The sequence below is a fragment of the Stappia sp. G46H5W genome, assembly GCF_058448995.1.
Map to the genome: position 1 here is coordinate 779,847 of NZ_JBZFLL010000002.1, position 56,241 is coordinate 836,087.

At 64.2% G+C, this 56,241-nt stretch carries 52 protein-coding genes (2 of these 52 running past the window's edge); 22 read left to right on the plus strand and 30 right to left on the minus strand.

Going from position 1 to position 56,241, the window contains the following annotated elements:
* From ACVJ6E_RS09280 to ACVJ6E_RS09290, 3 genes are all read right to left on the minus strand, one after another.
* Positions 1–537: the 5' portion of a quinone oxidoreductase family protein gene (locus ACVJ6E_RS09280; RefSeq protein WP_120268000.1), read on the minus strand. The gene continues 441 nt to the left of window position 1, outside the view; the window shows 537 of its 978 coding nt (coding positions 1–537); it begins with the start codon at positions 535–537; its stop codon lies off the left edge, out of view.
* A 133-nt stretch (positions 538–670) separates the two neighbouring features.
* A complete protein-coding gene (locus tag ACVJ6E_RS09285) occupies positions 671–1,396 on the minus strand; it encodes a CDP-alcohol phosphatidyltransferase family protein (RefSeq protein WP_120268001.1) in 726 nt (241 codons plus the stop codon).
* A 158-nt stretch (positions 1,397–1,554) separates the two neighbouring features.
* Entirely contained in the window at positions 1,555–2,535 is a 981-nt protein-coding gene (locus ACVJ6E_RS09290) for a DUF2182 domain-containing protein (RefSeq protein ID WP_199681034.1), read from the minus strand.
* A gap of 182 nt (positions 2,536–2,717) precedes the next feature.
* Here ACVJ6E_RS09290 and ACVJ6E_RS09295 point away from each other — a divergent pair, with 182 nt between their 5' ends.
* Positions 2,718–3,953, plus strand: coding sequence for a UbiH/UbiF family hydroxylase (locus ACVJ6E_RS09295; RefSeq protein ID WP_491676430.1), 1,236 nt, complete (start codon positions 2,718–2,720; stop codon positions 3,951–3,953).
* Positions 3,954–3,971: 18 nt separating this feature from the next.
* Here the strand turns inward: ACVJ6E_RS09295 and ACVJ6E_RS09300 are convergent, their stop codons facing one another.
* Together ACVJ6E_RS09300 and ACVJ6E_RS09305 are read right to left on the minus strand one after the other, a co-directional pair.
* Entirely contained in the window at positions 3,972–5,054 is a 1,083-nt protein-coding gene (locus tag ACVJ6E_RS09300; protein ID WP_120268003.1) for a CaiB/BaiF CoA transferase family protein, read from the minus strand.
* Between the two features lie 69 nt (positions 5,055–5,123).
* Positions 5,124–6,077 carry an AEC family transporter gene (locus tag ACVJ6E_RS09305; RefSeq protein ID WP_120268004.1) on the minus strand — a complete coding sequence of 318 codons (954 nt, stop codon included), beginning with the start codon at positions 6,075–6,077 and terminating at the stop codon, positions 5,124–5,126.
* Positions 6,078–6,231: 154 nt separating this feature from the next.
* On the opposite strand from ACVJ6E_RS09305, the gene ACVJ6E_RS09310 reads away from it, so the two are divergent.
* The 3 genes from ACVJ6E_RS09310 (at position 6,232) to hspQ (ending at position 8,808) form a co-directional block, all read left to right on the plus strand.
* Positions 6,232–7,149 carry an LpxL/LpxP family acyltransferase gene (locus ACVJ6E_RS09310; RefSeq protein WP_120268005.1) on the plus strand — a complete coding sequence of 306 codons (918 nt, stop codon included), beginning with the start codon at positions 6,232–6,234 and terminating at the stop codon, positions 7,147–7,149.
* A gap of 147 nt (positions 7,150–7,296) precedes the next feature.
* Positions 7,297–8,340, plus strand: coding sequence for an HpcH/HpaI aldolase/citrate lyase family protein (locus ACVJ6E_RS09315; RefSeq protein WP_120268006.1), 1,044 nt, complete (start codon positions 7,297–7,299; stop codon positions 8,338–8,340).
* A 144-nt stretch (positions 8,341–8,484) separates the two neighbouring features.
* Positions 8,485–8,808, plus strand: a complete 324-nt coding sequence (gene hspQ, locus ACVJ6E_RS09320; protein WP_120268007.1) for a heat shock protein HspQ — start codon at positions 8,485–8,487, stop codon at positions 8,806–8,808.
* A 105-nt stretch (positions 8,809–8,913) separates the two neighbouring features.
* On the opposite strand, the gene ACVJ6E_RS09325 is transcribed toward hspQ, so the two are convergent.
* The gene (locus ACVJ6E_RS09325; RefSeq protein ID WP_120268008.1) at positions 8,914–9,552 is read right to left on the minus strand and encodes an invasion associated locus B family protein; all 639 of its coding nucleotides are present in this window, start codon (positions 9,550–9,552) and stop codon (positions 8,914–8,916) included.
* A 341-nt stretch (positions 9,553–9,893) separates the two neighbouring features.
* Between ACVJ6E_RS09325 and ACVJ6E_RS09330 the strand changes: the two genes are divergently transcribed.
* The 5 genes from ACVJ6E_RS09330 (at position 9,894) to ACVJ6E_RS09350 (ending at position 18,469) form a co-directional block, all read left to right on the plus strand.
* Entirely contained in the window at positions 9,894–11,756 is a 1,863-nt protein-coding gene (locus tag ACVJ6E_RS09330; protein ID WP_491676431.1) for an extracellular solute-binding protein, read from the plus strand.
* Positions 11,757–11,775: 19 nt separating this feature from the next.
* The gene (locus ACVJ6E_RS09335) at positions 11,776–13,398 is read left to right on the plus strand and encodes a class I adenylate-forming enzyme family protein (protein WP_120268009.1); all 1,623 of its coding nucleotides are present in this window, start codon (positions 11,776–11,778) and stop codon (positions 13,396–13,398) included.
* Positions 13,395–14,582 carry a hypothetical protein gene (locus tag ACVJ6E_RS09340; RefSeq protein ID WP_120268010.1) on the plus strand — a complete coding sequence of 396 codons (1,188 nt, stop codon included), beginning with the start codon at positions 13,395–13,397 and terminating at the stop codon, positions 14,580–14,582. The genes ACVJ6E_RS09335 and ACVJ6E_RS09340 overlap by 4 nt, the downstream gene beginning before the upstream one ends.
* Positions 14,583–14,629: 47 nt before the next feature.
* Positions 14,630–15,331 (plus strand): DsbA family oxidoreductase, encoded by a 702-nt coding sequence (locus ACVJ6E_RS09345; RefSeq protein WP_120268011.1) that lies wholly within the window; start codon positions 14,630–14,632, stop codon positions 15,329–15,331.
* 153 nt (positions 15,332–15,484) lie between these two features.
* Complete coding sequence (locus tag ACVJ6E_RS09350; protein WP_120268373.1) at positions 15,485–18,469, plus strand: NACHT domain-containing protein; 2,985 nt, start codon at positions 15,485–15,487, stop codon at positions 18,467–18,469.
* 109 nt (positions 18,470–18,578) lie between these two features.
* Here the strand turns inward: ACVJ6E_RS09350 and eno are convergent, their stop codons facing one another.
* Positions 18,579–19,853, minus strand: coding sequence for a phosphopyruvate hydratase (eno, locus tag ACVJ6E_RS09355; RefSeq protein WP_120268012.1), 1,275 nt, complete (start codon positions 19,851–19,853; stop codon positions 18,579–18,581).
* Between the two features lie 97 nt (positions 19,854–19,950).
* Positions 19,951–20,802 carry a 3-deoxy-8-phosphooctulonate synthase gene (gene kdsA, locus ACVJ6E_RS09360; RefSeq protein WP_120268013.1) on the minus strand — a complete coding sequence of 284 codons (852 nt, stop codon included), beginning with the start codon at positions 20,800–20,802 and terminating at the stop codon, positions 19,951–19,953.
* A 289-nt stretch (positions 20,803–21,091) separates the two neighbouring features.
* Here kdsA and galU point away from each other — a divergent pair, with 289 nt between their 5' ends.
* The 3 genes from galU to ACVJ6E_RS09375 are packed head-to-tail and all read left to right on the plus strand — an operon-like array spanning position 21,092 to position 23,619.
* On the plus strand, positions 21,092–21,973 hold the full coding sequence (gene galU / locus ACVJ6E_RS09365; RefSeq protein WP_120268014.1) for a UTP--glucose-1-phosphate uridylyltransferase GalU: 882 nt from the start codon (positions 21,092–21,094) through the stop codon (positions 21,971–21,973).
* Between the two features lie 12 nt (positions 21,974–21,985).
* Complete coding sequence (locus tag ACVJ6E_RS09370; RefSeq protein WP_120268015.1) at positions 21,986–22,996, plus strand: NAD-dependent epimerase; 1,011 nt, start codon at positions 21,986–21,988, stop codon at positions 22,994–22,996.
* 11 nt (positions 22,997–23,007) lie between these two features.
* Positions 23,008–23,619 carry a pyridoxamine 5'-phosphate oxidase family protein gene (locus ACVJ6E_RS09375; protein WP_067214909.1) on the plus strand — a complete coding sequence of 204 codons (612 nt, stop codon included), beginning with the start codon at positions 23,008–23,010 and terminating at the stop codon, positions 23,617–23,619.
* 6 nt (positions 23,620–23,625) lie between these two features.
* On the opposite strand, the gene ACVJ6E_RS09380 is transcribed toward ACVJ6E_RS09375, so the two are convergent.
* Entirely contained in the window at positions 23,626–24,087 is a 462-nt protein-coding gene (locus tag ACVJ6E_RS09380; protein ID WP_491676432.1) for a hypothetical protein, read from the minus strand.
* Here ACVJ6E_RS09380 and ACVJ6E_RS09385 point away from each other — a divergent pair.
* Positions 24,065–24,994: an AEC family transporter gene (locus ACVJ6E_RS09385; RefSeq protein WP_120268017.1), complete on the plus strand. Its 930-nt coding sequence runs from the start codon at positions 24,065–24,067 to the stop codon at positions 24,992–24,994. The two genes, ACVJ6E_RS09380 and ACVJ6E_RS09385, sit on opposite strands and share 23 nt — an antisense overlap.
* Positions 24,995–25,112: 118 nt before the next feature.
* Positions 25,113–27,170 carry a M3 family metallopeptidase gene (locus ACVJ6E_RS09390; RefSeq protein WP_120268018.1) on the plus strand — a complete coding sequence of 686 codons (2,058 nt, stop codon included), beginning with the start codon at positions 25,113–25,115 and terminating at the stop codon, positions 27,168–27,170.
* A 67-nt stretch (positions 27,171–27,237) separates the two neighbouring features.
* On the opposite strand, the gene ACVJ6E_RS09395 is transcribed toward ACVJ6E_RS09390, so the two are convergent.
* The 15 genes from ACVJ6E_RS09395 to ACVJ6E_RS09465 form a co-directional block, all read right to left on the minus strand.
* Complete coding sequence (locus tag ACVJ6E_RS09395; protein ID WP_120268019.1) at positions 27,238–27,963, minus strand: carbonic anhydrase; 726 nt, start codon at positions 27,961–27,963, stop codon at positions 27,238–27,240.
* A 367-nt stretch (positions 27,964–28,330) separates the two neighbouring features.
* Positions 28,331–30,145, minus strand: coding sequence for a DEAD/DEAH box helicase (locus ACVJ6E_RS09400; RefSeq protein ID WP_120268020.1), 1,815 nt, complete (start codon positions 30,143–30,145; stop codon positions 28,331–28,333).
* A gap of 376 nt (positions 30,146–30,521) precedes the next feature.
* Positions 30,522–31,097 carry a sarcosine oxidase subunit gamma family protein gene (locus tag ACVJ6E_RS09405; protein WP_120268021.1) on the minus strand — a complete coding sequence of 192 codons (576 nt, stop codon included), beginning with the start codon at positions 31,095–31,097 and terminating at the stop codon, positions 30,522–30,524.
* Positions 31,090–34,110 (minus strand): sarcosine oxidase subunit alpha, encoded by a 3,021-nt coding sequence (locus ACVJ6E_RS09410; RefSeq protein WP_120268022.1) that lies wholly within the window; start codon positions 34,108–34,110, stop codon positions 31,090–31,092. The genes ACVJ6E_RS09405 and ACVJ6E_RS09410 overlap by 8 nt, the downstream gene beginning before the upstream one ends.
* Positions 34,107–34,412 carry a sarcosine oxidase subunit delta gene (locus tag ACVJ6E_RS09415; RefSeq protein ID WP_120268023.1) on the minus strand — a complete coding sequence of 102 codons (306 nt, stop codon included), beginning with the start codon at positions 34,410–34,412 and terminating at the stop codon, positions 34,107–34,109. Before ACVJ6E_RS09415 ends, ACVJ6E_RS09410 begins: the two co-directional genes overlap by 4 nt.
* Before the next feature lie 10 nt (positions 34,413–34,422).
* Complete coding sequence (locus tag ACVJ6E_RS09420; protein ID WP_120268024.1) at positions 34,423–34,779, minus strand: cupin domain-containing protein; 357 nt, start codon at positions 34,777–34,779, stop codon at positions 34,423–34,425.
* Between the two features lie 8 nt (positions 34,780–34,787).
* Entirely contained in the window at positions 34,788–36,041 is a 1,254-nt protein-coding gene (locus ACVJ6E_RS09425; RefSeq protein WP_120268025.1) for a sarcosine oxidase subunit beta family protein, read from the minus strand.
* Between the two features lie 174 nt (positions 36,042–36,215).
* Entirely contained in the window at positions 36,216–36,620 is a 405-nt protein-coding gene (locus ACVJ6E_RS09430; RefSeq protein WP_120268026.1) for a DUF423 domain-containing protein, read from the minus strand.
* A gap of 4 nt (positions 36,621–36,624) precedes the next feature.
* A complete protein-coding gene (locus ACVJ6E_RS09435) occupies positions 36,625–37,536 on the minus strand; it encodes a nitrilase-related carbon-nitrogen hydrolase (protein ID WP_120268027.1) in 912 nt (303 codons plus the stop codon).
* A gap of 84 nt (positions 37,537–37,620) precedes the next feature.
* Complete coding sequence (locus ACVJ6E_RS09440) at positions 37,621–37,824, minus strand: hypothetical protein (protein WP_147421831.1); 204 nt, start codon at positions 37,822–37,824, stop codon at positions 37,621–37,623.
* Between the two features lie 113 nt (positions 37,825–37,937).
* Positions 37,938–39,767, minus strand: coding sequence for a single-stranded-DNA-specific exonuclease RecJ (gene recJ, locus ACVJ6E_RS09445; protein WP_120268028.1), 1,830 nt, complete (start codon positions 39,765–39,767; stop codon positions 37,938–37,940).
* A gap of 23 nt (positions 39,768–39,790) precedes the next feature.
* A complete protein-coding gene (glpX, locus tag ACVJ6E_RS09450) occupies positions 39,791–40,789 on the minus strand; it encodes a class II fructose-bisphosphatase (RefSeq protein WP_120268029.1) in 999 nt (332 codons plus the stop codon).
* A gap of 37 nt (positions 40,790–40,826) precedes the next feature.
* On the minus strand, positions 40,827–42,149 hold the full coding sequence (locus ACVJ6E_RS09455; protein WP_120268030.1) for a homoserine dehydrogenase: 1,323 nt from the start codon (positions 42,147–42,149) through the stop codon (positions 40,827–40,829).
* A 51-nt stretch (positions 42,150–42,200) separates the two neighbouring features.
* On the minus strand, positions 42,201–43,418 hold the full coding sequence (locus ACVJ6E_RS09460) for an LL-diaminopimelate aminotransferase (RefSeq protein WP_120268031.1): 1,218 nt from the start codon (positions 43,416–43,418) through the stop codon (positions 42,201–42,203).
* Positions 43,419–43,592: 174 nt separating this feature from the next.
* Entirely contained in the window at positions 43,593–44,126 is a 534-nt protein-coding gene (locus ACVJ6E_RS09465; protein WP_147421832.1) for a hypothetical protein, read from the minus strand.
* 161 nt (positions 44,127–44,287) lie between these two features.
* On the opposite strand from ACVJ6E_RS09465, the gene ACVJ6E_RS09470 reads away from it, so the two are divergent.
* Together ACVJ6E_RS09470 and ACVJ6E_RS09475 are read left to right on the plus strand one after the other, a co-directional pair.
* Entirely contained in the window at positions 44,288–46,093 is a 1,806-nt protein-coding gene (locus ACVJ6E_RS09470) for a PHA/PHB synthase family protein (protein WP_120268033.1), read from the plus strand.
* Between the two features lie 150 nt (positions 46,094–46,243).
* A complete protein-coding gene (locus tag ACVJ6E_RS09475; RefSeq protein ID WP_208996641.1) occupies positions 46,244–46,861 on the plus strand; it encodes a DUF6653 family protein in 618 nt (205 codons plus the stop codon).
* Here the strand turns inward: ACVJ6E_RS09475 and ACVJ6E_RS09480 are convergent.
* The 3 genes from ACVJ6E_RS09480 to rocF all read right to left on the minus strand — a co-directional run bounded on the left by ACVJ6E_RS09480 (position 46,858) and on the right by rocF (position 50,079).
* Positions 46,858–47,673, minus strand: a complete 816-nt coding sequence (locus ACVJ6E_RS09480; RefSeq protein WP_120268034.1) for a sterol desaturase family protein — start codon at positions 47,671–47,673, stop codon at positions 46,858–46,860. The two genes, ACVJ6E_RS09475 and ACVJ6E_RS09480, sit on opposite strands and share 4 nt — an antisense overlap.
* A 212-nt stretch (positions 47,674–47,885) precedes the next feature.
* Positions 47,886–49,097, minus strand: a complete 1,212-nt coding sequence (gene rocD / locus ACVJ6E_RS09485) for an ornithine--oxo-acid transaminase (RefSeq protein WP_491676433.1) — start codon at positions 49,095–49,097, stop codon at positions 47,886–47,888.
* 28 nt (positions 49,098–49,125) lie between these two features.
* Positions 49,126–50,079 carry an arginase gene (gene rocF / locus ACVJ6E_RS09490; RefSeq protein WP_120268035.1) on the minus strand — a complete coding sequence of 318 codons (954 nt, stop codon included), beginning with the start codon at positions 50,077–50,079 and terminating at the stop codon, positions 49,126–49,128.
* A gap of 188 nt (positions 50,080–50,267) precedes the next feature.
* Here rocF and ACVJ6E_RS09495 point away from each other — a divergent pair, with 188 nt between their 5' ends.
* The 3 genes from ACVJ6E_RS09495 (at position 50,268) to ACVJ6E_RS09505 (ending at position 51,855) form a co-directional block, all read left to right on the plus strand.
* Complete coding sequence (locus ACVJ6E_RS09495) at positions 50,268–50,690, plus strand: Lrp/AsnC family transcriptional regulator (RefSeq protein ID WP_120268036.1); 423 nt, start codon at positions 50,268–50,270, stop codon at positions 50,688–50,690.
* A 90-nt stretch (positions 50,691–50,780) separates the two neighbouring features.
* Positions 50,781–51,239, plus strand: a complete 459-nt coding sequence (locus ACVJ6E_RS09500; protein WP_147421833.1) for a hypothetical protein — start codon at positions 50,781–50,783, stop codon at positions 51,237–51,239.
* Between the two features lie 70 nt (positions 51,240–51,309).
* Complete coding sequence (locus ACVJ6E_RS09505) at positions 51,310–51,855, plus strand: hypothetical protein (RefSeq protein ID WP_120268037.1); 546 nt, start codon at positions 51,310–51,312, stop codon at positions 51,853–51,855.
* An 83-nt stretch (positions 51,856–51,938) separates the two neighbouring features.
* On the opposite strand, the gene rpsI is transcribed toward ACVJ6E_RS09505, so the two are convergent.
* The 3 genes from rpsI to ACVJ6E_RS09520 all read right to left on the minus strand — a co-directional run bounded on the left by rpsI (position 51,939) and on the right by ACVJ6E_RS09520 (position 53,527).
* Complete coding sequence (gene rpsI, locus ACVJ6E_RS09510) at positions 51,939–52,415, minus strand: 30S ribosomal protein S9 (protein ID WP_120268038.1); 477 nt, start codon at positions 52,413–52,415, stop codon at positions 51,939–51,941.
* Between the two features lie 3 nt (positions 52,416–52,418).
* A complete protein-coding gene (gene rplM / locus ACVJ6E_RS09515; protein ID WP_120268039.1) occupies positions 52,419–52,886 on the minus strand; it encodes a 50S ribosomal protein L13 in 468 nt (155 codons plus the stop codon).
* Between the two features lie 227 nt (positions 52,887–53,113).
* Positions 53,114–53,527, minus strand: coding sequence for a PaaI family thioesterase (locus tag ACVJ6E_RS09520; protein ID WP_120268376.1), 414 nt, complete (start codon positions 53,525–53,527; stop codon positions 53,114–53,116).
* Between the two features lie 159 nt (positions 53,528–53,686).
* Here ACVJ6E_RS09520 and ACVJ6E_RS09525 point away from each other — a divergent pair, with 159 nt between their 5' ends.
* From ACVJ6E_RS09525 to ACVJ6E_RS09535, 3 genes are all read left to right on the plus strand, one after another.
* Complete coding sequence (locus tag ACVJ6E_RS09525) at positions 53,687–54,517, plus strand: enoyl-CoA hydratase (protein WP_120268040.1); 831 nt, start codon at positions 53,687–53,689, stop codon at positions 54,515–54,517.
* Between the two features lie 16 nt (positions 54,518–54,533).
* Complete coding sequence (locus ACVJ6E_RS09530; RefSeq protein WP_120268377.1) at positions 54,534–55,055, plus strand: CoA-binding protein; 522 nt, start codon at positions 54,534–54,536, stop codon at positions 55,053–55,055.
* Between the two features lie 303 nt (positions 55,056–55,358).
* On the plus strand, positions 55,359–56,241 hold the 5' portion of the coding sequence (locus ACVJ6E_RS09535) for an O-acetylhomoserine aminocarboxypropyltransferase (protein ID WP_120268041.1). It continues 401 nt past the right edge of the window; 883 of the gene's 1,284 nt are visible here — the first part of the coding sequence; the start codon lies at positions 55,359–55,361; its stop codon lies beyond the right edge, outside the window.

A 56,241-nucleotide genomic window follows, 5' to 3' on the forward strand; every position in this document is an offset into this window, starting at 1 on the left:
CTCTGCCTTTTCCTCCGAACCGACCGTGCCGATCACCGTGGCGCCGAGCTTGGCTGCCCACTGGCCGGCAATGAGGCCAACGCCGCCCGCCGCCGCATGGAACAGCAGCGTCGTGTCGGAGGTCACCTTGTAGGTCTTGCGCAGCAGGTAGCGCGCCGTCATGCCCTTGAGCATCATGCCGGCAGCGGTCTTGTCGTCGACCCCGTCCGGGATCTTGACGAGACGGTCGGCCGGGAGCAGGCGCTCCTCGGCATAGGAGCCGAGCGGGCCGACATAGGCCACCCGGTCGCCCGGAGCGACGTGGGTCACGCCCTCGCCCACCGCAACGACGGTGCCCGCGCCCTCATTGCCCGGAGTGAAGGGCAGGCCGGCCGGCGCCGGATAGAGGCCGGAACGGAAATAGATGTCGATGAAGTTGAGGCCGACTGCGGTGTGGCGGATCCGTGCCTCGCCCTTGCCCGGATTGCCGAGCTCGACGTCTTCCCAGCGCATGACCTCCGGCCCGCCGGTCTCATGCACCCTGATTGCTTTCACCATGTTTCGCTCCCGTCGGGATTGGTTCTCGATCGTGAGCCGGATGATGGGGGCCGCGGCGAACGGCGGCAACCCCCTTTCGCACGTTGGGTGTTTTGCTTTTCGGGAGCTTTTGCGCGCTATGGGCGCAAGCGCGTCAGCGCAAACGCTCGAGCAACTGATGCAGGGCGGAGACGCCGAGCAGATAGATGCTGGTCGCGGCCAGCAGCCACTTCACCGGCCCTTCGGCCGACATGCCATCGGCAATGGCAAAGCCGGCGGCCACGAACCACAGAAGCGTCACGGCGAGCGTCAGCGGCCGCCAGCGCACCACGCGAACCGGATGGACGAAGCGGATCGGCGCAAAGGTCAGCGCGCACAGAGCCACCACGAAAATGACCGTGAAGACCTGCGAGGAGGACAGCACCATCAGCCCGAACACGACCATGTTCCAGCCCGCCGGGAAGCCCTTGAACGAGCCGTCCGGCTGCTTCATGCCGTTGTCGGCGAAATAGAGTGCGCCAGTGAACACCACCAGGCCGCCGCAGATCCAGTTCCACGGCGTCGACAGCATGTCGCTGGCCGCCAGCGCAAAGGCCGGCAGGAAGACATAGGTCGCGTAGTCGATGACGAAGTCGAGCGAGGCGCCGGACCATTGCGGCATGCGCCGGGCAATGTCGAAGTGCCGAGCGAGCGGCCCGTCGATCCCGTCGATCACAAGCGCGATCCCGAGCCAGACGAAAAGCATCGTCCAGTCGCCGCGCGAACCGGCGAGCAACGCCAGCAGCGCAATCGGCGCGCCGAGCGCAGTCAGGACATGGATCAGGAACAGCGGATGCGCGCTTTTCAGCCTGTCCGTAACGCCAGCGTCGAGATCCGCCATCTTTCCCTTTGCCACAGGCTCAGCCTCGCAACCTGGTCCCGTTCCCTTTCGGAAGGGACGAGAGAATGCTTCCCCCTGCCCTTCCTATGCCCGCAAGAGGGGCCGACTGCAACAAGACTGACATGGTTTTGTCGCAAAAAGCGAGGCCGGACGCCATGTCAGCCGGCAAGGGCGACACGGCCGAACGCGGCGAGCGAGAGCAGGAAGCCGCCCCACAGAAGCAGGAACACGCCGATCACCTGCGGCAAGCGCTCGGAGAGAAACGTCTTTTCCAGGCCCATCAGAAGGCCCAGAAGCGCGATCCAGAGCACGTTCATGATCCCGACGGCGAACATCACCGTCATCAAGGCCCAGCAACAGCCGAAGCAGAACAGCCCCTGCATGACGCCGAGCCGAAAGGTCTCGGACAGCGTCGAGGGATTGTGGCTGGCGAAGAACAGCCGGGGATTGCGGCAGCGCCACAGGCAGGCCGCCTTGGCCGGCGTGAACTGGTAGATGCCGGCGGCGACCAGCGTGGTGCCGGCCAGGACCGTCGTTACAGGCGCCATCATCGGCGTCAGGGCCCCGGCCATGGTCAGGGCGGCCTGCGCCAGGGTCGCGACGACCGCATAGGCCATCCAGACCGAAAGATAGCCGAGGGCCAGCACCAGCGTTGCCCGCCCCGGAGCTAGAGCGCGGTGCCCCTCGGGCGGGGCCTGTCGGACCTTTTCGGCGAAATGCGCGATCACGGGCGCTGCGGTCGGCAGCATCATCGCCAGCGCCATCGCCACCCACATGACCAGCACCAACAGCATGTCGTGCGCCGACCAGACCGCGGAGCCAGGCATCCCGAAGGTCGAGGCGCCTTCGGGCAGGCAGATCGCGGCAAGCAGCGCGCGCGCCTCCGCCGGCAGTCCGGCAAAGATGTTGAAGGCGTTGAAGAGCGCCATGCCGGGGCCGAGCTCGCCCATGTCCATGACCGGGAGCATGGCGGCCACCATCGCCGCCAGATAGGCCCAGCCGGCGAGCGAGACGACGCCGATGCAAGCAAAAACCACCGCGCGCGGGTGCCGGGCGGCAAGGTTCCACAGGCCGGGCGCGCGTTCCGGATCGGGACTGTCGCCGCTTCCTTTCGCCGATATCCCGACACCTGCCGCCACGCCATTGCTCCTTCGCGCCCGGCGATCCGCTCTCGGGCTTTGACCGACATGATAGGGCGTCCGCGCGCAAACAGCATCCGCGCGGTGCCGGATGCGACCAAATGCGCTGCGCACGGGCTTGCATTACGCCGCTGCCGCGTCATCTTTCCCGCAAAGGTTCCACGAAAGATCGGATGTCGGCAATGACACAGCGCAAAACCGCAGGCGAGACGGCGCGGCACGAGACCGAGGTCGCAGTGGTCGGTGCAGGTCCCTCGGGCATGGCCATGGCGCTGCTGCTCGCCGGCCACGGCTTCCGCACCGCCCTTGTCGCCCCTGCCCTGCCGGCGTCCGACGACCGCACGACCGCGCTGCTGGAATCGTCCGCCGAGATGCTGCGCTCGCTCAAGCTATGGGACCGCATCGCCCCCCATACGGCGCCGCTGGAGCACATGCGCATCATCGATGCGACGGGGCGCTTGATTCGGGCGCCGGAAGTCGTTTTCGACGCATCCGAGCTGAAACTGCCGGCCTTCGGCTACAATATCCGCAATGCAGAGCTCAACGCCGAACTGGCCGAGGCCTGCGGCGGCGAACCTCTGCTGGAGCGGATCGACGCCCGGGTCGATGGGCTCGAAATCGGCGAAGGTGGCGCGACGCTCGCCCTGTCGGACGGCAGCACGCTGTCCGCCCGGCTGGTCGTGGGTGCGGACGGTCGCCGCTCGGCCGTGCGCGAGGCGGCCGGCATCGAAGTGCGCGAGTGGCGCTATCCGCAATGTGCCCTGGTGCTCAATCTCGAGCACGACGTGCCGCATCACGACCATTCCAGCGAGTTTCACACCCCGACGGGACCTTTCACGCTGGTGCCGCTGAAGGGGCGCCGCTCGTCGCTGGTCTGGGTGCAGGAGCCGGGCGAGGCCGAGCGGTTGCATGCGCTCGACGACGAGACGCTGGCGCTGGAGATCGAGCGCCGCGCGTCCTCGATCCTCGGCCGCATGCGGATCGTGGGCACGCGCCAGCTCTATCCGCTGGGCGGCTTGAGCGCGAAGACCGTAGCCGCCAATCGCTGTGCGCTGATCGGCGAAGCGGCCCACGTTTTCCCGCCCATCGGCGCGCAGGGTCTAAATCTCGGGTTCCGGGACGTGGCAACGCTGGGCGAGGTGCTGGTGGCGGCCCGTCGGCGCGGCGAGGATATCGGCGCGCCATCGGTGCTGGCCGCCTATGAGCGAGCCCGCCGTCCGGACATCGCCTCGCGCACGACGGCCGTCGACCTGCTCAACCGCTCGCTGTTGAGCGATCTTCTCCCCGTCCAGCTGTTGCGCGGGCTGGGGCTCTATCTCGCTGGCCGGGTGCCGCCGCTGCGCCGGTTCCTGATGCGCGAAGGCATCGCCCCGGCAATGGCGCGCCCGCGCCTGATGCGCGGGCTGACGCTCGGTTGAGACGTCGGGCAAACGCCCCTAAACGGGCGCCTTGGCGCTGCGGCTGCCACGGAAGGCTGGCGCAATCGGCACGACGGTCGCCGGCAGGGTCACGTCGCCCGTCGTGACCTCGAAGTCGAACAGCCCGCGTTCGCGGAAATGCGGATCGAGGAAAGCATCCGCCAAACCGGCAAGCGGGGCCGCGCAGCAATCGGCGGTGGCAAGTCGCGGCGCCCAGTAGGCCGTGTCATGCGCGGCGAATGCTGCGGCCAGCGCCCGCCCCGCCCCTTCCGGATCGCGGCGGTCATCACGCGCCTCTTGCGACAGGCCGAGTGTATCGCAGAGCGCGGTCCAGAACTTCTCCTCCAGCGCACCAACGGCGATCAGGCCGCCATCGGCGGCGCGGTAGATGCGGTATCGGGGCGAGGCACCGGTCAGGAGATCGGCGCCGTTGTCCGGCGCCTTGCCGGTTGCGGTCAGCTTTGCCTGGGCGAACAGGGCGAGCGTGAACATTGCATCGCACATGGCGATGTCGAGAACAGTGCCGCGCCCGGTGCGCTCGCGCGCGAACAACGCGAGCAGGATGTTCATCACGGCCGGGAAGCTGCCGCCGCCGATATCGGCAATCTGTGCCGGCGGCAGGACCGGCGCCTCGGCCGTGCCGCAGGACAGTGCCAGCAGGCCGGTCAGTGCCATATAGGTGATGTCGTGCCCCGCCTCGAGCGCACGCGGGCCGGTCTGCCCGAAGCCGGTGATCGAGCAGTAGACGAGCCGGGGATTGCGTTTCGTGAGGTCCTGCGGACCAAGGCCGAGACGCTCCATCACGCCGGGGCGGAATTGCTCCAGAACCACGTCGGCCTTGTCGACCAGTTCCAGCACCCGCTCCCGCGCGGCAGCGTCCTTGAGATCGAGTTCGATACAGGTCTTGCCGCGGTTGAGCATGGCATAGAGCGCGCTCGCCGGCCCCGCCCTGGGCGGGAAGAAGCGCATGTCCTCGCCGCCCGGCCGCTCGATCTTGATCACCGTCGCTCCGGCCTCGGCCAGCATCAGGCTGGCAAGCGGTCCGGGCAGCAGCGTGCTGAAATCGAGCACGGTGATCCCGGCAAGCGGTTGTTGCGTCATGTCCCTGGTCTCCTCCCGGACGGCCACCCTCTTGTGTTCTTGTGCGGGCGGTACGTTTCGGCACGAACGTTACTGGAGCGGCAGCAGGCCTTCCGTGATCAGATAGATGAAGATCGACACGGTGACCGTCGAGGCGATGGTGCCGATGAGGATCGAGCTCGAGGCCCGCTGGATGTAGACATGGTACTGCTGGGCGATCACGAACACATTGGCCGCCGGCGGAAGGCAGGCCATCAGCACGGCGGTCGCCACCCATGCCGGCTCGACGCCGCCCATCCAGTTCAGCAGCATCAGCACGATCAGCGGATGGACGATCAGCTTGACTGCCAGGATCACCGGCAGCTCAAGCGGCACGCGGCCCATGGGCTGCTGCGCGACCGTGACGCCCATGGCGAAAAGCGCGCAAGGAGCGGCCGCGTTGCTGAGGAAGGTCAGCAGCGTATCGATGGCCTGCGGCGGTTGAAACTCGACCGCCGCCGCCAGAACGCCGGCGATGGTCGCCAGAATGAACGGATGGGTGAAGATGCGCTTCACCACCGTGATCATGGTCTTCAGCGGCGGCTCGTTGTCGGTGCCGCCGATGGCCATCATCAGCGGCGTCAGCGTGAACAGCAGGATGTTGTCGAAGCAGAAGACAAGCGCCGTCGGCACGGCGGCGGCCGGTCCAAGCACCGCGAGCGTCAGGCCCGGTCCCATGTAGCCGACATTCGAGTAGGAGCCGGCCAGCGCCTGGATCGTCGCCTCGGGAATGTTGCCGCGCGAAGCAAGGACGCCGACGCAAAAGGCAATGGCGAAGGCGGAATAGGTGGCGAAGGTCGTCGCCGCCACATAGCCGATATTGGTCAGCTCCTCGATCGGCGTCTTGGCCAGGAGGCGGAAAAAGAGCGCCGGCAGCGCTATGTAGATGATGAAGAACTGCATCCACGCCAGGCCGGATGCGGGAATGTCCTTCAGCTTTCCGGCGCCTACCCCGAGGAAGATCAGCCCGAAAAACGGAAGCGCCAGCGATATCACATTTTCCATCAGGGCCTCCGGCGGGCGGGAGGGGTGCCCGCCAAACAGGGAGCGTGTTGCCAAGCCTCGACTGCTTGGTTAATCACCGCAGGCCTAACGGGTTCGCACAGACCGGTCAACGGCAACGACCCTCCGCATAAGTGAGTAGAGACGGCAACAGGCGATGACGCAGACCGATTCCCCCGGCGAAACCGGCAAGCAGCCCGGCGAACGCCCCGGCGAGCACGGCGGATTGCGCTATCGGCTGGAATGGGGATTGCTGAGTTTCGCGCTCTGGCTGCTGCGCCTGATGCCGCCGGATACGGCCTCCTTCGTCATGGGAAAGGCCTGGCGGCTGTTTGCCCGCTTCAACAGACGGCACCGGCGCGCGCTCGCCAATATGGCAAAGGCGATGCCGGAACTGCCGCGCGAAGAGCATCGGCGCGTCTTACTGGGAATGTGGGAGAATCTCGGTCGGATCGCCGCCGAGACTCTGCAGCTGGACCGCTTGGTCGCCGATCCGGCCCGCTTCGAATATGATGTGGACGACGTGCGCGAAACGGTGGGCGAGAGCGGCGCCGTGGTGGTCTCCCTGCATGCGGGCAACTGGGAAGTCACTGCGATGGGCGGGCTCGCCGCAGGATGGCAGCCGGTCGGCGTCTACCAGACCATCAAGAATCCGCTTGTCGACAAGCTGGTCTACGACCTTCGCGCCCGCATCTATCCCGGCGGCTTGTATCCCAAGAGCCACGAGACCGCGCGGCGCCTGCTGACCATCGCCCGGTCGGGCGGACGCACGGCGATGCTGGCCGATCTCCAGGATAGGCGCGGCGTAGTGATTCCGTTCTTCGGCCGCGACGCCTGGGCCACGGTCTATCCCGCCACCATCGCGCGGGCCGCCGGCGTGCCGCTGGTCGCAAGCCGGGTGGTACGGCTGCCCGGCAACCGCTTCCGCATCGAGGCGCGCGTGGTCGAGATGCCGCGCACGGACGACCGAAAGGCCGATGCCGTTGCCGCGACGCAGCGCTATCACGCCCTGTTCGAACAGTGGATCCGCGAGAACCCGTCCCAGTGGATGTGGATCATGCGCAAGTGGCTCTAGCGCTTATAGCGACCGACGACACCTCCCCTCTCCGCTGCCTTTCGCCGAAGGTCCGGCTTGCGTGCCGCGCTGCGAAAGCCATTATATGCGATGCAGCATAACGGGTGAGGAACCGCATCGAAGCGGGCCAAATGGGAGGAGAACACCATGAAGACACCGCGCGCCTTCTACCAACCGCTTGCCATCGGCGCGCCAGCGCCGCTGCGCGAGCAGCCGGTGCGGCTGGAGCGGATGATCCATTTCGTGCCGCCGCATGTGGAGAAGATGCGCGCCAAGGTGCCGGACCTGATCCGCTCGGTCGACGTGGTGCTGGGCAATCTCGAGGACGCCATTCCCGCCGACGCCAAGACGGACGCGCGGCGCGGGTTCATCCGCATGGCGCAGGACAATGATTTCGGCACCACCGGCCTTTGGACCCGTATCAACTGCCTGAACAGCCCCTGGGTGCTGGACGATCTGATGGAGATCGTCACCGAGGTTGGCGACAAGCTGGACGTGGTGATGCTGCCTAAGGTCGAGGGACCATGGGACATCCATTATATCGACCAGCTGCTGGCGCAGCTGGAGGCAAGGGCCGGCGTTTCGAAGCCGATCCTCGTCCACGCGATCCTGGAGACCGCCGAGGGCGTCAAGAACGTCGAAGCGATCGCCACCGCCAGCCCGCGCATGCACGGGATGAGCCTGGGCCCCGCCGATCTTGCGGCCTCGCGCGGCATGAAGACGACCCGGGTCGGTGGTGGCCATCCGGACTACACGGTGCTCGCCGATGCCGGAGACGCCGGCACGGCGCGTCCGGCATTCCAGCAGGATCTGTGGCACTACACCGTCGCCAAGATGGTGGACGCGTGCATGTCCGCCGGGATCAAGGCCTTCTACGGGCCGTTCGGCGACTTCTCCGATCCCGCCGCCTGCGAGGCCCAGTTCCGCAACGCCTTCCTGATGGGCTGCGTCGGCGCCTGGTCGCTGCATCCCAGCCAGATCGACATCGCCAAACGGGTGTTCAGCCCGGAGCCGGGCGAAGTCGCCTTCGCCTTGCGTATTCTGGAAGCCATGCCAGACGGCACCGGTGCGGTGATGATCGACGGCAAGATGCAGGATGATGCCACCTGGAAACAGGCAAAGGTGATCGTCGATCTTGCCCGTATCGTTGCCGCAAAGGATCCGGACATGGCCGCTCTTTACGGACTTTGAGCGGCAAGCGGTGCGCATGAGGACGAAGAGTGCGCGCAGCCGACAGCTCGCGACTTGTAAACCGCCCGTTCAGAGCGTATGCGCTAGTGTTGAATAGAGGGAGAAACTCCCGACTTACGCTCAAACTGGCTGAAACCTGAACAGATGCGCACCGCGAAATTCATGATCGGTCAGGTCGTCAGGCACCGGGTGTACCCCTTCCGGGGGGTCATCTTCGACGTCGACCCGACATTTTCCAACACGGAAGAGTGGTGGGACGCGATCCCGGAAAACGTGCGCCCGGATCGCGACCAGCCGTTCTATCACCTGCTCGCCGAGAACGCGGAGACAGAATACGTCGCCTATGTCTCGGAGCAGAACCTGGTTCCGGACGATACGGGCGAACCCGTTCGCCATCCCCAGGTCGACGAGATCTTCGAACAGCAGGACGACGGCACCTATCGTCCGCGCGACGTGGACCTGCACTAGGGGCGACGAACCGCGTTCCCCCTTTCGGTCCCGACCGATGCCACAACGAAAAACGCCGCGGCCAAGGCCGCGGCGTTGTCGTATCAATGACCCGAAAGCTCCGGCTCAGTTCGCGCCCGAGCCGGTCACTTCCTTCTGCTTCTCGATCAGCCGCTGGCGAGCCTCTTCGGCGCGCTTCTGCAGCTCGGACTGCAGCTGCTGCTGCTTCTGCTGCAGTTCTTCCGGATTGATCGCCGGTCCGTCATAGACCTTGGTGAAGCCGGACAGCGTGAGCTGGAAGGGAACTTGCTTGGCCTGCTGGTTCAGCGTGGTCAGCACCAGGTTGCCGCCGGCCTTCATCGAGCTGATGAAAGCGTCGTCGATCACGAGCTCGGAATAGCAGGCGTTCGGGAAGCAGATGCCGTACTTGGCTTCGGTCTGCTTGCCGGTGTCGACCTGCACGCGCAGGCCCGGCTGGATCAGCATGCCGGGGGGCACCGCCATCAGCAGGGTCTTGCGGGCTTCGCCGCCAATCTCGCGCACGGCGACGGAGGCGAGGAACTGGCCGGTATCCGTACGCAGCTCCTGCGTCACGACGCAGATTTCCTTGTTGGACTGCGGGTCGGTATTGCAGATCTTCACCCAGGGCGTGTCCGCCGGCGGCTGAATCGTCTGGGTCTGCGCAGCGGCGCCGCCGGCAAAAGCCACAGTCGCCGCAGCGGCGATGGTCAGGCCAGCCAGGTGGTTCTTCAGTCTATCTGCCATGCAATGCGTCCCTAAAGTCCGTTGTTTCGTCACGGCGGACACCAAGCGCGTCGTCGCCGCGAACGGGAAAACTTTTGTCCCTCTCTCGCCAAACCTGTGCGCAATGAATGCGGCAAGACCTTGGCTCGTGCGATCACGGGCGCATCTTTACAGTCTGACGCGCCGAATATCCAGTTTGTCGGCGGCGCGGGCGCCCTCAAGCCGGCCTCATTCGTGCGGGATCGTCACGCTGTTGCGAGAATGCCGCAGTCTCTGCCGCCTCCCCGTCGTCCGCGACCAGGGAACTGTCGTTGAGACTGCGTTAACCATAACAAAGTGATTGGGCACTAGAATTCGACACCATGACCGAGATGCGACCCGTCCCGATTCTCCCTCTGGCGAAGCTTCCAGCGCTTTTCGCCGCGGCCGTGCTTGCCCTTGCCCCTGTTGGCGGGGCAGCGCAGGCCGCCGACGTGCCGTGGAGCCATGGCATCGCCATGCATGGCGAACCTGCCCTACCGGAGACTTTCGCCCACCTTCCCTATGCCGATCCCGATGCGCCGCAAGGCGGCACGGTCACCCACGGCGTCCAGGGCTCCTTCGACAGCCTGAACCAGTTCATCGTCCAGGGCGGCACCACGACGGCACGCGGCATCCGCGATACGGATTTCGGTGCGCTGGTGACCGAGAGCCTGCTGGAGCGCAATCTCGACGAGCCCTTCACGCTCTATGGTCTGCTGGCCGAATCGGTCCGGATGCCGGATGAGCGCGACTGGATCGAGTTCCGCCTCAACGAGAGGGCCCGCTTCTCCGACGGCACGCCGGTGACCGTGGGCGATGTGATCTTCTCCTTCGAGATTCTGCGCGACAAGGGGCGGCCGCATTTCCGCTCGCGCTACAGCCGCATCACCAGCATGGAGAAGACCGGCGAGCGCAGCGTGCGCTTCACCTTTGCCGACGGGAGCGACCGCGAATTGCCGTTGCTGGTCGGTATGTCGCCGATCTTCGCCAAGCACACGATCGACCCCCAGACCTTCGATCGCAGCACCCTGGTGCCGCCGGTCGGCTCCGGCCCCTATGTCATCGACAGTGTCGATCCGGGCAACAACATCGTCTATCGCCGCGATCCCGACTACTGGGCGAAGGATCTGCCGATCCGGCGCGGCCTCTACAATTTCGACGAGGTGCGGATCGAGTATTACCGCGACGAGAACACGCTGTTCGAGGCCTTCAAGAAGGGGCTCGTGCAGGTGCTGCCCGTCGCCGATCCGGCGCGGTGGACCACCTCGCTGGACTTTCCCGCGGTCGCGGAAGGCAAGGTCGTCAAGGAAGGCTTTCGCCTTGGCACGCCAGCCGGCATGCACGGTTTCGTCTTCAACACCCGCCGGCCGATCTTCGCCGACGTACGGGTGCGCCGGGCGCTGGCCATGCTGTTCGACTTCGAATGGGTCAACCGTACGCTTTATCACGGCCTTTATGCGCGCACGGGCGGCTATTTCGACAATTCCGTGCTCTCCTCCCTCGGTCGTCCGGCCAGCGAGGCCGAGCGTGCGCTGCTCGCCCCGTTCGCGCAGGAGATCGCCCCGGACGTGCTGGACGGCACCTGGCGGCCGACGCATGCCGACGGTTCGGGCCGCGACCGCAAGGTGCTGCGCGCGGCGGTGGAGCAGCTGGCCGAGGCCGGCTACCGGATCGAGGGCCGTACCTTGCGCGATCCCGGCGGCGTACCTCTCTCCTTCGAGATCATCGTCGCCTCACAGGATCAGGAGCGCCTGGCGCTGGCCTATCAGCGCGCACTCAAGCTGATCGGCGTCGAGGTCCGCATTCGCTCCGTCGACAGCGCCCAGTATCAGCGCCGCCGCCAGACCTTCGATTTCGACATGGTCATGAACACCTGGCTGGTCTCCCTCTCGCCCGGCAACGAGCAGCGCTACCGCTGGGGCAGCGATGCCGCAGGGCAGGACGGCTCGTTCAACTATGCCGGCGTGAAGAGCCCGGCAGTGGACGCGACCATCGACGCCATGCTGTCCGCGCGCGATGCGGAAGGCTTCACCGATGCGGTGCGCGCCTTCGACCGGGCGCTGATTTCGGGTGCCTATGTGGTGCCTCTTTTCCATCTTCCTGAAAAATGGGTGGCGCGCTGGACCGCGATCGGCCGCCCTGAGGTACAGTCCATTACCGGACCGCGCTTCGAGACATGGTGGTCCGCCGCAAAACGGCGCTGAGTGGCTTGGGAATGACGAGATGATCCTGACCCCGCTGAAGACAATCGACGCACACCGGCAGAGCGGCATCTGGGGCCGTGTGACGCTGGATGCGCTGTTCCGCAAGACGGCAGCCGCCCATCCCGAACGGCTCGCCCTGTGCGATCCGGACGAGGCCGTGGGCGGCTTCCGCGAGGCGCCCCGCCGCCTCACCTATGCGGAGGCCGATGCCGAGATCAGCCGGCTTGCCGCCTTCTTCGCGGCAGTCGGGCTGAAGCACGACAACGTCATCGGCCTGCAGAGCGCGGGCACGGTGGATGCTGTCATCGCCTTGCTGGCGGCCCTGCGGGCCGGGCTGGTGGTGGCGCCGTTGCCGCTGCACTGGCGCCAGAAGAACGTTCTGGAGGCCCTGACACGCGCGGGCGCCAAGGCGCTGGTCGCCGGCGAGAGCTTCGGTGGGCGCTCCATCGGGCTGGAGGCGCGCGACACCGCTGCGGACCTCTTCGCGCTGCGTTTCGTCTTCGGCCTGGGGCGCGACGTCGCCGACGGCCTGATGGAGGTGGAACAGATCCTCGGCGAACTGTCCGAGGATATCGAGCCTGCGCCCGTCCGCCGCGACCAGAACGCCGCCGACCATGTCGCGACGCTGACCTGGACCCGCTCCACCAGCGGCGAGCCGCTGCCCATCGCCCGCAGCCACAACCAGTGGGTCGCCTGCGGCCTGATGCCCTATCTCGAGCTCTCCCTGCCGCAGGCGCCGAACTTCCTGCTGCCCTACGCGCTGACCGGCATGGCCGGCATCGGTGCCGGCCTCGTGCCGTGGCTGCTGTCCGGCGGCACGCTGCACCTGCATCATCCCGGCACGTTGCGCCGGCTCGCCGCCCATGCGGATGCGGCCGAGGCCGATATCGTGCTGTGCCCGGGCGCGCTGGTGCCGGCGCTGGACCGGCGGATCGAGCGGCCCGAATGCCGCATCGTTCCGGTTTGGCAGGCCCACTCGCCCGCCCCTGCCCCGCATGCCAGCAACCGCGAGCTGGTCGACCTGCATGTCGCCGACGAGTTCGCCATGGTCGCCCGCACCCGCGAGGGCAGCGCCCTGCCCCGTCCGCTGCCGAGCGGACGCATGGGCTCGCCCTCTGCCGCCCCACAGGCCCCGGCGCTGCTGGAAATCGCCATCGATACGGAAGTCAGCCCGGCAACGCTGAAGGTGCGCGGCGCCATGGTGCCGGATTCGGCCTGGCCCGCCTGCAAGGTGCGCATGCCGACCGACAAGGCCGGCTTCGTCGACACGCTGTTGCCGCTGCGCCAAACCGAGAGCGGCATCACCGGCTTCGGCATTCCGGGACAGATGGCGCCGGGCATCGGCTCGCTGCCGACGCTGGACGCGCTCTACGCCGCCTTCCCGGGCATCACCGAGGCCGCTGCCTTCCTGGTCGACGATGGCATTCTCGGCGCCCGGCTCTATGCCGCGCTGGTACCGCAGAAGGGCCTGCTCTTCGATGTGGAGGGCTTCTACGCCTATCTGGAAGCCGAGCATGCCGGCCTTGCCGAGATGCCGCACCGGGTGCTGCCCGTCGCGGCCCTGCCGCGCAATGCCTCCGGCAAGGTCGACCGCGAGGCGCTGGCGATCCGCGCCGGCTTCGGCCACTCGCAGGTCGCATGAACCGGGAGGCCGCCCGCCGCCTGTCGGTGCTGCTGGACGGGCAAAAGGATCGCTCGGACAGCCCGCTCGCGCGCCTTGCCCTCGCCTGGGACGACCTTGCCGAGATCGCATGGGCCGACACCCAAACATCGCATCTGCCCGATGTGGTGATCGGCCTTGCAGACGCCCTTCCTCACCCTGAGGCTGCCCAACGGTTGGCGGGCGCGCGGGAAAAGGGCGTGCATGTGCCGCGCGTCGTGCTTTGCCCCGAGACGGCCGGCACCGCCGGCGGCCTTGAGATGCCCCCGCCGGATGCGTTCCTTTCCCCCGCCTGTCCGCCGGAACTGGCGCTGGAGCGGCTGGCCGAGACCGTGCGCCAGGCGCGGCGCATGGAGGAAGCACGGCTGCGCCGGTCCGCCTTCGGCCCGCTGGCCCTGGATGCCTCGCCGAGGCCGACCCGAACCCGCAACCTCTCCCGCGGCATTCCGCTGCTGGTTGCCGGCGACAGTGCACGCATCGGCGTGGCGCTCGGCGCCCACCTTGCGGCGCTCGACCTGCGCGGTTGCCTCACGGCGGATGCCGCGCTGGCTGCGCTGGAGGAGGCCCACGCCCGGCTGATGGTGATCGACCTGCCGGCATCCCGTGCGAGCGAGCTTCTAGGCCGTTTGCGCGCAGATCCGCGCCATATCGCGCTGCCGGTCCTGGTTCTGTGCGCGGACGAAGCGGAGGCTGCCGTGTTGCTGAAGAGTGGCGCCAGCGATTGCGTGCCCCGCGCGGCCGCGCCGCAGATCCTCGCCCGGCACCTCCTGTGCCTGCTGCGGGCCGGCGCCCGCCGGGCCCTTGCCGACCGGGTGCTGGCCGGCTATCGCCCGCGACGCGGTCTCCCCCTTCTGCCACGCGTGGCGTACGAGCGCTATCTGGCGGCCCTTGGCGAGGCGCTGGCCTTGCGCGGGCTGGAGCCGCTGACCCTGCAGCTGGCGCAGATCGCGCCGCCGCCGCTCGCCTCACGGGCCGCGAATGACGACCCCTTCGGGGTTCCCGCCGTCAACCCCGTCCTTTCGGCAACGCTTGCCGCATCGCGCGACGAGGATTTTGTTGCTACGGTCGAGGGGCTGGGCGATATCGCCGTGTTGCGGGACGCGGAGGCGCAGGAGCGCATCCGCCGGCGGATCGGCGCCATCGTCTCCAGCACAGCCTTCGCCTGACGCGCCATCTCTTCGCGCTTCTTGCGCAACCGACGAAAGGACTGCCCATGCCAGCCGAGACGGATACCGCAGCCGGGCAGCAGGCAGCCTCGCCCGACCAGGCCGCAATGCCCATCGACGTCATTTCCGACGTGGTCTGCCCCTGGTGCTATATCGGCAAGCGGCGGCTGGAAAAGGCGCTGGCGAGCCTGCCGGACATTCCCGTTGCCCTGCGCTGGCAGCCCTATCAGCTGGACGCGACCATCCCACCGCAGGGCAAGGACCGCCAGCAGTACCTGATGGATAAGTTCGGCAGCCAGGCGCGCATCGACGCGCTGCACGAGCAGATCGCCGCCGCCGGCCTGCAGGAAGGCATTCCCTTCGCCTTCGAGCGCATCCGCACCTCGCCCAACACGCTGGACTGCCACCGCCTGCTGCTGTGGTCGCGCGCCGACGGGCTGCAGAGCGAGATGGCTGAGCGCCTGTTCCGCCTCTACTTCCTGGAAGGCGCCGATCTCAGCGACCCGCAAACGCTGGTCTCGGCCGCCGCCGATGTCGGCATGATGTCGGATCTCGTCGCCGAGCTGCTGCCGACGGATTCCGACCGCAACAAGATCACCGCCGCCGTCGAACAGGCCCACCGCATCGGCGTCACCGGCGTCCCCGCCTTCATCATCGACGAGCGTTTCATCGTCATGGGCGCGGAAAAGCCGGAAACCCTCGCTGCCGCGATCAAGCACGCCTATGAGACGAAGACGGGGCGAGATTGAGAATATGTTTGGAGCAATCAGAAGTATCCTCCAACCCAAACGTCAGGAACCACAGTACACAAACATGTTGCCATGCAAAAAATATAGCGCTTCTCAAAATTCGATTCGTGGGATTAAATAACTCATATTTCATTTCAGATAGAGGTGTATGTTATGTTTGGCGTCGGGGAGATCGTTTATAGTTTAATTAGTTCCATTGTATACGATGGCATCAAACGCCCTTTTAAGGGGCTTTCCGACGCAGTCGCACGCAGAAAAAGCATAAACCGAGCACTCGGAGCGACTTCAGAAGAAAAGTCAAAAACTCCCCCAGAAATAAATGATATTATTAATATTATATCTCACGATCATGGCAAATATACTACAGCTGTATCTGAATTTCTTCATGAACTAAGAAAAAGTAGCATCCCAGACAGTCTTAAAAAGCTATCTATTTGTGGACGGGATATGGAATTAGCATTTCCAGCATTCAATTTACTATACAAATCACATGAACCTTTGCCCTTTTCGAGCAAATCGCTGTTCGACGCTCTTGTCGCAGCCATAAACTCACGATTACAGCAAGGTGTCGAGGAAGAGGTTATATATGACGCGATAAAGATTAATAGCGGCGAAATAATAAACAGAATTGAAGATCTAGCTCGGAGCCTGCAGAAAGCCAACTCACACACCCCTTTGAGTGCGAGCCAGTTTTCCGAAATACGCCTTAGAGTAGCCAAAGGTATTGAGGCGGCAAACCGTCAGGTTACGGTGGAGACAACACAGGGCGCAAAAAAAGTAGCGATCAAAAAGATCGTTATCTCTCCTCGGTTAAGCGTCATTTCTTCCAATGAAATGCTGATGGCTCACAGAGAGGCACATTCCAACAGGGAATATAGCGTAAATTATCTAGGTTTTCGCAGAACCTTCAATAAAGCGATTATACTTGGAGACCCTGGCGGAGGAAAATCCACCTTAACACAATCACTTTGCTATGATCTCGCACGCCAGATAAGTCTGGAATCGTCAACACCCAAGCATGATTCATTTGATTCTAGGGATTTAATATTGCCGCTGCGCGTTGTTTTACGTGCGTTAGAAAAAAATCAACAGCGACACCCCTCTTACTCGATATTCGATTATCTAGTTGATGAAGTAAAAATATATTGCGAAAATGATGACAATATTGCAAAGAAGTTCCTATTGCAATCTCTGTACTTAGGCGAGGTTGTAATTCTTTTTGACGGTCTGGATGAGATACTAGAAGTGGGCGCGCGGAGGGCAATGGCGGAGCTGATACAAAAATTTGTGCATAGCTATGCCACCTGCCCCGCATTGGTTACATCTCGCATAGTTGGATATAAAGACGCTCCTTTGAGCGATGAATTTGCGATGTATACGCTCGCGAAGTTGAATAAAGAAGAAGTTCGGAAATTTTCGGGGCTATTAATCCGCGCAATCTCTGGCTTGCGAAAGGCGGAGGCCGACGAAAAAGCAAACGATTTCATTTCTCAAACCGAATCTGCAGCCTCAGATCTCCGTGAGAATCCTCTTCTTTTAGGTCTAATGGTGTATGTATTTAACGCCAGAGGAGAAGTTCCAAATAATAGGCCTGAAATTTATAAAGAATGCTCAATGCTAATGTTTGAAAAGTGGGATCAGAGGCGAGATATCGTTTTCAGCTTCCCTCAAGATTTTAATCTTCTCGATTTGTTTGGGCACCTAGCACTGGAAATATTTGGAAATGCTGAAACGGAAGAAGGGGTAACTGAAGAATGGTTGACGGAAAAACTCAGGGAATTTTTCCTTATCTGGTACGACAACAATAAATCAAGATCTTATGAGGCGGCCAAAGTATTGGTAAACTTCATAACCGGACGAGCGTGGGTTATGTGTGATGTTGGGCCGCAGTTATTTAAATTTACGCATAGGACATTTTTGGAGTATTTCTTTGCACGCCGCTTGGAGGAGGAGGCGGGCGGAACTGTATCCTTACTGGAGAGACATCTAATCGGAAAAGCTCTGAATGCTGAATGGGATGTGGTTAGTCATCTGGCTTTACAGATTTCAACATTCCGCAGCGGGGTTCGGTCGACACAGGCTGTTGATGCGCTTGTCAAGTATGGCACTGAGACCAACCTCAGCCCCAAAGACGAGATGAATTTTTTATCATTTTTTGCCAGAGCCATCGACTACCTCATAGTTCCAGAAACAAAATTGCGAAAGGTTTCGACCTTCATATTTTCGAGATGCCTGCACATTGGCTCAAGATACAATAAGAATTCCGTCGAAATAATTCATGAACTTCTGGAATCAACAAAGAGTAAACAAAAATTCGTAGAAGACACACTGCGAAAATTAGTTGATCCGCGAGTTGATGCACCTAATTCTTCTGAGCGTTCATTTTTATTGTATTTAATCGGAGCGCGAGTCACAGGCTTTCGAGCAAGTTCTATTAGTGGACATTATTCGCCGTCGGATCGAGTGTGGCAGGCTTTTGCGGACACGAGGATCAGAATTCACGCAGATCAATACAAGCGTGCCTTGGTTGACGCCAATGAAGCGCGATCATATATATACATTTATCATGACAAAATTGTTGAGATGTATAGAAAATATCGTCGCGACATTTTCTTGCAGAGGGCTTCCCCACTTACGCCAACTGAAATATCGGCGCTACCGTTCTTTTTGTTTGTTTCGTCATTGCGCCCCAATTTGCTCAACAGAACCCATATTTACTCCCCATTGAAACTGGGGGACCAGCAGAGATTAGAGCTGCTAGACATGCTTTCCGAAGATTTCTTGTCCGCGTGGCGATCTGGCGATGCACTGGATATGCTATCTGAGACAAACTACTTTGCAGGCAGCCTATTGGAGGAACTTGTTTTTCGCGCAAGACACGGTTTCCAACGCCCCAGCCACTCCAGAAAGCACGGTTTCAGTTCGAAGGAGATCTTTATAATACTCCTATTTATTTGGGTTACGCGCAAGAATGCTCAAAATTCCGGAGACCCTGGCAGAATTCGACGTAGAAATCACCATGAGTCTGTTTCGAGTATTATTATGGATGACATGAAATTTTTCGATTCTGATGAATTTGGCAAAGCAATACTGGAGATAGCGCAGCAGCTTCGCAGTGATTTTCCCGCGCCCTCTTAGATCTCTGGCTCCACTTCCGTGCTTGGAATTGAGATTAGAGCATTCAGTTGCTGTCTATCGCGGTCGCGGCAATTATCGCGACCGCGATCAACATCTAACTGCCGGCTGATCAGCCCTTCAGGATGCTACGGCCGGCGTAGCGGGCCTGCTCGCCCAGCTCTTCCTCGATGCGGATGAGCTGGTTGTACTTGGCCAGCCGGTCGGAACGGGCCAGCGAGCCGGTCTTGATCTGCCCGCAATTGGTGGCGACGGCGAGGTCGGCGATGGTGCTGTCCTCGGTCTCGCCCGAGCGGTGCGACATGACGGCGGTGTAGGCCGCCTTGTGTGCGGTGTCGACCGCGTCCAGCGTCTCCGTCAGGGTGCCGATCTGGTTGACCTTGACCAGGATCGAGTTGGCGACGCCCTTCTTGATGCCCTCGCGCAGGCGCACCGAATTGGTGACGAAGAGATCGTCGCCGACGAGCTGGCACTTGGAGCCGACCAGCTCGGTCAGCGCCTTCCAGCCGGCCCAGTCGTCCTCGGCCATACCGTCCTCGATGGAGATGATCGGGTAGCGACCGACGAAATCGGCGAGATAGGCAGCCATTTCGTCCGGGCCGAGCACCTTGCCCTCGCCGTCGAGGTGATACTTGCCGTCCTTGAAGAACTCCGTGGAGGCGGCGTCGAGCGCGAGACAGATGTCCTCGCCCGGGCGGTAGCCGGCCTTCTCGATGGACTTCATGATGAAGCCGAGCGCGTCCTCGGTCGAGGCGAGGTTCGGGGCGAAGCCGCCCTCGTCGCCGACATTGGTGTTGTGGCCGGCGTCCTTCAGGCCCTTCTTCAGGGTGTGGAAGACTTCCGCGCCCATGCGCACGGCCTCAGTCAGCGTCTCGGCGCCGACCGGCATGATCATGAATTCCTGCACGTCGATCGGGTTGTCCGCATGGGCGCCGCCGTTGATGATGTTCATCATCGGCACGGGCAGCAGGCGCGCGCCGGCGCCGCCCACATAGCGGTAGAGCGGCAGGCCGGCCGACTGGGCCGCGGCGCGGGCGACGGCCAGCGACACGCCGAGGATGGCGTTGGCGCCGAGGCGCGCCTTGTTCGGCGTGCCGTCGAGGGCGATCATCGCCTCGTCGATTTTGATCTGGTCTTCCGCATCCAGGCCGCCGATGGCGTCGAAGATCTCGGTGTTGGCCGCGTCGACCGCCTTCTGCACGCCCTTGCCGAGGTAGCGGGCACCGCCATCGCGCAGCTCCACCGCCTCATGCGCGCCGGTCGAGGCGCCGGAGGGCACCGCGGCCCGCCCGAAGGCGCCGTCTTCCAGATGCACGTCGACCTCGACGGTCGGGTTGCCCCGGCTGTCGAGGATCTCGCGGGCGGTGATGTCGACAATTGCGGTCATTCTCGTCTCCCTGCGGGTGGGACTTTCCAAAAGGGTGGTCAGACTTGTCCCCGTCCGGCTGTTCCTAGCCGAGCCGGGCGACAAGGAAAAGGCCGTGTCAGATGCCGCGCGGGCGCGACTTGGCGATGCGGTCGAAGGCCATCAGGTCGGCGAGCAGGTCCTTCAGGTCCTTGAGCGCGATCATGTTCGGCCCGTCGGAGGAGATGGTGTTGTCCGGGTCCGGGTGGGTCTCGATGAAGACGCCGGCAACGCCGACGGCCACGGCCGCGCGCGCCAGCACCGCCACCATGGTGCGGTCGCCGCCCGAGGAGGTGCCCTGCCCGCCCGGTTGCTGCACCGAGTGGGTCGCGTCGAACACGACCGGCGCGCCGGTCTGCGCCATGATCGGCAGCGCGCGCATGTCGGATACCAGCGTGTTATAGCCGAAGGAGGCGCCGCGCTCGGTCAGGAGCACGTTGGGATTGCCGGTCTCGACGATCTTGGCGAGCACGTTCTTCATGTCCCAGGGGGCGAGGAACTGGCCCTTCTTGACGTTGACGACCGCGCCGGTCTTTGCGGCGGCGACCAGCAGGTCGGTCTGGCGGCAGAGGAACGCAGGGATCTGCAGCACGTCGACGACCTCGGCCACCGGGGCGCACTGGTCGGCGGAGTGGATGTCGGTCAGCACCGGCATGCCGTAGGTCTCGCGGATCTCGGCGAAGACCGGCAGCGCCTCGTTGAGGCCGACGCCGCGCGAGGCGGCGATGGAGGTGCGGTTGGCCTTGTCGAAGGAGGCCTTGAAGACGACGGAAATGCCGAGGCTGTCGGCGATTTCCTTCACCGCGGCGGCGCATTCCAGCACATGCGCCCGGCTTTCCATCTGGCAGGGGCCGGCGATCAGCGACAGCGGCGCGTCCTGCGAGAAAGCGACATTCCCGACCGTCACGGTTCCATTGCACGTCTGGTTCATGGCAGCTCGTATCTCCTGCTGGGCCTGGCCGATCTTCCGGCCCGCCCCGCCCGCTGGCGCGTTCCGCCCGTCAGTAGTCCGCATGGCGAGCCGGTGCAAGCATCTCGCGCGCCCTACATGCCATCGCGGCTGCCCGATCCTTGCCGCAATCCTCGTGTCATCGTTCGGCGGCTGCGGCGCGAAGCCGTTGTGCCGACATTCTTTTCGCCAACTTGGTTCCGTCATCCTTTCAGGTTACCTTGCGGCCCGTGCCGCCTCCCGATTCCACCAGACACGGAAAACGCGCTTCATGCAGAACAAGAAGATCCGCAAGGCAGTCCTTCCGGTGGCAGGCCTTGGCACCCGTTTCCTGCCCGCGACGAAGGCCCTCCCCAAGGAGATGCTGACCATCGTCGACCGGCCGATCATCCAGTATGTGGTCGACGAGGCGCGCAATGCCGGCATCGAGCACATCGTCTTCGTCACCGGGCGCAACAAGCACGTGATCGAGGATCACTTCGACATCGCCTACGAGCTGGAGGACACGCTGCGGTCTCGCTCCAAGGCATCGGCGCTGAAGCTGCTCGAGGCGATCCGTCCGATGCCCGGCACCACCAGCTTCACCCGCCAGCAGGAGCCGCTGGGCCTTGGCCATGCCATCTGGTGCGCTCGCGACATCATCGGCAACGAGCCCTTCGCGATCCTGCTTCCCGACATGCTGATGAAGTCCGAGCCGGGCTGCCTGTCGCAGATGGTCGAGGTCTACAACCAGAGCGGCGGCAACGTGATCTCGGTCGAGGCCGTGCCGGAGGACCAGACCCAGAACTACGGCATCGTCGAGGTCGACGGCGACCCGAGTGCGCGCACCTTCACGATCACCGGCATGGTGGAGAAGCCGGCGCCGGGCACCGCGCCGACCAACCTGTTCATCAACGGCCGCTACATCCTGCAGCCGGAGATCTTCCAGCTGCTTGGCAGCCAGGAGACGGGCGCCGGCGGCGAAATCCAGCTTACCGATGCGATGCTGTCGCTGATGGGCATGCAGCCCTTCACCGGCCTGCGCTTCGAGGGCGAGACCTACGATTGCGGCTCCAAGTCCGGCTTCCTTGCCGCCAACATCGCCTTCGCGCTGGAGGACGAGGAACTGGCCCGCGAACTGCGGCCATTGCTGCAGTCGCTGCTCGACGGCTGAGCGGGAAAACGCATGCGCAAGGTTCTCGTCACCGGGTCTGCGGGCTTCATCGGCTTTCATCTGGCGAGCCGCCTGCTCGCAGACGGATGGCAGGTGATAGGCCTCGATTGCGTCAGCCCCTATTACGATCCAGCGCTGAAGGAAGCGCGGGTCGAGATTCTGCGCCAGCATCCGAACTTCATCGAGGCAAGGATCTCGCTGGAGGACCGCGATGCGGTGATGGCGCTGATGGCCGAGCATGCGCCGCAGCGCATCGTCCATCTGGCGGCCCAGCCGGGTGTGCGCTACTCGCTGGAGGCGCCGCAGGCCTATGTGGATGCCAATGTCACCGGCTTCCTGACCGTGCTGGAGGCGGCCCGCGCCCACCCCGTCGACCATGTGGTCTTCGCCTCCACCTCCTCCATCTACGGCCTCGACGAGACGATGCCGCTGTCGCCCCATCGTGGCGGCAACCATCCGATCTCGCTCTATGCGGCGACAAAGAAGGCGAACGAGGCGATGGCGCACAGCTACGCCCACCTCTTCCGCATTCCGCTCACCGGCCTGCGCTTCTTTACCGTCTACGGCCCCTGGGCGCGGCCGGACATGGCGCTCTACAAGTTCACCCGCGCGATCCTTTCGGGCGAGCCGATCGACATCTACAACAATGGCGAGATGCTGCGCGACTTCACCTATGTCGACGACATCGTCGAGGGCATCGTGCGCATCGCCGAGCGCCCGCCGGCGGTGAACGAGGGGTGGGATGCGGCGGCCTCCGATCCGGCGACCAGCTCGGCCCCCTACCGGATCCACAATATCGGCAACTCCGAGCCGGTGAAGCTGCTGCGCTATGTCGACGCCATCGAGGCGGCGTGCGGGGTAAAGGCGATCCGCAACCTCATGCCGCTGCAGCCGGGCGATGTTCTGGCCACCTGGGCGGATGTCGACGACCTGACGCAGGCGACGGGCTTCCGTCCCCGCACGTCTGTGGAAGACGGCGTGCGTGCCTTCGTCGAGTGGTATCGCGACTTCTACAAGGTCTGAGGCTGGGCGAAATGACCGGCGAACCGCTTCCTGCCTTTCGCGACGATCTCAAGCTCACGTTGGCCGAATGCTGGCGGCTGCTGCAAGAGGGTGCCGCCTCGCGGCACTCGGCCTTTCATGTCCCCACCGTTGCCACGCTGGACGAGCAAGGCTTGCCCGAGTTGCGCACCATGGTGTTGCGCGCCGCCGAACCCGAGCGCCGGCTGCTGCGTTTTCATACAGATCGCCGCAGCGCCAAGATCGCACAAGTGGCACGCAGTCCCTCCGGCGCCATCCACATCTACGACAAGCCGTCCGGCATCCAGCTGCGCCTTGCCGCCAGCCTGTCGATAGAGATGGAAGGGGATGAGGTCAATGCGGCCTGGGCTGCGTCGCGCTCGTTCAGCCGGATCTGCTACCGGGTCACGGCAGCACCGGGAGCCGAGGTGGAGCATCCGGAGGACGTCGCGTTCGATCACGGCGCGGCCGACGAGGGACGCAGCCAGTTCTGCATCCTGCTCGCCCGCATCCACCGTATCGAATGGCTGCATCTGGCCCATGCCGGCCACCGGCGCGCGATCTTCGAGGTCGACGACAAGGATGCGGGAAAGCCTGAATGGAAAGGCCGCTGGCTCGTGCCTTGAGGCGGCTCAGCCGTCGGTACGCTCGGCCATCATGTCGAGATAGGCCTTCTGCATGTCGCTGATGCGGCCAGCGACTCGCGCATTTGCCTTGAAGGCGTTTTCCGCCTGCATCATGTCGACTATTGCCCCCGCCATGTCGGGCGAGAAGCCGATCCCGGGTGCTCCCATCGCCGGAGCGTCTCCCTGCCCGCCGGCCTGGCCTGCTCCGTTGCCGCTCGCTTCGACCAATGCGTTGCCCGCCTCGGCACCGGCCGCGACGATGCGGCGCGCGGAGGCTTCGAAGCGCTGGCCGGCGGCCTGAAGGCCTGAAAGGGAGATGGACAGGGCGGACATGATCTGCACAGTATCCGCGTCCCCTCTTAACGAATCCTGAGTCCAATCCCTCGCATTCAAGCCAAGGCGCGCCGGAGCCTCCACTGTCATTTCAACCAAGGATTGCAACGTCATGCTCCTGACGCTCTCGATCACGGGACCCTTTTTCGCCGTCATTGCCTTCGGTTTCTTTGCAGCAAAACGTGGCTGGATGCCGGACGGGGCGGTGCGCAGCCTGAACGTCTTCGTCTTCAATTTCGCGATGCCGGCGCTGGTGATCCGGGCACTCGCCGGACAGGACATCATCGCCGCCCTGACGGGGCCGATGGTGCCGGTATGGGTGCTGGCGGGCGGCGCCACCTTTGCCGTTGCCATGCTGGCGATGCGCCTCCTGTGTGGCGGCAGGCTGGCCGAAATGGCGGTCAGCGGCCAAGCCGCAACAATCGGCAATATCGGTTTTCTAGGCCTGCCGTTGATGCTGGCGGCGTTCGGCGAACGGGCAGCCGCGCCGATGGCGGTGGTGCTGGTTCTCGACTTGACGATCTTCATCCCGCTCTGCATCGGCCTGTTGGAATGGGCGTCGGGCAAGGGTGCGAGCTGGCGGTTGATCGCCACCGTGGCGAAGGGCGTCATCTTCAATCCCTTCGTGCTTGCGATCGTCGGCGGCACGCTCCTGTCGCTGGCCGGAGGCAAGCTCCCGCAAGCGGGCGACAACCTGCTGAATTTCCTCGGTGATGCGGCGGGCGCGACGGCGCTTTTCTCGCTCGGTGTGCAGCTTGCCTCCAGGCGGGTCGAAGGCGAGGCGCGCGTCATCTCGCTGATGATCGTGATGAAACTGCTTGTGCATCCGCTCGCCGTCCTCACCTCGGCGATGCTGTTCGGTCTCGGTGCAGCCGAAACCGCCATTCTGGTCGTGATCGCATCGCTCCCCATCGCCGGAAATGTCTTTGTCGTTGCAGAGCGATACGGCATCTTCCTCCAGCAACTCTCGGCAGCCATCCTGCTGTCGACCACCGCCGGCGTGATCACCGTCTCGCTGGCGCTCATGTGGGCGGGATTGTAGCTCCCGCACGCCAATGCAGGGGCTGACAGGCGATCCGGGCAATCCCATATTGCTGCGTGACGCTGCCGGCTCGCGCCGGCGTCTCCCCTTTTTGGGCCAAGTTTCAAGGATCCAGTTCATGACCGACGCATCCGTCGCCGACCGCAACCCATTGCTTGCCGAGTGGACCGCCCCGTTCGGGCTCCCGCCGTTCGGCGAGATCGAGCCGTGGCACTACGAAACGGCCTTCGAGGCGGCCCTGAAGCTGGCGCGGCAGGCCGTAAACCAGATTGCCGACAGCCCGGAGGCGCCGAGCTTTGCCAACACGATCGAGGCGATGGAACTGTCGGGGCGCGAGCTGACGCGCGTTGCGTCGGTGTTCTTCAACCTTGCGGGAAGCCACACGTCCGAAGAGCTGCAGCGGATCGAGCGCGACATTGCCCCCAAGCTTGCCCGTCATTCCAGCGAAACGCTGCTCAACCAGGCTCTCCATGCCCGGGTCGCGGCCCTTTGGGAGGCACGAGACACGCTGGGCCTTGATGAGGAACAGGCGCGCGTCCTGGAGCGCTACCACCGCATGTTTACCCGTGCCGGCGCGGCACTGTACGAAGCGGGACGAACCCGCATGGCCGAAATCACCCAGCGGCTTGCGGTGCTCGGCACGCAGTTCTCCCAGAATGTGCTGGCGGATGAGGCCGGCTATCAGTTGCTGCTGGAAAGCGAGGAGGATCTGGCAGGCCTGCCCGGATTCCTGCGTCAGGCGGCGGCTGAGGCTGCCAGCGAACGCGGCCATCCGGGCAAGCATGTCATCACCCTGTCGCGTTCACTGATCGAGCCCTTCCTGCAGTTTTCGACCCGTCGCGACCTGCGCGAGACGGCGTTCAAGGCCTGGATCTCGCGCGGCGAGATGGGGGGCGACACCGACAATCGCACGATCATCGCCGAGATCCTGAAACTGCGCGACGAGCGTGCGCGCCTGCTCGGTTTCGACAGTTTCGCCGCGTACAAGCTCGACGACACGATGGCCGGCACGCCGCAGGCGGTGCGCGAGCTGCTGGAGACCGTGTGGACCCCGGCCGTCGCGCAGGCACGCAAGGAGGCAGAGGCCCTGCAGGCGCTTGCGGCCGAGAGCGGCGACAATATCGCCATCTCGCCCTGGGACTGGCGTTTCTATGCGGAAAAGCTGCGCCAGCGCGACCACGCGCTCGATGAGGCCGAGCTCAAGCCGTATTTCCAGCTGGAAAAGATGATCGAGGCGGCCTTCCATACCGCCGGGCGGCTGTTCGGCCTGACCTTCCGCGAGGTCGAGGGGCTGAAGCTCTATCATCCGGACGTGCGCGCCTTCGAAGTGCTGGACGCGGATGGCGATCATGTCGGCCTGTTTCTCGGCGACTACTTCAACCGCTCGACCAAGCGCAGCGGCGCCTGGATGAGCGCGTATCGCCGTCAGGAGAAGCTCGCCGGCAACATCCGCCCGATCATCGTCAACGTGATGAACTTCGCCAAGGCGCCGAAGGGTCAGCCGACGCTGCTGACCTTCGACGATGCACGCACGCTGTTCCATGAGTTCGGCCATGCCCTGCACGGCCTGCTCTCGGACGTGACCTATCCGATGATCTCCGGAACCTCCGTTGCGCGCGACTTCGTGGAGCTGCCCTCGCAGCTCTACGAGCACTGGCTTTCCGAGCCGGAGGTGCTGTCGCGCTTTGCCGTACATGTGGAGACGGGCGAGCCAATGCCGGCCGAGCTGATGGAGCGCGTGCTGGCCGCCCGCAACTTCAATCAGGGCTTTTCGACGGTCGAGTATCTCTCTTCGGCGCTCTTCGACCTCGACGTGCATACCCGCCAGGCCGATGGCGAGGCGGATATTGCTGCACTGGAGCACGAAACGCTGAGCCGCATCGGCATGCCGGCGGAAATCACCATGCGCCACCGGCCGACGCACTTTGCGCACGTGTTCTCGGGCGACGGCTATTCAGCCGGCTACTACAGCTACATGTGGTCGGAAGTGATGGACGCGGATGCCTTCACCGCCTTCGAAGAAACCGGTGACATCTTCAATGCCGAACTGGCCCGGCGCCTGCGCGAGGCGATATATTCCGCCGGCGGGCGGCAGGATCCGAAGGATGCCTATGTCGCTTTCCGGGGTGCGCTGCCCGATGCCGGCCCGCTGCTGAAGAAGCGCGGCTTCGCCTGAGGCCTGCGAGAAAGCAGACAAAAGGAGATGGCGGCGCGGAGATCCTCGCGCCGCCAATGCACAAAGGTCAGATGAACTCGACCTTGCCGGTGGCAATGTCATAGATCGCGCCGACGACGCGAACCTTGCCCGCAGCAACCGCCTCGGCAACGATCGGTCCGGCCGCCTTCAACTTCTCGACATTGTGGACGACGTTGGCACGGGTTGCGGCGGCGAGCGGATCGGCCGGCTTTTCGGCCAGCGCTGCCTCCACGCCCGGCTTCAGCATGCCGACGAGATCCGGCAGGTGCCCCGGCAGCTCCGTTCCCTCCTTCACCACATTGATGGTGGCGGAGACGGCGCCGCAATTGGTGTGCCCCATCACGACGAGAAGCGGGATGCCCAGAACGGCGACGCCATACTCGATGCTGGCAAGGCCGCTGACATCGACGAAATTGCCGGCAACCCGCATGACGAAAAGCTCGCCCGGTCCGTGATCGAAGACCAGTTCCGGGGCGACGCGCGAGTCGGCGCAGGACAGGATTCCAGCAAAGGGATACTGCACTCCCGCGCGCGCGGCACGGCCCACGGAGAAATCGCTGTTGCAGCCGGAATCGGCGACATAGCGCGCGTTGCCCTCGACAAGCCGCGCCAGCGCCTCCTCGGGAGAAATGTCGTTGGGAGCGCTGGCCGCCTGTTGAGCGCTTGCCTTGCCCGGCAGTGCGAAGCCACCAGCAAAGGCGGTCGTTGCTGCCGCCGCACCGAGCCCCAGCAAGCCGCGCCGCGATAGGGTGAAGTCGTGATCGTCACACATTTGGATTTCCTTCTCCCGGCCAGCCGCTTCGGCCGGCTCCCCCCGGGCCCTTCCGATGCACGCCCCGAGCGGGGATGCGCCGGGGCTGCCGGTTCAACAGCGACACCTACGCACAAAGCGCCTCAACGAAAGATAAATATCTCAAAAACAATGCAATTAAAGGTCGCACAAACGCGCTGACACGAACTGCGGCCAGCGATACGGCCGCAGTCCTGGCTGCCAGGAGATACACTCCGGCGAGCGGGTCTTCCAAGTGAAGGGCAAAGTCACGCCGCGAGACGTTGACGGCCTGAGGCTCGTCCATGACCGGGCGGGCCAACAGGTCTTGCAACCTGTCAGGTCCACCCGGCCGAGCGGATCGCTCCGATCAATCAGGGCGCTTCGGCTTGCGGCCCTTGTGCTTGGGCGGCTTGCCGCGATCGGCCGCCGTCGGCCGGTGTTTGCGGGGCGGTTTGCCGTCCTGCTTTCCGTCCTGCTTGAATTTCGGTTTGAACTGCCGCGGCGACATGCGCACCTCGCCGACCGGCGCGATCCTGATGCCCTTCTCGAGGCTACCAGGCTGCAAGATCTGCCAAGCATAGCTGCCGGCCTTGTCGGCAGAAATCTCGAACCGGGTTTCGTTGTCGTCGATCCGGATCGCCCCGACATCCCGCTTGGTCACGCCGCCGGCGTTGCAGATCATCGGCAGCAGGAACTTCGGGTCGGCACGTTGCCTGCGCCCAAGCGAGATGGTGAACCACACGCCGTCCTCCATGCTCGGACCACGCGGCTCGCGACCCGGCGCACGGTCCTCGCCAAACCGATTGGCACGGCTGGGGCCGCGGCTCTGCAGCGCTTCCGCGGGAAGCGGCAAGAGATCCTCCGGAACCGGATGCGCGGCCAGATGCTGGCGGAGGAACGCGGCGGCGATGCGCTGCGGTCCGGCGCGCTCCAGCAACTCGGCCACGAAATCCGCCTCCAGCTCGTCGGGCAGCGCCGCCGAAACGGCAGAATCGAGGATCTGCCGGCGATAGCGCGCCTCGATCTCCGCAATGCCGGGAGCTGCGCGCATGGTCGCTGTCAGCTGTGCCATTGCCAGCACGCGCTGAGCGGCACCTCGCCTGTGTTCCGGAACAATGAGGACGCAGATGCCCTTGCGGCCGGCACGCCCGGTGCGACCGGAACGGTGCAGCAGCGTCTCCGGCTTGCTCGGCAAGTCGGCGTGAACCACGAGGTCGAGGTTCGGGAGGTCGATGCCGCGTGCCGCCACATCGGTCGCCACGCAGACGCGCGCACGTCCGTCGCGCATGGACTGCAGCGCGTTCGACCGCTCCGATTGCGCCATCTCGCCAGAAAGCGACACGACGGAGAACCCGCGATTGACGAGACGCGCCGTGAGATGACGGACCGCTTCGCGCGTGTGGCAGAATACCAGGGCGCTCTTGCTGTCGGATTCCAGCAACGTGTTGATGATCGCGTGTTCGCGCTCGTCGCGCCGGACCAGCATCAGCTGATAGTCGATGTCGGCATGCTGCTCGGTGGTCGCGATTGTCGCGACACGCACCGCATCGGTCTGCACCGTCTTGGCCAGTTCGGCAATGCCACGCCTGACGGTCGCCGAGAACAGAAGTGTCCGGCGCTCCTTAGGCGATGCACCGAGGATGAACTCCAGGTCGTCGCGAAAACCGAGATCCAGCATCTCGTCGGCTTCATCGAGCACCACCGCACGAATGCCGCCGAGGTCCAGCACGCCCCGCGTGATGTGGTCGCGCAGGCGCCCCGGCGTGCCAACGACAAGGTGGGCGCCGCGTTCGAGCGCGCGGCGTTCGGTGCGGATGTCCATGCCGCCCACGCAGGTTGCGATCCTGATTTGCGTCTCCGCATAGAGCCAGGCAAGCTCCCGCTGCACCTGAATGGCGAGCTCGCGTGTGGGCGCGATGATCAGGCCGAGCGGCGCGCCGGCCACGTCGAAGCGTGTCGCGCTGCCGAGCAGGGTCGAGGCGATGGCAATGCCGAAGGCGATCGTCTTTCCCGATCCGGTCTGAGCCGAGACGAGCAGGTCGGCCTGGCCGTACTTCTCGTTCGTCATCTCCAGCTGGACCGGCGTCAGCTGGTTGTATCCCTTGGCCTCCAAGGCGGAAGCAAGGGCCGGATGTATCCCGGAGATCGGGGATACGGAACTGGGATCGATATTCGGCGTCATGGTCACCATCTTTGCAAGCTGCCGAGTATCATAGCGTGTGTGCATCGGGCAGCGATAGTTTGCGGAGATCATCGCTGGCTGGCGAGCCGAGCCGATGACGACACTACTGGAAAGGCCTGGAGGGGCTGAGCCAGAAAGAAGCCCGGGCGCTCCCGAGCCAACCGGCAGAATGCGGATCGCGTGTCCTGACCGGTGGTCACCCGTGGCGACAGCGTGCCGTTTCTCCGAGAGCCGGCCCGTCCCGTCGGTCGGGGCAGCGGCCTGCTCATTCACCACGACCGCCGCCGCCGCGCAAGACCGCTTTCAAAACAAAACGGGCGGCACCGGCCGGTACCGCCCAATTTCCTGCTGTTTTTGTGCAAGAGCCGTGACCGGATCAGGCCTCGGCGAGATGTCCCTCGACATAGGGTGCAAAGCTCGACCAGCACTCGACGGCGAAATTCTGCTCGCCTGTACGCCACAGAACGATCTCCGCCTTGGTGAAAAGCGTGCGAGTCACCATGCCGACCGGAAAGGTGGCAGGGTCGAGATCCAGAAAGACATGCGCGTTGAGAAGGTCGGCAGCGCCCGGCCCTTCCAGCAGCAAGGCAACATTACGCTCCGAGACATCGACAAACGAGTGCGGCGCATCACCGAGCGCCGCGGCGATCTCTTCGGCAAGGCTGCGCGCCAACGCGTCGACCGCCTGAGGTCCATCCATGGACGGGCGAGCCAGCAGCAGCCACTCGTCCGGCCCCTGCCACAGCGCGGCGCGCTCGCCGGTGCTTTCGGCGGCAAGAGGCGATTGCGGCAGGGCGACGCCGAAGGCGGCTCCAGCCTTTGCGGCCGCGGCAGCATCGCCCCGAAACACGAAGCGCACCAACGGCGCGGCTCGGCGGAGCGTCGTTCCGGCGCCTACGAGCGGCGCCAGTGCCAGCGTCTCGGCCGGCGTGTGAAACAGGGCGTCAGGCATTGAGCCGGTTTCCTTCCGGATCGACGAAGAGCGGCGGGACCACCTCGACGGCAATCGCCCCGTCCGGCATCGGGACATGGAGGGTTTCGCCGTGGCGGGCACGGCCGTTTGCGATCATTGCCAGCGCGATCGGCCGGCCGGCCGCGGCGGACATATAGGATGAGGTGACATGACCGAGCGCGGGCGTGCGCGGCGCCGGATCGGCCCCCACGGTGATCTGGGCCCCCTCCTCCAGCAGCGCCTTTCCGTCCCGGGTCAGCAGGCCGACAAGCTGCTTGCGGCCCGGGGCCACGAGGTCCGGACGGGCCAGCGACCGCTTGCCGACGAAATCCGGCTTGTTCTTGCCGATGGCCCAGGACATGCCGACATCGTCCGGCGTCACCGTTCCGTCGGTTTCCTGACCGACGATGATGTAGCCCTTCTCGGCGCGCAGGACGTGCATCGTCTCCGTGCCGTAGGCGCAGCCGCCAAGCCGCTCGACATTGGCGAAGACCGCATCCCAGACCTGGCGCGCTCGCGATGGAGGCACATTGATCTCGTAGCCCGCCTCGCCGGTGAAGCTCATACGGAACAACCGGCAGGGAATGCCGCCCATGAGATGCCCCTCGCGCACCGACATATGCGGCATCGCTTCGGTGGCAAGATCGATGTCGTCGACAAGCGGCGCGATGGCTTCCCGCGCCTTCGGTCCCTGCACGGCGATCACCGCCCACTGCTCGGTGGTGGAGGTTAGCCAGACCTTGAGGTCCGCCCACTCGGTCTGGAGATAATCCTCCATGTGGGACAGGACGCGCGGCGCACCGCCGGTCGTCGTGGTGACGTGGAAGCGGTCCTCGGCAATGCGCCCGACGACGCCATCGTCCATGATGAAGCCAGCCTCGTTGAGCATCAGCCCGTAGCGCAGCCGCCCGATGCCGAGCTTCTTCCAGGGGTTGGTGTAGATCCGCTCGAGGAACTCTGCCGCATCCGGTCCGACCACCTCGATCTTGCCGAGGGTCGAGGCATCGAAGATGCCGACGCTCTCGCGCACCGTGCGGCATTCACGCAGGACCGCGGCATGCATGTCCTCGCCGCCCTTTGGGAAATACCAGGCGCGCTTCCACAGGCTCACATCCTCGAACGCTGCGCCTTGTGCCGCCGCCCAGTCGTGGATCGGCGTGCGGCGCACGGGATCGAACAGATCGCCGCGCGATGTCGTCGCCAGCGTGCCGAAGGTCACCGGGGTATAGGGCTGACGGAACGTGGTGAGGCCAACCTGGGGAATCTCGTTGGCCAAAGCGGTGGAGGCGATGGAAAGCGCGTTCATGTTGGAGAGGCGCCCCTGATCGGTCGCCATGCCGGTCGTGGTGTAGCGCTTGATGTGCTCGATGGAATGCATGCCTTCGCGCACGGCAAGTTTCACATCCTTTGCCGTCACATCGTTCTGGAAGTCGACAAAGGCACGCACGCGGGACGCATCCCGGTCATGCGGCACGGCTCCGAGCCACCAGCCGGACGAGGCTTCGCCGCCGCTGGCGGAAAAGGCCAGGATGTCGGCCGGGTTTCCGGTCGCGGCTTGCGCTGCTTCCGCGCCGGCGCGCGCGCCATCGGCCAGCACCTGAGCCAGCCCGTCGATGCCGCGGCAGCTGCCGGCCGAGCGCTGCGCCTGGATCGGGTCGCCGGGCAGGAAAGCGCCCTTGTCCGCGTGCCAGTCGAGCTTGCCGCGGGCCTGCGAATGCAGGCTGACATTGGGCGTCCAGCCGCCGGACATCAGCAGGCAGTCGCAGGCAAGGCTGCCGGCGGATGTGACCGTGTCGCCGGATATGCGGCCGAGCCGAACACCCTCGATCCGCTTCGTGCCCTTCACGTTGGTGACGGTGCAGCCGGTTTCCACCCGGATGGAATGGGCCCGGGCCTTCTCCTTCAACGCCGGATCCACATCGGTCCGCATGTCGAGGATGGCGACCACATTGCCGCCGAGCGCTTTGATGTCGAAGGCGGCGCGCCATGCGCTGTCGCACGCCGTCGCGACGGCAATTGCCCGGCCCGGCAGCACGCCGAAGCGGTTGGCATAGATGCGGCCAGCCTCGGCCATCATGACGCCGGGACGGTCGTTCTCGGGGAAGACCAGCGGCCGCTCGATGGCGCCGGTGGCGAGCACCACCTGGCGTGCGCGCACCTGCCACAGGCGCTCGCGCGGAAGGGAGGGATCCGGATCGGCAAGGTGGTCGGTCACGCGCTCGGCAAGTGCGACGAAGTTCTGGTTGAAGTAGCCGAAGACGGTGGTACGCGGCAGCAGCGTGACGCGGCCGTTGCTCGCAAGTTCGGCAATTGCGGCGGACACCCACTCGGCCGCGGGTCGGCCGTCGATCTCTGCGCCAATATCATGCAGCAGCGAACCTCCCGGCTCCCCCTGCTCGTCGGCAAGGATCACCCGCGCTCCCGAGCGCGCCGCAGTCAGCGCCGCCGCCAGTCCGGCCGGGCCGCTGCCGGCGACGAGCACGTCGCAATGGGCATAGCGGTTGGCATAGCGATCCGGGTCCGGCGCGGTCGGCGCCTTGCCGAGGCCCGCTGCGACACGGATGAACGGCTCGTAGACCCGGTTCCAGAAGCTCTTCGGCCACATGAAGGTCTTGTAGTAGAAGCCGGCGACGAAGAACGGCGACAGGCGGTCGTTGACCGCGCCGATGTCGAAGGCGAGCGAGGGCCAGCGGTTCTGGCTGACGACGACCATCCCCTCGTGGATTTCAACCTGGGTGGCCCGCAGATTGGGAACGCTCTGGCCGGCAGCGGCGGCCGCTGCAGACTTTGCCACGCCCACGAGTGCGTTGGGCTCCTCGGAACCCGCGGTCACGATGCCGCGCGGGCGGTGATACTTGAACGAGCGGCCGACGAGATGGATGCCGTTGGCAAGCAGTGCCGAAGCCAGCGTATCGCCTGCCTGCCCGGTCAGCGTCTTGCCGTCGAAGGTGAACGTGACGGATTTCGCGCGGTCGATGCGCCCGCCCTTCGAGGTTCGGAACGTCGCGGTCATCGGGCGCCCTCCCCGCTGGCGGCGGAGATGTCCGGGCGCGGCTCACCTGTCTTGTAGACGGCGATGAAACGGTCGCTGACCGTATTGCGCAGCGCGTTGAAGAAGCGGCCACAGCCGTGAACATGGCGCCAACGCTCGGCCATCACGCCCTTCGGATTGGTCCGCATGTACAGAAACTCGGCCCATTGATGATCGTCGAGATCGGCCGGCTGCACGGGGCGGGCGATATGCGCCTCGCCGCCATAGCGGAATTCGATCTCCGGGCGCTCGACGCCGCAGCAGGGGCAGTGGATCAACAGCATCGACTTGCCCCTAGATCTCGATCTTGCGTGCGGCGGTCTCCGGATCGCCGGTGTTCGGCGTGCCGGAAGGCTCGATCAGCAACAGGTGGGTTTCGACCTCGGCGACCGGGCAATGTTCGACGCCTTTGGGCACAACGAACAGTTCGCCGGGCCCGAGCGTGACATCGCCATCGCGCATGCGGATGGTCAACCTGCCGGACAGGACCTGAAAGAAGTCATCCGTATCGGGATGCGAATGCCAGGTGAACTCTCCCTTGACCTTCACCACCATGAGATCGTGACCGTTGAACGAGCCGACGATCTTCGGTGACCAGTGGTCGGAGAACCGGGCGAGCTTGTCGGCAAGGTTCACAGGCTGATGTGTCATGTCGGGCCTCAATGCGCGACGGCTGCAGCCGCCGCCTCGTCGATGAGCCGGCCGGTACGGAACCGGTCCAGCGTGAACGGCGCATTGACCGGGTGCGGCTCGTCCCGCGCGATGGTGTGGGCGAAGACATGCCCCGAGCCCGGTGTCGCCTTGAACCCGCCCGTACCCCAGCCGCAATTGACATAAAGGCCGGGCACTGGGGTCTTGCCGATGATCGGCGAGCGGTCCGGCGTGACGTCGACGATACCACCCCAGTTGCGCAGCATGCGCATGCGGCGGAACATCGGAAACAGCTCGCAGATCGCATCGACCGTGTGGGTTGTGATCTGCAGGCCGCCGGTCTGGCTGTAGGAGACATACTGGTCGGTACCCGCACCGATCACCAGCTCTCCCTTGTCCGACTGCGAGATATAGGCGTGCACCGTGTTGGACATGACCACACAGGGGAAGCAGGGCTTCACCGGCTCGGAAACGAGCGCCTGCAGCGGATTGGACTCCAGCGGCATGCGCACGCCGGCCATGTCCATGACGACCGAGGTGTGGCCGGCTGCAACCACGCCGACCTTCTTCGCCCCGATGAAGCCGCGCGAGGTCTCGACGCCGGCAACCGATCCGTCGGCGTGGCGGCGGATGCCCGTGACGGCGCAGTTCTGGATGATGTCGACACCGCGCCGGTCCGCCCCGCGGGCGTAACCCCAGGCCACTGCATCGTGGCGGGCAACGCCGCCCTTGCGCTGGAGCGCGGCGCCGAGCACCGGATAGCGGATGTTGCGACCGATGTTGAGCGGCGGGCAGAACTCCTTGGCTTCCTCCGCGCTCAGCCATTCGTTCTGGACGCCGGCCAGCCGGTTGGCATGCACGTGCCGCTTGAAGACCTGGATGTCGTGAACCGTATGGGCGAGCATCATCACGCCGCGCGCGGAATACATGACGTTGTAGTTCAGCTCCTGCGACAGGTCCTGCCACAGGTCCATCGCGTGGTCGTAGAGCGCCTCGCTCTCTTCCCAGAGATAGTTGGACCGCACGATGGTGGTGTTGCGGCCCGTATTGCCGCCGCCGAGCCAGCCCTTTTCCAGAACGGCGATGTTGGTGATGCCGTGCTCGGTCGCAAGATAATAGGCGGTGGCAAGGCCATGGCCGCCCGCGCCGATGATGATCACGTCGTATTCGGGCTTGGGATCGGGCTTGCGCCACTGGTGGCCCCAATCCTGATGGGCATTGAGGGCCTTCAAGGCCAGGTCCCAGAAGGAGAAGCGTGTCATGCGGTCCTCTTGCCGGCGGCGCTCTCGCGGGCGCGGGCAACGCCGCACCAGCGGAGTTGCGTTGCGAACGCCCTCACTCCCGTTGTGCTACCGATCCGGCAGCCGCTCTTGCCGAAAAACGACATTCCGTCGAGGCTTTGCGTCGCACCTGCGACAGCCTTGCGCAGACAGGCCTCAGGCCCGGCGCGCCAGTCGCACGATACCGGCCAGCACGATGCCTGCCCAGCCGGCGATCATGAGGCTGCCGCCTACGGGCGCGGCCATCGGGAACAGCCGGTGCCCCAGCATGACCCGCGAAGCGATATCGCCGGCAAACAGCGCAAGTCCGACGGCAAGAACCAATGCGGCACCTGCCAGAATTCCACGCAAGCCGCTGTTCCTCAGCGCCGCCAACGCCAGAAAGGCCGGCGCGTGGAAGAGCAGCATGTTGGCCGCGTTCGACAACAAATCGCCGCCTGGAACATGGGCTGCCATCGCCGAAAGTGCGACACCCAGCCCGCCGCTGAGGCCGGCAAGCAGCACGACGGCACCATTGATGCGGTCGCCGCCAGAGACTTGCGAACTATCCAGGAAACTCATTGGCTCACTCGCTCGACAATGTGACGTGATCCGCCGACCAGTTGCCCGGCCAGACCTCGGCGCCACCTGCGCGTAAGGCTCGGATCGCCGCAACGGGGACATCGACGACGAGAAGCGGTTCCTCGCCCTTGGTCCCGTCGATCGGAGCGATCTCCGCCACGACACCGCGATAGCCGAGGGAAGGTTCGCACGGGATATAGAGCGCAGCACCGGAGACATTCGTGTCGTTCTGGGTCGTGCCGGGCGAAGCACCCACCACACCGCAAACGGCGACGGAGCACATCAGCTCGACAGCCCGCGCCTTGGCGCAGCCGAAGACGCGGTGATAGCCGGCAAGGCTGGACGTCATCGACGGCACGATCAGCAGATCCGGCGCATCGCGGGCGATGAGGCTGGAGAGCGCCGGCATCTCGATGTCGAGGCAAATCAGCATCATCATCGAGAGGCCGGCGAATTCGAAGCGGACCACCTTGTCGCCGGGGGTAAGAAGCCAGCTTTCGCGGTCGAGCTCGAACGGCGTCAGGGCGAGCTTGTCATGGGCGATGCTGCGCCCGTCGGCGAGCATGGCGACCGCGCGATTGACGAAGCCGCCCTTTCCATTTGCCCAAGGCACGGAGCCGGCGACGAGCGACACGCCGTGTTCAGCAACCAGGGCAGCCATTTCCGGCAGCAGGGCTTCCGCCTCTGCCGCCATGAAGGCGAGCTCTTCAGTGGGCTTCAGCCCCCTCGGCTTCCAGGCGAGAAACGCCTCGCTGAGATATTCGGGAAGCACCAGGAGCTCGGCACCCTGGGCATGGGCACGGGCAAGGCGCTGCGAAATGCCGGAAAGGAATGCTTCTCGGCTTCGGCCGCCCATGCCGAGATTGAAGGCGCAAAGCGCGAGACGAAATGTTTCGGGAAAGGAGGACGTGTTCATGGGCCGGATGCTGGCCCCAACGCCCGATACAATCAAGGCGACAAATTGTGCCGCCGGTCAAAATCCCCGGCAGCATTTGCCAGCTCAATCGTTGGAGATGATGACCTTGGCCGCCATCAGCAGGCTGGCGAGCACGAGCCCGGCACGCAGCGGCGTTGCGGCAGGTGCACGCTCGGGAACGGTCGTGGAAACGCCCTGTGCCTGCAGGCGGCGCAAGGCGCGCTCTGCATTGTCCGCAGCAGTGTCGACTTCGGCCATCAAATGACGCAACTGAGCCCGAGGAGTCATGATTCCATCCCGCAAATCCATCCAGGATCACGGTAGCGCGGGCGGAGTTTCGCCTTCCTTAACGAGGCAGGAAATGCCGATGGGCAGAAGATTCCGAGCCGGTCCGGCCGACCTCAGAGACGGGAGCGCTGGGGATCGGCAACGTCGATCACCCTCAACTGCACGCGCTCCTGCCCCTGCCAGGTATCGAGGGACAGCGCGCCGGCGACGTGCAGGGCACTGCCGCGAGCACCCAGGATCGCCTGACCGAGCGGCGTGTCCGCAGCCTTGAAGGCAATGGCCTTGAGCGTACTGCCGCCGCCGTCGGCCAGTGTCAGGCGCACATGTCCCTTGCCGACCGTATCGGCGAAGGTGACGCGGTGGCTGGGAAAGGCGAAGACAGGTTCCGGGTGGCCGGCGCCGAACGGGCCTGCCGTTTCCAGCATGTGCAAAAGATCGGCGCTGGCGGCTCCCGCCGTCATGGCGCCGTCGATCTTCAGTTCGGTCGCCGAGCGTGCGGCGGCAACGTCCTCGGCCAGCGCGTCCTGCAGGAAGGCGGCAAGGTCGGCGAGTTTCTCGCGGCGTACGGTCAGACCGGCGGCCATCGCGTGTCCGCCGCCCTTTTCCAGTATCTTCTCTTCGACGGCGCGCCGCACGGCGGCCCCCAGATCGACACCGGGGATCGAACGCCCGGAGCCTGTCCCCTTGCCATCGACGTCATAGGCGATGGCGAAGGCCGGTCGGCGATAACGTTCCTTGAGGCGCGCAGCGACGAGACCGACGACGCCGGGATGCCATCCGGGCGAGCCGGTGAGGAGAACGGCCGGGTCGTCCTGTTGGGTGGCGATCAACGCCTGGGCATCGCCCTCCAGCAGCATTTCGGCCTCGATGGCCTGGCGCTCGGCATTCAGCCCGTCGAGCCGTTCTGCGATGGTGCGCGCCTCGTCTATGTCGTCGGTGGTGAGAAGCCGCGCCCCGAGCGCGGCATCGCCGATGCGTCCGCCAGCGTTGATGCGCGGGCCGATCATGAAACCTAGATGATAGGGCGTTGCCCGGCCGTGAACGCGCGACACGTCACCGAGCGCGGCAAGACCGGCATTTGCGCGGCCATGCATGGCAAGTAGCCCCTTCCTGACGAAGGCGCGGTTTAGCCCTTTCAGCGGCACCACGTCGCAGACCGTGCCGACTGCGACGAGATCCAACAGCGCCAGCAGATCAGGCTCCGGTCTCGTGCGGAACATCCCGCGACGGCGGAGCTCGCGGTTCAGCCCGACGAGAAAGACGAAGGTGACGCCGACCGCGGCGAGGTGGCCAAGGCCGGACAGGTCGTCCTGGCGGTTGGGATTGACCAGAGCGGCGGTGGCGGGCAGCTCTTCGCCAACCTGGTGATGGTCGAGCACCACCACATCCAACCCGACCTCGCGCGCTTCGGCAAAGGCCTCGAACGAAACGCTGCCGCAATCGACACAGACGAGGAGCCCTGCCCCCTCCTCCCGCAACATGCGGATGGCCGGCCCGTTGGGGCCGTAGCCTTCGATGATACGGTCGGGGATGTGGATGCGGCTGGCGATGCCGATTGCGGACAGATAGCGCGACAGCACGGCGGAGGATGTGGCGCCGTCCACGTCGTAATCGCCGAAAATGGCAATCCGAGCTCCGGCACCGACCGCGTCCGCGACCCGCGCAACGGCAGCCTCCATGTCGCTCAGCGACGAGGGGTCCGGCATCAGGTCCTTGATGGTCGGATCGAGAAACCGCTCTGCGGCTTCCAGCGGGACGTCGCGCGCGGCCATCACCCGGGCGACAACCTCCGGAACGCCGAGGCGCTGGGCGATTGCCAGCGCCGTTGCGGCCTGCGGCTGTGTCAGCCGCTCCCGCCAGGTCCGCTCGCCGGCGGAACGGGTGACGCCGAGAACACGGCGGCGCCCGTCGTCCGTCGAAGCGGTCTGGTCAATGCCGGTCATCTGGCGGGTACGGCCCTCTCCGTTCAGTCGAGGTGGAACTTGTCGAGCTGGGTGTGGCGCGCCTTGATGTAGCGCACCGTACCGGTCGCCGCGCGCATGACCACGGTGTGGGTGGTGATATCGCCACGGCCGAAGCGCACACCCTGCAGGAAGTTGCCGTCGGTCACGCCGGTGGCGGCAAACAGCACGTCGTCGCCGCGGGCCATCTCTTCCATCGTGTACTTGCGATGGATGTCGTCGATGCCCATGCGGCCGGCGCGCTCGATCTGCTCGTCGCGGGTGATCACGAGACGACCCTGCATCTGGCCGCCGATGCAGCGCAGCGCAGCCGCCGCAAGCACGCCTTCCGGCGCGCCGCCGATGCCCATGTAGATGTCGATGCCGGTTTCCTGCGGATCCGTGGTGTGGATGACGCCGGCCACATCGCCGTCGCCGATCAGACGCACGGCAACGCCGGTGGCGCGCAGGTCCTCGATCAGGCGGGCGTGGCGCGGACGATCAAGCACGCAAGCGGTGATCTCGGCAACCGGAACGCCCTTGGCCTTGGCCAATGCGTTGATGTTGTCGGCGACAGGCGCGTCGAGATCGACCAGGCCGGCCGGGTAGCCCGGACCGATGGCGATCTTTTCCATGTAGCTGTCCGGCGCGTTCAGCAGGCCGCCTTTCGGCGCCATCGCGATGACCGCCAGAGAGTTCGGCAGGTTCTTGGCGCAGATCGTGGTGCCCTCGAGCGGGTCGAGAGCGATGTCGACCTCCGGCCCCTCGCCCGTGCCGACCTTCTCGCCGATGTAGAGCATCGGCGCCTCGTCGCGCTCGCCCTCGCCGATGGTGACCGTGCCGTCGATCGGCAGACGGTTCAGCTCCCGGCGCATGGCGTCGACCGCGGCCTGGTCGGCAGCCTTCTCGTCGCCGCGACCGCGCAGGCGGGCGGCGCCAACGGCGGCACGCTCGGTGACGCGGGCGAGCTCCAGGGTCAGGATACGGTCGAGTGCTTCGCTATGAAGGTCTGCGTTGCTGGACATCAGGGTTCCTCGAAGGCGCGTGATAGGGGCGGATCGGTCAGCCGAGTTTCTCGATGCGGATGAGCTGCGGGGTCCCGGCAACGACATTCTGTGCAGAAATCGTCGCGAGGGCCCGCTTCACCGCGGCCTCGGTGGTTTCGTAGGTGATCAGGATCACGGGTTGCGGCGTGTCGCCATGCGGGGTCTGGTCGCCGACCCGGCGGGTGCGGTCCCGCTGGACGATGGACTCCAGCGAGATGCCCTCGCCGGCCATGATCCGGGCGATCTCCGCAAAGGCACCGGGCCGGTCGTAGACCGCAAGCCGGATGTAATAGCCTCCCTCATGCATGCGCATGCGCGCCGCCTTGTAGGGAGACAGCTTGTCGACCGGACGTCCGAGTGCGGGAATGGCAAGGCCGCGGGCGATATCGGCAATGTCGCCGAGGACGGCCGATGCGGTGGCGTTGCCGCCGGCGCCGGGACCGACAAGCACGACCTCGCCGACGGCGTCGCCGTCGATCGCGACCGCGTTCAGTACGCCGTCGATGCGCGCGATGGCCGAGGCGCGCGGCACCATGGTCGGGTGCACGCGCTGCTCGATGCCGCTATCGGTCTTCTGGGCGACGCCCAGCAGCTTGATCCGATAGCCGAGCTCGGTCGCAGCCTCGATGTCGGCGCGGGTGATCGAGGAGATGCCCTCGATATAGATCGCATCGGCATCGATCTCGTTGCCGAAGGCGAGCGAGGTCAGGAGCGCCAGCTTGTGGGCGGTGTCGAAGCCTTCGATATCGAAGGTCGGATCAGCCTCGGCATAGCCGAGCCGCTGGGCGTCGGCGAGGCACTCGGAAAAGTCCAGCCCCTCCTGCTCCATCCGGGTCAGGATGTAATTGCAGGTCCCGTTCAGAATGCCATAGATCCGCGAGATGTCGTTGCCGGCAAGCGACTCGCGCACTGCCTTGATGACGGGGATGCCGCCAGCCGCCGCTGCCTCGAACGCAAGGCTGACGCCGTTTTCCTCGGCAAGGCGGGCGAGTTCGACGCCGTGGCGAGCGAGCAGCGCCTTGTTGGCGGTCACGACGTGCTTTCCGGCGGCCAGGGCTGCCCGCACGCTCTCCTCGGCCGGACCGTTGTCGCCGCCGATCAGTTCGACGAAGACATCGATATCCGGGGAGACGGCAAGATCCTCGGGCTTGTCGTGCCAGGTGATGCCCGAAAGGTCGATGCCGCGATCACGGGTGCGATCGCGCGCCGAAACGCCGGTAACGGTGACGGGGCGGCCGCAGCGAGCGGCAAAACTGTCCGCCTTGCGGCGAAGCAGGCGAACAAGAGAGGCACCAACCGTTCCGAGGCCGGCAACGCCGACGCGCAATTCAGATTTCATGAAGATCGCGATCCGTTTGAGGAGTGACGCGCCGCGCGAGGCGGCACGCCCTTAACCCGAGGCTCCGATGGGGATGACGTTGTGCAATTTTTCATCCGCGGTTTCAAGGAAGCGACGCAGGCTTCTCGCCGCCTGGCGGATGCGCTGCTCGTTTTCCACCAGCGCGATGCGCACATGGGTGTCACCGTACTCGCCGAAACCGAGGCCGGGAGCAACGGCAACGTCCGCATGCTCGATGAGCAGCTTGGAGAATTCCAGAGAACCGAGGTGGCGGAACTTCTCCGGAATCGGCGCCCAGGCGAACATCGACGCTTCCGGCGCCGGGACGTCCCAGCCGGCGCGGCCGAAGGACTCGACCAGGATGTCGCGACGCTTGCGGTAGGTTTCGCGCGCCGCGACGATGCAGTCATCTGGACCGTTGAGCGCGGCCGAGGCGGCGACCTGGATCGGCGTGAACGCGCCATAGTCGAGATAGGACTTCACCCGGGCGAGCGCTGCGATCAGCCGCTCGTTGCCAACGGCAAAGCCCATGCGCCAGCCGGGCATGGAGAACGTCTTGGAAAGCGAGGTGAACTCGACGGCCACATCGATAGCGCCGGGCACCTGCAGCACCGAAGGCGGCGGCGTGGAGCCGAAGTAGATCTCGGAATAGGCGAGATCGGAGAGCACGAAGATGTCGTGCTTCTTCGCGAAGGCGACGATGTCCCGATAGAACTCGATGTCGGCCACATAGGCGGTCGGGTTCGCCGGATAGCACAGGATCATCGCGATCGGCTTCGGCACCGAGTGGATGAGCGCACGCTCCAGCGCATGGAACACTTCAGGTCCCGGCTCGGAGGGAATTGAGCGCAGGACCGCGCCCGCCATCAGGAAGCCGAACGCGTGGATCGGATAGCTGGGGTTCGGCACCAGCACGACGTCGCCTGGCGCGGAAATGGCCTGCGCCATGTTGGCGAAGCCCTCCTTCGAGCCCAGGGTCGCGACGACCTGGGTTTCCGGGTTCAGCTTCACGCCGAACCGGCGCTCGTAATAAGCCGCCTGCGCGCGGCGCAGTCCCGGAATGCCCTTGGACGCCGAATAGCGATGGGTCCGGGGATTCTGGACGGTCTCCGTCAGCTTGTCGACGATATGCTTGGGGGTCGGCAGGTCGGGATTGCCCATGCCGAGGTCGATGATGTCTGCGCCTGCTGCGCGTGCCTTCGCCTTGAGCCGGTTGACCTGTTCGAAGACATAGGGCGGCAAGCGCCGCGTCTGGTAGAACTCTTCCATGGTCCAATCCTCACCCGCAAAGCGTGGTCTGCGCGCACCTTTCGTTCGGGCGCATTAGAGGCGTCGGCCAAAGCACGACGCCAAACGGCGGCTACATACCAGTGGCCGCGCCGCCGCGCATCGGCAAAAAGGCGTTGAGGCCAAAATATCCGCGCTGGAAAGCGTTTGGCGGCCCTATTCGCTGGCGCCGTCCGCCTCGATCTCCGAGATCGCGCGGGCGCCGTGGCTCTCGCCGAGCATCTTGAGCTGGTTGACACTGTTGCTGTTGGAGGCCGCAGGGCGCGAACCGCCGCGCGAACGAGCGATTTCCTGGAGACGGCTGCGGGTGGCCGCAGCGGCATCCTCGGTGAGCAACCCTTCGGCGTCGCGGACGCGAGCGGCTCCTGCGATTCCCTGTTCCGCGACCGGCCCCGAAACGGCGGGCACGCCGGTCGGCCCATAGGCCACCGGCGGGGTCAAGGGCGCCATGGTCTCCGTCGCGATGGCCGGCGATGTAGCTTGACCCGTACCTGCCGGAGAGGTCACCGCCGCACGCGGCGAGTGTTCCGGTTCCAGCGCGTCGATCAGGGTTCCTGAAGGCGCGTAGGCGCATCCGGCGACCAGCGCCGATGCCAAAATGGTGGTGAAGACCGTTGCACGCATGTAACCGTGGTCCTGCACGAATTTCCCGAGCGTCACCGCTTGCAAGTTGCTGGGGACGTACGACATTGTAAGCGCTTTGTCCAACTTGTCAGTCTGACGTCATCCAGCGCTATTATGGCGTCAAGCGGACAAGGGGTGCAAATGGAAGCGCGACTGGCAGTCGCTTGCGATCCGCACCGGCGAGATCAGCGGTTGTAGCCAGGCAAAAAGTGGAGGATAGGCCGGGGATGACTGACGAGAAGACCAGTCCGCTGTTGCAGTACATCGTCAAGAATCCAGAGGCATTCGCTCAGAATCTCGGTCGTATCATCGAAAATGCCGGGCGTGCGATGGCCGCCTATGTCGAGCCGCGCGAAAAGGGCGAGATCAAACCGGAGACCAGCGACGAGCTGACGGTGATCTTCAAGACCCTGGCCCAGGTCGGAGAGTACTGGATGTCCGACCCGCAGCGCGCGCTCGAAGCGCAGACGCGGCTGTGGGGCAAATATATCGACCTGTGGAATTCCTCGCTGAAGCGGATGATGGGCGAGCACTCTGCCCCGGCCGCGAGCCCGGACCCGCGCGACAAGCGCTTCGGCGATCCGGAGTGGAGCGAGAACCAGTTTTTCGACTTCGTGAAGCAGCTCTACCTCATCACCTCGCAATGGGCCGAGCAGATGGTGGTGGAGGCGTCCGACCTGGACGAGCATACGCGCCACAAGGCCGATTTCTACGTCAAGCAGATCGCCAACGCTCTGTCGCCGTCCAACTTCGTCCTGACCAATCCGGAGCTCCTGCGCGAAACGCTGGAATCCAACGGTGAAAATCTCGTGCGCGGCATGAAGCTGCTCGCTGAGGATATCGAGGCCGGCAAGGGCGATCTTAAGATCCGCCAGTCCGACCCGACCAAGTTTCGAGTCGGCACCAATCTGGCCCTGACTCCCGGCAAGGTGATCGCCCAGAACGACGTGCGCCAGCTGATCCAGTACGAGCCGACCACGGAGACCGTGCTGAAGCGGCCGCTGCTGATCGTGCCGCCCTGGATCAACAAGTATTACATCCTCGACCTGACGCCGGAGAAGTCGTTCATCAAATGGGCGGTGGACCAGGGACACACGGTCTTCGTCATTTCCTGGGTGAACCCGGACGAACGGCAAGCGCGCAAGGGCTTCGAGCACTATATGCGCGAAGGCATCCTTGAATCGCTGGACGTCATCCGCAAGGCGACCCGCGAGGAGCAGGTCAACGCCATCGGCTATTGCGTCGGCGGAACGCTGCTGGGCGTGACGCTCGCCTATATGGCGGCAACCGGCGACGAGCGCATCGCCAGCGCCACCTTCTTCACCACCCAGGTCGACTTCACCCATGCCGGCGACCTGAAGGTCTTCGTCGACGAAGAGCAGATCCAGGCCGTCGAGCGGCGCATGGGCGAGAAGGGCTATCTCGACGGCTCGAAGATGGCGTCGGCCTTCAACCTTCTGCGCTCGAACGACCTCATCTGGCCCTATGTGGTCAACAACTACCTGAAAGGACGCGAGCCGTTCCCGTTCGACCTGCTGTACTGGAACTCGGATTCCACGCGCATGCCGGCGGCAAACCACTCATTCTACCTGCGCAACTGCTATCTGGAAAACCGCCTCAGCAAGGGCGCGATGGAGATTGGCGGCGAGAAGCTCGATCTCGGCAAGGTGAAGATCCCGATCTACAACCTCGCCACCCGCGAGGACCACATCGCGCCGCCGCAGTCGGTGTTCCTGGGCTCGCAGTTCTTCGGCGGACCGGTCGACTACGTCTTGTCGGGCTCAGGCCATATCGCCGGCGTCGTCAATCCGCCTGCCCGAAACAAGTACCAGTACTGGACGGGCCCGCGCCCCAAGGGTGCCTATGAGGACTGGCTCCCCAAGGCGAAGGAGCACCCCGGGTCCTGGTGGCCGCACTGGGACAGTTGGATCCGCAAGCATGAGGGAACGACTGCGAAGCCGCGCAAGCCGGGCGCCAACCGGATGAAGATCGTCGAGGACGCGCCGGGCAGCTACGTCAAGGCAAGTTCCTGAACCCTTACCAGCTGCAAACCACGATCGGCATCTCGGGTGGCGAGAAACGGGTGGCTGCGTTAAACTCCCCAGCTTGAGGAACCGCCATCGGGCCGCACCAAACTCCAGAATACTGGGAGCTGCGCCCGGACGTCGCAAGAGATGCGAGAGATGCAGCAGCAAAAGGCCAGGACACGGCCGAGATCCGCGCACTATTCGGTCTACCGGCCGATGAATGCCGGCCGCTTGCGCATGCTCGGCATGGACGCGGACGTATGGCATCGTCACGCGAGCGGATGGAGCGTATGGACCCGCTTCGCCACTTTGCCGCTACTGTACCTCGCTGTCTGGTCGCATGGCTGGTTCGGCTGGCCGCTGGCCGGATTGTCGATTGCAACCGTGTGCCTGTGGCTCTGGCTCAATCCGCGCATCTTTCCACCGCCGCGGCGGCTGGACACCTGGCACGCGCGCGCCACCTTCGGCGAACGGGTCTGGCTCAACCGGGCCGTTGTCCCGATCCCCTCCGACGACAACCGCCGCGCCATCGTCCTGTCTCTGGCAACCTCTGCCGGCTTCGTGCTGGGCATGTGGGGCGCGATGACGCTGAACCTCTCGATGGTTCTCATCGGTACGGTCGTCACCTATGCGGCAAAAATGGCGTTCCTGTCCGGAATGGTGCTGCTCTATGACCGGATGCGCGACGCTCATCCGGTCTACCGCTCCTGGACTGTCGTTCCAGACAACGACAACGCCTCGCGCCATGATCTGGCGCGCCGTAGCGCTTCCTAGCGAGAGACCCCCTCAAGATCCGCCCGGTTCTCCAGGCTGCCCTCCTCCTGTCCCTCATCCCATTTTTCCAGACGACGGACTTCCTGATCGTAACGGGGATGCAGCGTTCCGCACAGACGATCCCAGAACGAGAAGAAGTTGGCGTAGTTGTAGCGGAACCGGGAATGGTGCTGATCATGAAAAGTCACGCACACCATCGGCGAAGGCACGCGTGCCAACGGGGAAGCGTAGAATTCGAAGCCCGAATGGCCGATGGTGCCGTTGAAGTGATCGACAAGCCTGTGGAGGATCAAGACCTCTATCGGGATAGGTAGAACGAAGGGAATCCAGAGGTAATAACTCTGCATCACGAACGCATCGACAAGGCTGTCGTTGTAGGTGCTCCAAACGGTGGGCGCCACGGATTGGTGATGCTCTGCATGAAAGCGGTAGAGCCGCGGGGTGTGCATCAGTCGATGGCCCCAGTAAAACCAGGCATCGAAGGCGATGACGGAGACCACGAACATCAGCACTGCCGACCACCATGTGAGCGGAAGCGGTGCGACAAGGGTCCAGCCCTTCACCGATGCGAAAACACCCGCGGCGATGCATCCCGAGGTAACGGTCAGGGACAACAGGCTCTGGCGGATCTCGCGCCACTTTCGTATCTCGCCACGGCGGCGCTGTTGAATGCGCCGCTCCGGATAGCGGGACTGAATTGCGACCAATACCAAGCCGGTTGCAAAATACAGAATGACATTTATTCCATATGCTGCCGCGTGGAACGGCAGGAATTCCAGAGCGACGTTCACCAGATACTCGACAGTTCCCATGCAAACGCGCCCCGAAACACAGCGGGCGGAGTGGCAGCAAGCTGCCACTCCGCCCTAGGAGCATGTCCATACAGGGGGACCGCCCCGGATTCTTCCTGGCGGGTCGACACTGCGTGGAAACACGCTTGCGACCCGCCGTTGTTGGCAAAAATGTATCTGAATGCGCCCAATCACTCCAGAAATTTAACAGGAAGCGCTTGGCTCAAGTCACGTTATTGGGTCGTCGTTAGTACCGTATTGAAGCGCTCCAGCGCCCAGTCGACCTCATCTGCCGTAATGACCAGCGGCGGGGCGATGCGGATTGTGTGGTCATGGGTATCCTTCGCAAGGATTCCCTGCTCCCGGAGCGCCTCGCAATAGGCGCGGGCGCCGCCGGCCTCGGGATGCAGCTCGACGGCCAACATCAGACCGCGACCGCGCACGTCGCGCACGGCGTTGGAGCGGATCGAGCGCAGGCCTTCGATGAAGCGCTGCCCCTGCCGTTCGGCATTCTCGATCATCCCTTCCTCAGTCAGCACCTGGAGCGCCGCTCGGGCGACCGCGCAGGCCAGCGGATTGCCGCCGAAGGTCGAGCCGTGCTCGCCCGGCTGCAGGACGCCCAGCACCTCCGAGTTGGAGAGCACTGCCGAGACCGGATAGAAGCCGCCCGACAACGCCTTGCCGACCAGCGTGACGTCCGCCTCGATGCCCTCATGCTCCTCGGCAAGCAGCTTGCCGGTCCGGCCCAGACCCGTCTGGATCTCGTCGAGGATCAGCGTGACGTTGTGCTGCGTGCAGAGTTCCCGGGCGCGGGTGAAATATCCTGCAGGCGGGATCAGGATGCCGGCCTCGCCCTGGATCGGCTCGACGAGGAAGGCGACGGTGTTCGGGGTAATCGCCTGTTCGAGCGCATCGATGTCGCCGAAGGGAACCACCCGAAACCCCGGAGCGAAGGGGCCGAAACCGGTCCGGGCCACGGGATCGGTCGAAAACCCGACAATCCCGAGGGTGCGTCCGTGGAAGTTGTTGGCGCAGACGATGATCTCGGCCTTGCCGGCCGGGACGCCCTTGACCTCATACCCCCACTTGCGCACCGCCTTGACGGCGCTCTCCACCGCCTCGGCGCCGGAGTTCATCGGCAGGATCTTGTGAGCGCCCGTGAGCCTGGCGAGATCCTCATAGAGAAGCGCCAGCTGATCGTTGCGAAAGGCGCGGGAGGTGAGCGTCAACTTTGCCGCCTGCTCGGTCATCGCCGCGAGAATCTTCGGGTGGCAGTGCCCCTGATTGACCGCCGAATAGGCCGCAAGGCAATCCATGTAGCGGTTGCCGTCGACATCCCACAGCCAGACGCCCTCGCCCCGCGTCAGCACGACGTCGATCGGCTTGTAGTTGTGCGCGCCGAGCTCGTGTTCGGCGGCGATATAGTCTTCGGGCAGGCGGGTCACATCCATCTCCATTAATTCGGTGCCCGTTTCAGGCAAAGGCCTGGGTCGGGCGGTCCATGACGTCCTGGCCGAAGAGGCTGGCGACAAGCTCGGCAAGAGCGATGGCGCTGCGGCCGCGTTCGTCCAGGAAGGGGTTGAGCTCGACGATATCGAGCGACACGGTGACGCCGGCATCCTCCAGCAGCTCCATCACCAGATGGGCTTCGCGGTAAGTGGCCCCGCCGGGAACGGTGGTGCCGACGCCGGGGGCAATGCCGGGATCGAGAAAATCCACATCAAGCGATACATGAAGAACACCGCCCTCTTGACTGACTTTCTTCAGAAAGTCCCGCATGAGAAGCGAGACGCCGTTCTCGTCGATCTGCCGCATGTCGCAGACCGTCACGCCGCGGCGGCGCAGCAGTTCGCGCTCCTGGGGGTCGATGGAGCGGGCGCCGAAAACGCACATGCGGGAGGGATCGATGACGGCGCGCGGCGCATCGGCCATCACGGGAAAGAGTTCCTCCTCACCCGCCGCCAGCGCCAGCGACATGCCGTGGAGATTGCCGGAGGGCGAAATGGACGGCGTGTTGAAGTCGGCATGCGCGTCGAGCCAGAGCACATACAGAGGGCGCCCCTTCTCGTGCCAGTAGCTCGCGACCCCGGAGAGAGAGCCCATGGAGAGCGAATGGTCGCCGCCCATGAACACCGGCAGATGGCCGTCATCGCACAGGCGACGCGCTTCATGCGCCAGCGGGCGCACCCAGGAGGCGACCACCTCAGGCACATGCGCCCTGCCCGGCAGGTGGAGCGGAGCAATCCGCTCCAGAGGGATCTGCACGACATCCCCGAAATCGCTCACCGACCAGCCGAGCGCTTCAAGCCGCTCTGTAAGACCTGCGACGCGCAGTGCCGCCGGCCCCATGGCGGCGCCGCGCCGTCCCGTGCCTGCCTCCAGCGGCACGCCAAGAAGTGCGATCGGTTGGGTCCTGTCCGTCGACATGCATCCGTCTCCTGCCTTGCTGTCTGATCCATCAACGATCTGCCGGGCAAATGGATCCGGCAACCGTCAGCGACAGCCTAGCTCAGGTCGAATGATGTCCGGATGAAGAGTGAGCGAACAGGTGATAATTCGTCAGATTGTCGATATGATCTTACAAACTGAAAAACTCAGTCTGGCAAAGTGACAAGATGGACGATCTGGACCGCCGACTCATAGCCCTGTTGCGCCACGACGCGCGCCTGCCCGTTGCCTCCCTTGCGGCCGACCTCGGCGTATCGCGGGCGACCGTGAAGGCGCGTATCGACAGACTGACGGAAACGGGCGTCATTCAGGGGTTCACCGTGCGCCTTCGCAGCCACGAGGCCGGCGGCCGCGTGCGTGCGATCATGATGATCGAGGTCGAGGGGCACCGGGCGGAGACCGTGGTGCGGCGGCTGCAGGGCTTTCCGGAAGTGCGGGCCCTGCACACGACCAACGGCCGCTGGGATGTGGTCGCCGAACTGGAGACCGACACGCTGGAGGCGTTCGACCGCTTGCTCTCCACCGTCCGCCTGCTCGATGGGATAGCCGGCTCGGAAACCAGCATCCTGTTGTCATCTCGCAAAGGGTAGTGCAGAAAGCTAGCGTCGATTGGGTTTGCCCAAATCCTATGCATGCCAGTCAGGCACCGCAAAACCCGATCGCCTCATATTGGCTGAAACGTGAAAATTTTTGTAGCCATCGCCCTGGTCTTTACTGCGACCTATACAATCGGGCTGGTCGTCGCTGTCGGCACCTGGATCCTGCTGATCGACAACGTGACTGCGCCATTCGTTCTGCGGGAGTGGCAGCACGCGAACACGCTCACCAACTTTATCCCGTTTTTTCTCGTTATCGCTGCCTCGGGAATAGCATGTTCCTGGCGGACACTTTCCTCGTTGCGTCTGACGTCACACAGCCCACTGACCATTCGTTATTTTGTAAAGAGCAAGACGTGGCATATCGCTCTTGTCCTGTCTGCGATCTCACTCGCAATTACCGTCAAGTCTTCTATCGTTCCGGCCTATCAGCCCACCGAATTACGGGCACTTCCATACCCCATCAAACTCTTGATGATATTTGCCACGCATGCGTTTCTTGTCAGGCTTGCGTTGATGCCCATAAGAAACCGAAGACGTTAGAATGGATCGAACCGCAACCCGAACCGTTGCTTTGCCGGTTTCAAAAGCACAACGGATACTGAGAGATACAATGCAGTCCCTGGGATACAGCAGGACGACAGCGGAGTTGGGTGTCTGGTCGGCAATATGGCTGGAGGAACGCCAACTTTCCGGAATCATCAAGCTCGTCGTCTACTTGTGTCTCGTGAAAGATACTCCGTTCGAAGAGCTCAAGCCGCGGCGCGATCTCGAGCTTGGCCTCAAGGGCATCTGTCCGTTTATGTTGGCGGAGGCACTGGTTCAGCTCTCGGATCACTGGATCCTCAAGAACGGCGTGGTTTGTGGCGCGCCCGCAGAAGTCAACCTAGCGATGGCGTCTCTTGCCGACTGGGCTGGCCTTCGCAACCAGTCGCTCCGACTAACTCACCTCGATTACCAATGCCGCTACTCGACGGATGGGTGGGAATTCGAATCCGGCGACACCACCAAGTTTGGAGGTGTGCACCCGTCTTCCCAGCATCCCATGACCGTGGAGTTGTGCGATGGGTTCTCGCCACCGAACAGGCGACGGAAGCTGAAAGAAATCGAGCTTCCCCGGCGCCGCTTGCAAAAGAGCGGCCTCCTCGACCTGAGCTGAATTCCGAAAATCAAAATATGCGCAGAACGCAAAACGGCCCGCCAGAGGCGGGCCGTAGAGTGTCGCAAGGTGATCGGTGACGATCAGCGCTTGGAGAACTGGAAGCTCCGGCGAGCCTTCCGGCGGCCGTACTTCTTACGCTCCACAACGCGGCTGTCGCGCGTCAGGAAGCCTTCCTTCTTGAGGATGCCGCGCAGCTCCGGCTCATAGTGGGTCAGAGCCTTGGAGATGCCGTGACGCAGCGCGCCGGCCTGGCCGGACAGACCGCCGCCGGAAACGGTGGCGATCACGTCGTACTGGCCATCGCGGTCGGTCAGGACGATCGGCTGGCGCAGGATCATCTGAAGGACCGGACGCGCGAAATACGCGGAGTAGTCCTTCTTGTTGATGGTGATCTTGCCCGTGCCCGGCTTGATCCAGACGCGCGCGATGGCGTCCTTACGCTTGCCGGTGGCATAGGCGCGGCCGAGGGAGTCCAGCTTCTGGACATGCACCGGGGCTTCGGCCTGGGCGGTGCCCATGGCGCCGCCGAGTTCTTCGAGGGACTGGAGCTCAGCCATGGATTAGGCCCTCTTTCCGTCGTTCTTCGCGTTGAAAGCCTTGAAGTCGACCGGAACCGGCGACTGGGCCTCGTGCGGATGCGTGGCACCGGAATAGATCCGGAGATTCTTGAGCTGGGCGCGGCTCAGCGGGCCACCCGGCATCATGCGCTTCACAGCCTGCTCAAGCACACGCTCGGGGAAACGACCCTCGAGAATGGCGCGGGCGGTGCGCTCCTTGATGCCGCCGGGGAAGCCGGTGTGCCAGTAGTACTTCTTGTCGTAGTACTTCTTGCCGGTCAGCACCGCCTTGTCAGCGTTGATCACGATGACATTGTCACCGCAGTCGATGTGAGGCGTGAAGGTCGGCTTGGTCTTGCCGCGCAGCGTGTTGGCAATGAAGGCGGCCAGGCGGCCGACGACAACGCCTTCTGCGTCGATCAAGATCCACTTCTTCTCGACCTCGGCCGTCTTGGCAGAATAGGTCTTCATGGCTGTGGTCCGTCTTTGGTCGCGGGCGCCGCGATCAGTGCGGAACGCCCGAGGTCAAGCAAAACGGGCCCCGAAACGGGCCCGCTTCCTGTCGGCGCAGGATGTACGCGCCTTCGCACGCACTGTCAATGCACTTGAAACTCGCTTCGCCATAAATTCATAAGCAAAAACAATGCAGTATAAAAACGGTATATTGATACCACACAAAATCAAGCGTTTTTGCCGCCTCAGCGGGGCGGAATCGAATAGGTGGCCGTTGCGTGAGCCACGATATCGCCTCCTGCCCGGCCGGTAATGGCGCATTCGGTGACGGCAAGCCGCTTGCCGAGCTTGAGCAACCGGCAGGTGCCGACGAGATCGCCAGGCTCCGGCTTGCGCAGGAAGTTCATGTTGAGATTGGTGGTGACCGCAAGCGCGACCGGGCCGATATGCGCCAGGATCACCGCATATGCGGCGAGATCGGCCAGCGCCATCATGGTGGGGCCGGAGATCGTCCCGCCCGGCCGAAGGTGCTTTTCGGAGGCCTTCACCGACAGCACGGCCTCGCCAGGAGCCACCGCCTCGATTTCATAGATGCGTCCGTCCACATGGATCTGCGGGAATTCGCGGTCCAGAAAGTCGTTGAGCTCGGCGACGGTCATGATGGGCTGCACGGATCCGGTTCCTTCCCTATAGAGTTTTCTCTTTTGACGCTTTCGTTAACGTAAGCCGCAAAAAGCGACAAGTGACAAGGGGAACGAAGGTCCCTTTGTGGGGCTTTCGGCTTGCCCTATAACGGAGAAAGACAGGGAGACTACGCCATGACCGATGCAACAGCCGCTGAAGCAACCACGACCAGGGAGAGCGGGCCGATCGCCCGGGAACTGTCCGGCGGAGTGCTGCGCCTGACGCTGAACCGGCCAGAGCGGCGCAACTCGCTTTCCGAAGAGATGATGGCGGCACTGCAGGACGCGCTGGATGCTGCGGCCGATGACATCGCCGTGCGAGTGATCCTCCTGAGGGCCGAAGGCAATGTGTTCTGCGCCGGCCATGACCTGAAAGAAATGACCGCCGCCCGTAGCCAGTCCGACCGCGGCCGCGTCTATTTCACCGAGGTGATGAACCGCTGCGCCCGCCTGATGCAGACCATCGTCACACATCCCAAACCGGTGATCGCCGAGGTCGACGGCATGGCGACTGCGGCTGGGCTCCAACTCGTCGCCTCCTGCGATCTGGCCATCGCCAGCGACCGCGCCCGCTTCTGCACGCCTGGCGTCAATATCGGCCTGTTCTGCTCCACCCCGATGGTGGCCTTGTCGCGCAACGTCTCGCGCAAGCAGGCGATGGAGATGCTGCTGACCGGCGAGATCATCGATGCCTCGACGGCGCGCGAGTTCGGGCTCGTCAATCGGGTCGTGCCGGCGGACTACCTTGCGCAGGTGACGGCGAAATATGCCGAGACCATCGCTTCCAAGTCACCGCTGACGCTGAAGTACGGCAAGGAAGCCTTCTACGCCCAGGCGGAAATGTCGCTCGCCGATGCCTATCGCCATTGCGCTCAGGTGATGGTGGAGAACATGCTGGCGCGCGATGCGGAAGAAGGTATCGGTGCCTTTATCGAGAAGCGCACACCCGAATGGACCGGTGAGTGAGAAAAAAGTGAGCGACATCCAGCACGACACCTATCCGGACAGCTACATCCGCGCGATCCTTGACGACGTGAAGACCATCGCCATGGTCGGCGCGAGCCCGAACACCGTCCGCCCGTCCTATTTCGTCCTGAAATACATGCTGTCGAAAGGCTACGAGGTTTTCCCGATCAATCCCGGCCAGGCGGGCAAGGAGATCCTCGGCCAGACGGTCTATGCCAGCCTTGCGGAGGTGCCCTCGCCCGTCGATATGGTCGATATCTTCCGCAATTCGGACGCCGCGCTCGCGGTGACCCAGGAGGCGCTGCAGCTTTCGCCGCCTCCCAAGGTCATCTGGATGCAACTGTCTGTGAGGAACGACGAGGCGGCCAAGCTCGCGGAGGCCGCCGGCGTGCGCGTCGTCATGGATCGCTGCCCGAAGATCGAATATGGCCGCCTGTCAGGCGAAATCGGCTGGACCGGGGTCAACTCGCGCACGCTTTCGGCCAAACGTCCGGCGCTGAAAGGCGGCTTCCAGCACCGCGGGTTGCGGAAGGACTGAGCTTGTTCTCCTGGGCCTGCCGCCCTCGTCGCGATCATATCGCTTGTCGCTGCGGGTCTCGCGATGATCATCGCAGGCAGCCGGAAGGGCCGCTACGGCAGACGCCGGTCCTTCGGAAACGTACAGGACCGCGGCTCCACCAGCGTGGATACGGACGGCTGCGATAGCGACCGACGTCGCAGCGCAAATAACCCCGTCTGGCAAAAGCCGTTTCCGCCAGCCACCTGAATTGAAATCTCTTTCCTTTGACCTGCCTGCGGGCATCGGCCAGTATGCCGCCGATTTGCAGTCACGGAGGAATTCATGAGCGACCGCATTCCCGGTTTTTCGACGCTGGCAATCCATGCCGGTGCGCAGCCCGACCCGTCCACCGGCGCGCGGGTGACGCCGATCTACCAGACCACGTCCTTCGTCTTCGACGATGTCGATCACGCTGCGTCGCTGTTCGGGCTGCAGGCCTTCGGCAACATCTACACACGCATCACCAACCCGACGACTGCGGTTCTGGAAGAGCGCGTGGCAGCACTGGAAGGCGGTACGGCGGCTCTTGCGGTGGCGTCCGGCCACTCGGCACAGCTGCTTGCGTTCCATACGATGATGACGCCGGGCGACAACATCGTTGCCGCCAACAAGCTCTATGGCGGCTCGATCAACCAGCTCAACCACTCGTTCAAGAGCTTCGGCTGGGAAGTGAAGTGGGCCGATGCAACCGATCCGGAGAGCTTTGCGGCGCTGATCGACGACCGCACCCGAGCGATCTTCGTCGAGAGCCTTGCAAATCCCGGCGGCGTCGTGGTCGATCTCGAGGCGATCTCGAAGGTCGCCAAGGCTCACAACGTCCCGCTCGTCGTCGACAACACCCTGGCCACCCCGTATCTGTGCCGTCCGATCGAGCACGGCGCCGACATCGTGCTGCACTCGCTGACCAAGTTCATGGGTGGCCACGGCAACTCCATGGGCGGCGTCATCGTCGATGGCGGCAGCTACGACTGGTCGTCGACCGACCGCTATCCGATGCTGTCGAAGCCGCGCCCGGAATATTCCGGCATGGTGCTGCACGAGACCTTCGGCAACTTCGCCTTCGCCATCGCATGCCGCGTGCTCGGCCTGCGCGATCTCGGCCCTGCGATCTCGCCGATGAATTCGTTCATGATCCTGACCGGCATCGAGACGTTGCCGCTGCGTA

What these genes read in the sequence shown, in the direction of transcription:
- ACVJ6E_RS09285 (WP_120268001.1), bottom strand. Translation starts at nt 1,396, where the DNA reads ATGGCGGATCTCGACGCTGGCGTTACGGACAGGCTGAAAAGCGCGCAT.
- ACVJ6E_RS09295 (WP_491676430.1), top strand. Translation starts at nt 2,718, where the DNA reads ATGACACAGCGCAAAACCGCAGGCGAGACGGCGCGGCACGAGACCGAG.
- ACVJ6E_RS09300 (WP_120268003.1), bottom strand. Translation starts at nt 5,054, where the DNA reads ATGACGCAACAACCGCTTGCCGGGATCACCGTGCTCGATTTCAGCACG.
- ACVJ6E_RS09305 (WP_120268004.1), bottom strand. Translation starts at nt 6,077, where the DNA reads ATGGAAAATGTGATATCGCTGGCGCTTCCGTTTTTCGGGCTGATCTTC.
- ACVJ6E_RS09310 (WP_120268005.1), top strand. Translation starts at nt 6,232, where the DNA reads ATGACGCAGACCGATTCCCCCGGCGAAACCGGCAAGCAGCCCGGCGAA.
- ACVJ6E_RS09315 (WP_120268006.1), top strand. Translation starts at nt 7,297, where the DNA reads ATGAAGACACCGCGCGCCTTCTACCAACCGCTTGCCATCGGCGCGCCA.
- hspQ (WP_120268007.1), top strand. Translation starts at nt 8,485, where the DNA reads ATGCGCACCGCGAAATTCATGATCGGTCAGGTCGTCAGGCACCGGGTG.
- ACVJ6E_RS09325 (WP_120268008.1), bottom strand. Translation starts at nt 9,552, where the DNA reads ATGGCAGATAGACTGAAGAACCACCTGGCTGGCCTGACCATCGCCGCT.
- ACVJ6E_RS09330 (WP_491676431.1), top strand. Translation starts at nt 9,894, where the DNA reads ATGACCGAGATGCGACCCGTCCCGATTCTCCCTCTGGCGAAGCTTCCA.
- ACVJ6E_RS09335 (WP_120268009.1), top strand. Translation starts at nt 11,776, where the DNA reads ATGATCCTGACCCCGCTGAAGACAATCGACGCACACCGGCAGAGCGGC.
- ACVJ6E_RS09340 (WP_120268010.1), top strand. Translation starts at nt 13,395, where the DNA reads ATGAACCGGGAGGCCGCCCGCCGCCTGTCGGTGCTGCTGGACGGGCAA.
- ACVJ6E_RS09345 (WP_120268011.1), top strand. Translation starts at nt 14,630, where the DNA reads ATGCCAGCCGAGACGGATACCGCAGCCGGGCAGCAGGCAGCCTCGCCC.
- ACVJ6E_RS09350 (WP_120268373.1), top strand. Translation starts at nt 15,485, where the DNA reads ATGTTTGGCGTCGGGGAGATCGTTTATAGTTTAATTAGTTCCATTGTA.
- eno (WP_120268012.1), bottom strand. Translation starts at nt 19,853, where the DNA reads ATGACCGCAATTGTCGACATCACCGCCCGCGAGATCCTCGACAGCCGG.
- kdsA (WP_120268013.1), bottom strand. Translation starts at nt 20,802, where the DNA reads ATGAACCAGACGTGCAATGGAACCGTGACGGTCGGGAATGTCGCTTTC.
- galU (WP_120268014.1), top strand. Translation starts at nt 21,092, where the DNA reads ATGCAGAACAAGAAGATCCGCAAGGCAGTCCTTCCGGTGGCAGGCCTT.
- ACVJ6E_RS09370 (WP_120268015.1), top strand. Translation starts at nt 21,986, where the DNA reads ATGCGCAAGGTTCTCGTCACCGGGTCTGCGGGCTTCATCGGCTTTCAT.
- ACVJ6E_RS09375 (WP_067214909.1), top strand. Translation starts at nt 23,008, where the DNA reads ATGACCGGCGAACCGCTTCCTGCCTTTCGCGACGATCTCAAGCTCACG.
- ACVJ6E_RS09385 (WP_120268017.1), top strand. Translation starts at nt 24,065, where the DNA reads ATGCTCCTGACGCTCTCGATCACGGGACCCTTTTTCGCCGTCATTGCC.
- ACVJ6E_RS09390 (WP_120268018.1), top strand. Translation starts at nt 25,113, where the DNA reads ATGACCGACGCATCCGTCGCCGACCGCAACCCATTGCTTGCCGAGTGG.
- ACVJ6E_RS09395 (WP_120268019.1), bottom strand. Translation starts at nt 27,963, where the DNA reads ATGTGTGACGATCACGACTTCACCCTATCGCGGCGCGGCTTGCTGGGG.
- ACVJ6E_RS09400 (WP_120268020.1), bottom strand. Translation starts at nt 30,145, where the DNA reads ATGACGCCGAATATCGATCCCAGTTCCGTATCCCCGATCTCCGGGATA.
- ACVJ6E_RS09405 (WP_120268021.1), bottom strand. Translation starts at nt 31,097, where the DNA reads ATGCCTGACGCCCTGTTTCACACGCCGGCCGAGACGCTGGCACTGGCG.
- ACVJ6E_RS09410 (WP_120268022.1), bottom strand. Translation starts at nt 34,110, where the DNA reads ATGACCGCGACGTTCCGAACCTCGAAGGGCGGGCGCATCGACCGCGCG.
- ACVJ6E_RS09415 (WP_120268023.1), bottom strand. Translation starts at nt 34,412, where the DNA reads ATGCTGTTGATCCACTGCCCCTGCTGCGGCGTCGAGCGCCCGGAGATC.
- ACVJ6E_RS09420 (WP_120268024.1), bottom strand. Translation starts at nt 34,779, where the DNA reads ATGACACATCAGCCTGTGAACCTTGCCGACAAGCTCGCCCGGTTCTCC.
- ACVJ6E_RS09425 (WP_120268025.1), bottom strand. Translation starts at nt 36,041, where the DNA reads ATGACACGCTTCTCCTTCTGGGACCTGGCCTTGAAGGCCCTCAATGCC.
- ACVJ6E_RS09430 (WP_120268026.1), bottom strand. Translation starts at nt 36,620, where the DNA reads ATGAGTTTCCTGGATAGTTCGCAAGTCTCTGGCGGCGACCGCATCAAT.
- ACVJ6E_RS09435 (WP_120268027.1), bottom strand. Translation starts at nt 37,536, where the DNA reads ATGAACACGTCCTCCTTTCCCGAAACATTTCGTCTCGCGCTTTGCGCC.
- ACVJ6E_RS09440 (WP_147421831.1), bottom strand. Translation starts at nt 37,824, where the DNA reads ATGACTCCTCGGGCTCAGTTGCGTCATTTGATGGCCGAAGTCGACACT.
- recJ (WP_120268028.1), bottom strand. Translation starts at nt 39,767, where the DNA reads ATGACCGGCATTGACCAGACCGCTTCGACGGACGACGGGCGCCGCCGT.
- glpX (WP_120268029.1), bottom strand. Translation starts at nt 40,789, where the DNA reads ATGTCCAGCAACGCAGACCTTCATAGCGAAGCACTCGACCGTATCCTG.
- ACVJ6E_RS09455 (WP_120268030.1), bottom strand. Translation starts at nt 42,149, where the DNA reads ATGAAATCTGAATTGCGCGTCGGCGTTGCCGGCCTCGGAACGGTTGGT.
- ACVJ6E_RS09460 (WP_120268031.1), bottom strand. Translation starts at nt 43,418, where the DNA reads ATGGAAGAGTTCTACCAGACGCGGCGCTTGCCGCCCTATGTCTTCGAA.
- ACVJ6E_RS09465 (WP_147421832.1), bottom strand. Translation starts at nt 44,126, where the DNA reads ATGTCGTACGTCCCCAGCAACTTGCAAGCGGTGACGCTCGGGAAATTC.
- ACVJ6E_RS09470 (WP_120268033.1), top strand. Translation starts at nt 44,288, where the DNA reads ATGACTGACGAGAAGACCAGTCCGCTGTTGCAGTACATCGTCAAGAAT.
- ACVJ6E_RS09475 (WP_208996641.1), top strand. Translation starts at nt 46,244, where the DNA reads ATGCAGCAGCAAAAGGCCAGGACACGGCCGAGATCCGCGCACTATTCG.
- ACVJ6E_RS09480 (WP_120268034.1), bottom strand. Translation starts at nt 47,673, where the DNA reads ATGGGAACTGTCGAGTATCTGGTGAACGTCGCTCTGGAATTCCTGCCG.
- rocF (WP_120268035.1), bottom strand. Translation starts at nt 50,079, where the DNA reads ATGTCGACGGACAGGACCCAACCGATCGCACTTCTTGGCGTGCCGCTG.
- ACVJ6E_RS09495 (WP_120268036.1), top strand. Translation starts at nt 50,268, where the DNA reads ATGGACGATCTGGACCGCCGACTCATAGCCCTGTTGCGCCACGACGCG.
- ACVJ6E_RS09505 (WP_120268037.1), top strand. Translation starts at nt 51,310, where the DNA reads ATGCAGTCCCTGGGATACAGCAGGACGACAGCGGAGTTGGGTGTCTGG.
- rpsI (WP_120268038.1), bottom strand. Translation starts at nt 52,415, where the DNA reads ATGGCTGAGCTCCAGTCCCTCGAAGAACTCGGCGGCGCCATGGGCACC.
- rplM (WP_120268039.1), bottom strand. Translation starts at nt 52,886, where the DNA reads ATGAAGACCTATTCTGCCAAGACGGCCGAGGTCGAGAAGAAGTGGATC.
- ACVJ6E_RS09520 (WP_120268376.1), bottom strand. Translation starts at nt 53,527, where the DNA reads ATGACCGTCGCCGAGCTCAACGACTTTCTGGACCGCGAATTCCCGCAG.
- ACVJ6E_RS09525 (WP_120268040.1), top strand. Translation starts at nt 53,687, where the DNA reads ATGACCGATGCAACAGCCGCTGAAGCAACCACGACCAGGGAGAGCGGG.